The organism is Allobosea sp. ASV33, assembly GCF_016428755.1.
In the GTDB taxonomy this organism is placed as follows: domain Bacteria; phylum Pseudomonadota; class Alphaproteobacteria; order Rhizobiales; family Beijerinckiaceae; genus Allobosea.
Window position 1 is genome coordinate 1 of the sequence record NZ_JAELTI010000025.1, and the last position, 55,731, is coordinate 55,731.

Annotated in this window: 53 protein-coding genes, 1 tRNA gene and 1 pseudogene (1 of these 55 only partly in view); 38 read left to right on the top strand and 17 right to left on the bottom strand. The window is 66.9% G+C overall.

Annotated features, from left to right (window positions below):
* From JHD80_RS10080 to JHD80_RS10135, 12 genes are all read left to right on the top strand, one after another.
* A partial coding sequence (locus JHD80_RS10080; RefSeq protein WP_248311473.1) for an ABC transporter permease occupies nucleotides 1-1,152 on the top strand: 1,152 nt, incomplete at its 5' end.
* 37 nt (nucleotides 1,153-1,189) lie between these two features.
* On the top strand, nucleotides 1,190-2,320 hold the full coding sequence (locus JHD80_RS10085) for a glycosyltransferase family 4 protein (RefSeq protein ID WP_199086653.1): 1,131 nt from the start codon (nucleotides 1,190-1,192) through the stop codon (nucleotides 2,318-2,320).
* On the top strand, nucleotides 2,317-3,114 hold the full coding sequence (locus JHD80_RS10090) for a polysaccharide deacetylase family protein (RefSeq protein WP_199086655.1): 798 nt from the start codon (nucleotides 2,317-2,319) through the stop codon (nucleotides 3,112-3,114). The genes JHD80_RS10085 and JHD80_RS10090 overlap by 4 nt, the downstream gene beginning before the upstream one ends.
* Nucleotides 3,115-3,263: 149 nt before the next feature.
* Nucleotides 3,264-4,544 carry a glycosyltransferase family protein gene (locus JHD80_RS10095; RefSeq protein ID WP_199086657.1) on the top strand — a complete coding sequence of 427 codons (1,281 nt, stop codon included), beginning with the start codon at nucleotides 3,264-3,266 and terminating at the stop codon, nucleotides 4,542-4,544.
* Between the two features lie 73 nt (nucleotides 4,545-4,617).
* Entirely contained in the window at nucleotides 4,618-4,806 is a 189-nt protein-coding gene (locus JHD80_RS10100) for a twin transmembrane helix small protein (protein WP_199086659.1), read from the top strand.
* Nucleotides 4,807-4,960: 154 nt separating this feature from the next.
* The gene (locus tag JHD80_RS10105; RefSeq protein WP_199086660.1) at nucleotides 4,961-5,557 is read left to right on the top strand and encodes an acyloxyacyl hydrolase; all 597 of its coding nucleotides are present in this window, start codon (nucleotides 4,961-4,963) and stop codon (nucleotides 5,555-5,557) included.
* Nucleotides 5,558-5,615: 58 nt separating this feature from the next.
* The gene (locus tag JHD80_RS10110) at nucleotides 5,616-6,197 is read left to right on the top strand and encodes a cob(I)yrinic acid a,c-diamide adenosyltransferase (RefSeq protein WP_199086663.1); all 582 of its coding nucleotides are present in this window, start codon (nucleotides 5,616-5,618) and stop codon (nucleotides 6,195-6,197) included.
* A 16-nt stretch (nucleotides 6,198-6,213) separates the two neighbouring features.
* Nucleotides 6,214-6,912 (top strand): rhomboid family intramembrane serine protease, encoded by a 699-nt coding sequence (locus JHD80_RS10115; RefSeq protein WP_199086665.1) that lies wholly within the window; start codon nucleotides 6,214-6,216, stop codon nucleotides 6,910-6,912.
* Between the two features lie 164 nt (nucleotides 6,913-7,076).
* A complete protein-coding gene (locus tag JHD80_RS10120; RefSeq protein ID WP_199086667.1) occupies nucleotides 7,077-7,823 on the top strand; it encodes an electron transfer flavoprotein subunit beta/FixA family protein in 747 nt (248 codons plus the stop codon).
* Nucleotides 7,823-8,767 (top strand): electron transfer flavoprotein subunit alpha/FixB family protein, encoded by a 945-nt coding sequence (locus JHD80_RS10125; protein ID WP_199086668.1) that lies wholly within the window; start codon nucleotides 7,823-7,825, stop codon nucleotides 8,765-8,767. The genes JHD80_RS10120 and JHD80_RS10125 overlap by 1 nt, the downstream gene beginning before the upstream one ends.
* 83 nt (nucleotides 8,768-8,850) lie before the next feature.
* Nucleotides 8,851-9,735: a 3-hydroxybutyryl-CoA dehydrogenase gene (locus tag JHD80_RS10130; protein WP_199086670.1), complete on the top strand. Its 885-nt coding sequence runs from the start codon at nucleotides 8,851-8,853 to the stop codon at nucleotides 9,733-9,735.
* 226 nt (nucleotides 9,736-9,961) lie between these two features.
* Nucleotides 9,962-10,519 carry an HNH endonuclease gene (locus tag JHD80_RS10135; protein ID WP_199086672.1) on the top strand — a complete coding sequence of 186 codons (558 nt, stop codon included), beginning with the start codon at nucleotides 9,962-9,964 and terminating at the stop codon, nucleotides 10,517-10,519.
* A 56-nt stretch (nucleotides 10,520-10,575) separates the two neighbouring features.
* On the opposite strand, the gene JHD80_RS10140 is transcribed toward JHD80_RS10135, so the two are convergent.
* Nucleotides 10,576-11,481, bottom strand: coding sequence for a LysR family transcriptional regulator (locus JHD80_RS10140; RefSeq protein WP_199086674.1), 906 nt, complete (start codon nucleotides 11,479-11,481; stop codon nucleotides 10,576-10,578).
* Between the two features lie 120 nt (nucleotides 11,482-11,601).
* Between JHD80_RS10140 and JHD80_RS10145 the strand changes: the two genes are divergently transcribed.
* The 3 genes and pseudogenes from JHD80_RS10145 (at nucleotide 11,602) to JHD80_RS10155 (ending at nucleotide 13,305) form a co-directional block, all read left to right on the top strand.
* Nucleotides 11,602-12,147: a carboxymuconolactone decarboxylase family protein gene (locus JHD80_RS10145; protein WP_199086676.1), complete on the top strand. Its 546-nt coding sequence runs from the start codon at nucleotides 11,602-11,604 to the stop codon at nucleotides 12,145-12,147.
* A 59-nt stretch (nucleotides 12,148-12,206) separates the two neighbouring features.
* Nucleotides 12,207-12,839: a pyridoxamine 5'-phosphate oxidase family protein gene (locus JHD80_RS10150; RefSeq protein ID WP_199086678.1), complete on the top strand. Its 633-nt coding sequence runs from the start codon at nucleotides 12,207-12,209 to the stop codon at nucleotides 12,837-12,839.
* Nucleotides 12,836-13,305 (top strand): annotated as a pseudogene (locus tag JHD80_RS10155) (nuclear transport factor 2 family protein). Before JHD80_RS10150 ends, JHD80_RS10155 begins: the two are co-directional and overlap by 4 nt.
* A 112-nt stretch (nucleotides 13,306-13,417) precedes the next feature.
* On the opposite strand, the gene JHD80_RS10160 reads toward JHD80_RS10155, so the two are convergent.
* Entirely contained in the window at nucleotides 13,418-13,942 is a 525-nt protein-coding gene (locus tag JHD80_RS10160; protein ID WP_199086680.1) for a disulfide bond formation protein B, read from the bottom strand.
* Nucleotides 13,943-13,949: 7 nt separating this feature from the next.
* Nucleotides 13,950-14,561 (bottom strand): YqaA family protein, encoded by a 612-nt coding sequence (locus JHD80_RS10165; protein ID WP_199086682.1) that lies wholly within the window; start codon nucleotides 14,559-14,561, stop codon nucleotides 13,950-13,952.
* A 198-nt stretch (nucleotides 14,562-14,759) separates the two neighbouring features.
* Here JHD80_RS10165 and JHD80_RS10170 point away from each other — a divergent pair.
* From JHD80_RS10170 to JHD80_RS10215, 10 genes are all read left to right on the top strand, one after another.
* Nucleotides 14,760-14,844 (top strand) — tRNA-Leu (locus tag JHD80_RS10170).
* 205 nt (nucleotides 14,845-15,049) lie between these two features.
* Nucleotides 15,050-16,705: an MFS transporter gene (locus JHD80_RS10175; RefSeq protein ID WP_248311474.1), complete on the top strand. Its 1,656-nt coding sequence runs from the start codon at nucleotides 15,050-15,052 to the stop codon at nucleotides 16,703-16,705.
* A gap of 297 nt (nucleotides 16,706-17,002) precedes the next feature.
* Nucleotides 17,003-17,092: a K(+)-transporting ATPase subunit F gene (locus JHD80_RS10180; protein ID WP_173044066.1), complete on the top strand. Its 90-nt coding sequence runs from the start codon at nucleotides 17,003-17,005 to the stop codon at nucleotides 17,090-17,092.
* A 30-nt stretch (nucleotides 17,093-17,122) separates the two neighbouring features.
* On the top strand, nucleotides 17,123-18,826 hold the full coding sequence (kdpA, locus tag JHD80_RS10185) for a potassium-transporting ATPase subunit KdpA (RefSeq protein ID WP_199086683.1): 1,704 nt from the start codon (nucleotides 17,123-17,125) through the stop codon (nucleotides 18,824-18,826).
* A 10-nt stretch (nucleotides 18,827-18,836) separates the two neighbouring features.
* Nucleotides 18,837-19,010 (top strand): hypothetical protein, encoded by a 174-nt coding sequence (locus tag JHD80_RS10190; protein WP_199086685.1) that lies wholly within the window; start codon nucleotides 18,837-18,839, stop codon nucleotides 19,008-19,010.
* Between the two features lie 33 nt (nucleotides 19,011-19,043).
* Nucleotides 19,044-21,089 (top strand): potassium-transporting ATPase subunit KdpB, encoded by a 2,046-nt coding sequence (gene kdpB, locus JHD80_RS10195; RefSeq protein ID WP_199086687.1) that lies wholly within the window; start codon nucleotides 19,044-19,046, stop codon nucleotides 21,087-21,089.
* 12 nt (nucleotides 21,090-21,101) lie between these two features.
* Nucleotides 21,102-21,707 carry a K(+)-transporting ATPase subunit C gene (locus tag JHD80_RS10200; protein ID WP_199086688.1) on the top strand — a complete coding sequence of 202 codons (606 nt, stop codon included), beginning with the start codon at nucleotides 21,102-21,104 and terminating at the stop codon, nucleotides 21,705-21,707.
* Between the two features lie 51 nt (nucleotides 21,708-21,758).
* Entirely contained in the window at nucleotides 21,759-24,467 is a 2,709-nt protein-coding gene (locus JHD80_RS10205; RefSeq protein ID WP_199086690.1) for a sensor histidine kinase, read from the top strand.
* Nucleotides 24,464-25,156 carry a response regulator transcription factor gene (locus JHD80_RS10210; protein ID WP_199086692.1) on the top strand — a complete coding sequence of 231 codons (693 nt, stop codon included), beginning with the start codon at nucleotides 24,464-24,466 and terminating at the stop codon, nucleotides 25,154-25,156. Before JHD80_RS10205 ends, JHD80_RS10210 begins: the two co-directional genes overlap by 4 nt.
* 27 nt (nucleotides 25,157-25,183) lie before the next feature.
* Nucleotides 25,184-25,630, top strand: coding sequence for a PTS sugar transporter subunit IIA (locus JHD80_RS10215; protein WP_199086694.1), 447 nt, complete (start codon nucleotides 25,184-25,186; stop codon nucleotides 25,628-25,630).
* On the opposite strand, the gene JHD80_RS10220 is transcribed toward JHD80_RS10215, so the two are convergent.
* The gene (locus JHD80_RS10220; RefSeq protein ID WP_199086696.1) at nucleotides 25,603-26,616 is read right to left on the bottom strand and encodes a LysR family transcriptional regulator; all 1,014 of its coding nucleotides are present in this window, start codon (nucleotides 26,614-26,616) and stop codon (nucleotides 25,603-25,605) included. The genes JHD80_RS10215 and JHD80_RS10220 overlap by 28 nt on opposite strands.
* Before the next feature lie 108 nt (nucleotides 26,617-26,724).
* Here JHD80_RS10220 and JHD80_RS10225 point away from each other — a divergent pair, with 108 nt between their 5' ends.
* The 3 genes from JHD80_RS10225 to JHD80_RS10235 all read left to right on the top strand — a co-directional run bounded on the left by JHD80_RS10225 (nucleotide 26,725) and on the right by JHD80_RS10235 (nucleotide 32,151).
* A complete protein-coding gene (locus JHD80_RS10225; protein WP_199086698.1) occupies nucleotides 26,725-27,561 on the top strand; it encodes an alpha/beta hydrolase fold domain-containing protein in 837 nt (278 codons plus the stop codon).
* Nucleotides 27,562-27,612: 51 nt separating this feature from the next.
* Entirely contained in the window at nucleotides 27,613-28,812 is a 1,200-nt protein-coding gene (locus tag JHD80_RS10230) for an efflux RND transporter periplasmic adaptor subunit (protein WP_199086700.1), read from the top strand.
* Between the two features lie 159 nt (nucleotides 28,813-28,971).
* A complete protein-coding gene (locus JHD80_RS10235; protein WP_199086702.1) occupies nucleotides 28,972-32,151 on the top strand; it encodes an efflux RND transporter permease subunit in 3,180 nt (1,059 codons plus the stop codon).
* Nucleotides 32,152-32,206: 55 nt separating this feature from the next.
* On the opposite strand, the gene JHD80_RS10240 is transcribed toward JHD80_RS10235, so the two are convergent.
* The 5 genes from JHD80_RS10240 to JHD80_RS10260 form a co-directional block, all read right to left on the bottom strand.
* Nucleotides 32,207-33,076: an ABC transporter permease gene (locus JHD80_RS10240; RefSeq protein WP_248311475.1), complete on the bottom strand. Its 870-nt coding sequence runs from the start codon at nucleotides 33,074-33,076 to the stop codon at nucleotides 32,207-32,209.
* A 165-nt stretch (nucleotides 33,077-33,241) separates the two neighbouring features.
* Entirely contained in the window at nucleotides 33,242-34,288 is a 1,047-nt protein-coding gene (locus JHD80_RS10245) for an ABC transporter substrate-binding protein (RefSeq protein WP_199086754.1), read from the bottom strand.
* A 37-nt stretch (nucleotides 34,289-34,325) separates the two neighbouring features.
* Complete coding sequence (locus JHD80_RS10250) at nucleotides 34,326-35,384, bottom strand: ABC transporter ATP-binding protein (protein ID WP_199086703.1); 1,059 nt, start codon at nucleotides 35,382-35,384, stop codon at nucleotides 34,326-34,328.
* Nucleotides 35,385-35,405: 21 nt separating this feature from the next.
* Nucleotides 35,406-36,221, bottom strand: a complete 816-nt coding sequence (locus JHD80_RS10255; protein WP_199086705.1) for an ABC transporter permease — start codon at nucleotides 36,219-36,221, stop codon at nucleotides 35,406-35,408.
* A gap of 160 nt (nucleotides 36,222-36,381) precedes the next feature.
* A complete protein-coding gene (locus JHD80_RS10260) occupies nucleotides 36,382-37,617 on the bottom strand; it encodes a metal-dependent hydrolase family protein (protein WP_199086707.1) in 1,236 nt (411 codons plus the stop codon).
* Between the two features lie 416 nt (nucleotides 37,618-38,033).
* Here JHD80_RS10260 and JHD80_RS10265 point away from each other — a divergent pair, with 416 nt between their 5' ends.
* Nucleotides 38,034-38,786: an aspartate/glutamate racemase family protein gene (locus tag JHD80_RS10265; RefSeq protein ID WP_199086709.1), complete on the top strand. Its 753-nt coding sequence runs from the start codon at nucleotides 38,034-38,036 to the stop codon at nucleotides 38,784-38,786.
* On the opposite strand, the gene JHD80_RS10270 is transcribed toward JHD80_RS10265, so the two are convergent.
* Nucleotides 38,787-39,698 (bottom strand): NAD(P)-dependent oxidoreductase, encoded by a 912-nt coding sequence (locus JHD80_RS10270; RefSeq protein WP_199086711.1) that lies wholly within the window; start codon nucleotides 39,696-39,698, stop codon nucleotides 38,787-38,789.
* Between the two features lie 101 nt (nucleotides 39,699-39,799).
* On the opposite strand from JHD80_RS10270, the gene JHD80_RS10275 reads away from it, so the two are divergent.
* Entirely contained in the window at nucleotides 39,800-40,870 is a 1,071-nt protein-coding gene (locus JHD80_RS10275) for a LacI family DNA-binding transcriptional regulator (protein WP_199086713.1), read from the top strand.
* Nucleotides 40,871-40,877: 7 nt separating this feature from the next.
* On the opposite strand, the gene JHD80_RS10280 is transcribed toward JHD80_RS10275, so the two are convergent.
* The 5 genes from JHD80_RS10280 to JHD80_RS10300 all read right to left on the bottom strand — a co-directional run bounded on the left by JHD80_RS10280 (nucleotide 40,878) and on the right by JHD80_RS10300 (nucleotide 46,502).
* Nucleotides 40,878-41,774: an NAD(P)-dependent oxidoreductase gene (locus JHD80_RS10280; protein ID WP_199086714.1), complete on the bottom strand. Its 897-nt coding sequence runs from the start codon at nucleotides 41,772-41,774 to the stop codon at nucleotides 40,878-40,880.
* Between the two features lie 155 nt (nucleotides 41,775-41,929).
* Nucleotides 41,930-42,832: a carbohydrate ABC transporter permease gene (locus JHD80_RS10285; protein ID WP_199086716.1), complete on the bottom strand. Its 903-nt coding sequence runs from the start codon at nucleotides 42,830-42,832 to the stop codon at nucleotides 41,930-41,932.
* A complete protein-coding gene (locus JHD80_RS10290; protein WP_199086718.1) occupies nucleotides 42,825-43,781 on the bottom strand; it encodes a carbohydrate ABC transporter permease in 957 nt (318 codons plus the stop codon). Before JHD80_RS10290 ends, JHD80_RS10285 begins: the two co-directional genes overlap by 8 nt.
* A gap of 137 nt (nucleotides 43,782-43,918) precedes the next feature.
* Complete coding sequence (locus JHD80_RS10295) at nucleotides 43,919-45,223, bottom strand: ABC transporter substrate-binding protein (protein ID WP_199086720.1); 1,305 nt, start codon at nucleotides 45,221-45,223, stop codon at nucleotides 43,919-43,921.
* A 226-nt stretch (nucleotides 45,224-45,449) separates the two neighbouring features.
* A complete protein-coding gene (locus tag JHD80_RS10300; protein ID WP_199086721.1) occupies nucleotides 45,450-46,502 on the bottom strand; it encodes an ABC transporter ATP-binding protein in 1,053 nt (350 codons plus the stop codon).
* Between the two features lie 236 nt (nucleotides 46,503-46,738).
* On the opposite strand from JHD80_RS10300, the gene JHD80_RS10305 reads away from it, so the two are divergent.
* The 3 genes from JHD80_RS10305 (at nucleotide 46,739) to JHD80_RS10315 (ending at nucleotide 49,417) form a co-directional block, all read left to right on the top strand.
* Nucleotides 46,739-47,515: a FadR/GntR family transcriptional regulator gene (locus tag JHD80_RS10305; protein ID WP_199086723.1), complete on the top strand. Its 777-nt coding sequence runs from the start codon at nucleotides 46,739-46,741 to the stop codon at nucleotides 47,513-47,515.
* Nucleotides 47,516-47,663: 148 nt separating this feature from the next.
* The gene (locus tag JHD80_RS10310; protein WP_199086725.1) at nucleotides 47,664-48,638 is read left to right on the top strand and encodes a 2-hydroxyacid dehydrogenase; all 975 of its coding nucleotides are present in this window, start codon (nucleotides 47,664-47,666) and stop codon (nucleotides 48,636-48,638) included.
* Nucleotides 48,623-49,417, top strand: a complete 795-nt coding sequence (locus JHD80_RS10315) for an AprI/Inh family metalloprotease inhibitor (RefSeq protein WP_199086727.1) — start codon at nucleotides 48,623-48,625, stop codon at nucleotides 49,415-49,417. The genes JHD80_RS10310 and JHD80_RS10315 overlap by 16 nt, the downstream gene beginning before the upstream one ends.
* A gap of 154 nt (nucleotides 49,418-49,571) precedes the next feature.
* On the opposite strand, the gene hppD is transcribed toward JHD80_RS10315, so the two are convergent.
* On the bottom strand, nucleotides 49,572-50,705 hold the full coding sequence (gene hppD, locus JHD80_RS10320) for a 4-hydroxyphenylpyruvate dioxygenase (RefSeq protein WP_199086729.1): 1,134 nt from the start codon (nucleotides 50,703-50,705) through the stop codon (nucleotides 49,572-49,574).
* 133 nt (nucleotides 50,706-50,838) lie between these two features.
* On the opposite strand from hppD, the gene JHD80_RS10325 reads away from it, so the two are divergent.
* The 5 genes from JHD80_RS10325 to JHD80_RS10345 all read left to right on the top strand — a co-directional run bounded on the left by JHD80_RS10325 (nucleotide 50,839) and on the right by JHD80_RS10345 (nucleotide 55,132).
* On the top strand, nucleotides 50,839-51,309 hold the full coding sequence (locus JHD80_RS10325; protein WP_199086731.1) for an Lrp/AsnC family transcriptional regulator: 471 nt from the start codon (nucleotides 50,839-50,841) through the stop codon (nucleotides 51,307-51,309).
* A gap of 99 nt (nucleotides 51,310-51,408) precedes the next feature.
* Entirely contained in the window at nucleotides 51,409-52,293 is an 885-nt protein-coding gene (locus JHD80_RS10330) for a tellurite resistance TerB family protein (protein ID WP_199086733.1), read from the top strand.
* Between the two features lie 195 nt (nucleotides 52,294-52,488).
* The gene (locus JHD80_RS10335) at nucleotides 52,489-53,415 is read left to right on the top strand and encodes a UbiA family prenyltransferase (protein WP_282568380.1); all 927 of its coding nucleotides are present in this window, start codon (nucleotides 52,489-52,491) and stop codon (nucleotides 53,413-53,415) included.
* Entirely contained in the window at nucleotides 53,412-54,725 is a 1,314-nt protein-coding gene (locus tag JHD80_RS10340) for an FAD-binding protein (protein WP_199086737.1), read from the top strand. The genes JHD80_RS10335 and JHD80_RS10340 overlap by 4 nt, the downstream gene beginning before the upstream one ends.
* A gap of 107 nt (nucleotides 54,726-54,832) precedes the next feature.
* Complete coding sequence (locus JHD80_RS10345; protein WP_199086739.1) at nucleotides 54,833-55,132, top strand: hypothetical protein; 300 nt, start codon at nucleotides 54,833-54,835, stop codon at nucleotides 55,130-55,132.
* Between the two features lie 86 nt (nucleotides 55,133-55,218).
* Here JHD80_RS10345 and gcvA read toward each other — a convergent pair whose 3' ends face one another.
* On the bottom strand, nucleotides 55,219-55,731 hold the 3' portion of the coding sequence (gene gcvA, locus JHD80_RS10350; protein ID WP_199086741.1) for a transcriptional regulator GcvA. The gene runs 420 nt beyond the window's last position; the window shows 513 of its 933 coding nt (coding positions 421-933); its start codon lies beyond the right edge, outside the window — the gene reads right to left on this strand; its stop codon occupies nucleotides 55,219-55,221.

Genomic DNA, 55,731 nt, shown 5'->3' on the forward strand with positions numbered 1-55,731 from the left:
GGCGCAGCCCTGCCCCACGAGGTCTCGACGGCGCCGTTCGAGCCCTATGCCACCGAGTCGATGACGCCGGAGCAGGAGCGGGTCTACCTCGCCTCGCAATGGCAGTTGATGTGGTGGAAGTTCCGCAAGCACCGACTCGCGGTCATCTCCGCCGTGATGATCTTCGCGATCTATGCCATGGCGGCCTTCGCCGAGTTCCTGGCGCCCTATCATTACACCACGCGCAATACCGACTTCATCCGTGCGCCCGCGCAGAGCATCCATCTCTTCCACGAGGGCCAGTTCGTCGGCCCCTTCGTCTACCCCTATGCGATGCGCCTCAACATGGAGAACCTGAAGCGCGAATACGAAGTCGACACCACGCGCCCGGAGAAGCTGCGCTTCTTCTGCAAGGGCGACGACTACACGTTCTGGGGCCTGATCCCCGGCAACACCCATCTCGTCTGCCCGCCCGAGGGCGGCACCTTCTTCTTCCTCGGCTCGGACCGGCTCGGCCGCGACATGCTCTCGCGCATTCTCTATGGCGGACGCATCTCGCTCTCGATCGGCCTGCTCGGCGTCTCCGTCTCCTTCGTGCTCGGCGTCATCATCGGCGGCATCGCCGGCTATTACGGCGGCCGGGTCGATCTCGTGATCCAGCGCATCATCGAGATCGTGCAGTCGCTGCCGCATATCCCGCTCTGGCTGGCGCTGGCCTCGATCCTGCCGCCGTCCTGGAGCCCGCTGCTGGTCTATTTCGGCATCACGGTGATCCTCGGCCTGATGGACTGGACCGGGCTCGCCCGCTCGGTGCGCTCGAAGCTGCTCTCGCTGCGCGAGGAGGATTATGTCGTCGCCGCCCAGCTCATGGGGGCGAAGCCACGCCGTATCATCGCGCTCCATCTGGTGCCGGGCTTCATGAGCCATCTCATCGCCTCGGCCACGATCACCATCCCCCGGACGATCCTTGGCGAGACCGCGCTTTCCTTCCTGGGCCTGGGCCTCAGGCCGCCGATCACCAGTTGGGGCGTGATGCTCAACGAAGCCCAGAACATCAATGTTGTGGCGCTTTACCCCTGGCTGCTCTATCCGGTCGTGCCGGTGATCGTGATCATCCTCGCCTTCAACTTCCTCGGCGACGGCCTGCGCGACGCGGCCGACCCCTATCGCTGACGTCAAAAGCACTCATCGCCACCGCCACGAAGCCTCCTTGCGCATCGCTTTCCATACCCCCCTCAATCCGGTCGGCGACAGCGGCGTCTCCGGCGACCGCCGCATGGCGCGCCAGCTCATGGCCGCGCTCGAAAGCCTCGGCCATGTCGTCGAGCCCGTCGCGGCGCCGAAGGCCTATTTTCGCGAGGCCGATCCCGAGCGCTTCGCGCGCTGGACGAAGGATGCTGCGAGCCTGCGTGAGACCTTGCTCGCCGGCTACCGGAAGGACCTGCCGCGCCCCGATCTCTGGTTCACCTACCACAACTACTACCGCGCGCCGGACTTCCTCGGCCCTGAGATCGCGGCCGCGCTCGGCATTCCCTATGTCACGGCCGAATCGAGCGATTCGAGCCGGCGCGCGACCGGCCCCTGGGCCGCGCAGACGGCCGTCGTCCGGCACGGGCTCGCGGCCGGCGACGTCCATTTCTTCTTCACCGACCGCGACCGGCAGGGCCTCGAACCCTGGCGGAACACGGGGACGGCCCTGCTTCCGCTTCCCCCCTTCGTCGCACTTGGCCCCGATCCCATGCCGAGCGCCGGCCGATCCGGTCCGCCGCGCCTGGTCACCGTCGCCATGATGCGCGCCGGCGCCAAGCTCACGAGCTACCTGGCGCTCGCCCGTGTCCTCGACCGCTGCCGGGACGAAGGCTGGACACTCAGCATCATCGGCGATGGCCCCTGCCGGGCCGAAATCGAGGCCGCCTTCGCTCATCTGCCGGAAGGCCGCATCACCTGGCACGGTCAGCTCGAACGCGAAGCGACGCAGGCCGAGCTCGCCCGCAACGACATCTTTATCTGGCCGGGCATCGGCGAGGCCTATGGCCTGGTCTATCTCGAAGCCCAAGCTGCGGGGCTGCCGGTCGTCGCTTTCGACAGCGGCGGCGTCGCCGAGACGGTCCGAACCGGCGAAACCGCCTTCCTCGCTCCCGAGCATGACGAAGAAGCGCTGGCCGCCGCGCTGACCGGCCTGCTGCGCGACGAGTCCCTGCGCAAGGGCATGGGTGCAGCCGCGCGCCGCTTCATTCGCAGCGAACGGACGACCGAGCGCGCTGCCGAAAGATTGGCCGAAGGCCTCGCCCTTGCCTTGCACAACCGCAGCGCCAAGCCGCGCGGGAAGGCCTCGCCATGAACGCCGCCCTCTGGCCGGCACTCGCGCGCGAACTCGACCGCTGGAGCGCCGACGGCCGAACGGTCGGTCTCTGGCTGCGCGACGACGATGCCGTCGCGCCCAGCCCGGCGCTCGACCGTCTGTCGGAACTCGCCGAGCGTTTCGCGGTGCCGGTCCTGCTCGCGGTCATTCCCCTGCTGGCCGAGCCTGCGTTGGCGGCCACGCTGCGCGGCAAGCCATTGCTGCGCCCCTGCCAGCATGGCGTCGTCCATCGCAATCACGCCCCTGCCGGAGCCAAGAAATCGGAATTCGGCGCCGAGCGAGCCGCAGCCGATGTCGATGCCGAGATCGCCCAGGGCCGGCAGCGCCTGCACGACCTCTTCGGCGACGCTGCCCTGCCGATCTTCGTCCCGCCTTGGAACCGCATCGCGCCGGACCATGCCGCGCGCCTCGGCGCACTGGGCTTCGCCGGGCTCTCCTGTTTCCGCGATTATCGCCACGGTCCGGCGGGTGGCCCACGCCTGCTCAATACCCATGTCGACATCATCGACTGGCATGGCGGCCGCGTTGGCCGTCCGGTCGCCGCGATCCTGGACGAGCTCGTCGCTCTGCTCGCGGAGAGCCGGCAGCGCGAGGCCGGCGATATCGAACTGGGCCTGCTCCTGCACCACCGCGACCATGACGAGACCGCCTGGTCTGCCCTCTCCGACCTGCTGCGCGCCGCCGATCATCCGGCTGTCCGCCTCCTCGACCCCGGCGCTCTCATCCGACCATCCATCAATGTCGTCCCGAACGGCGCCCCCAGCCTACGATGACGTGATGGCACCCCGGCGGTTTATCCCGTCGGAGGGCCGCTCGACAGGCTTGGATCGTCCCCGGCGACCCGCTATAACCGTTCCAGTTTTTTCAGCTGCGTTCGTCCTCGCCAAGAGGTCGTCTGGCCTTTCCGGGGGGCGACGTTCCGATGCCTTCAAACGTCGTCGACCTCGCCGGTGCCGAACGCGCGCCGCGCAGCCCGCATGCGCCGCGCGTGCTGATCTACAGCCATGACACCTTCGGGCTCGGCCATATCCGCCGCTGCCGTGCCATCGCCAATGCGCTGATCGCCAGCTTCCCGCATATCTCGGTGATTATCGTCTCCGGCTCGTCGGTGATCTCGAGCTTCCAGTTCGGCGACGGCGTCGACTATGTCCGCATTCCCGGCGTCGAGAAGCAGAGCGACGGCAGCTACGAGCCGCACCATCTTAATCTCGACCTCGGCGACACCATCCGCCTGCGCGCCGACATCATCAAGCAGACCGTCCTCTCTTTCGATCCCGATGTGGTCATCGTCGACAAGGAGCCGGTCGGCCTGCGCGGCGAACTGAAGCCCTCGCTCGACATCCTGCGCCGCCGCGGCGCCCGCATCGTGCTTGGCCTGCGCGACGTGCTCGACGAGCCCGGCGCGGTGCTGGAGGAGTGGAGCCGCAACGGCGCGCTCGAAGCGCTGGACACCGTCTATGACGACATCTTCGTCTACGGTCTGGAGAACGTCTATCAGCCCCTGACCGGCCTGCCGGACCCGCACCGCTTCGCCGACAAGGTCCGCTACATGGGCTATCTCAAGCGCGCCGTGCCGAGCCCGATGCCGCCGAACCGCTATCCGCGCATCACCAAGCAGCCCTTCGTCCTGGTCACGCCGGGCGGCGGCGGCGACGGCGCCGGCGTGATCGACTGGGTGATCTCGGCCTACGAGGCCGATCCGACGATCGAATTGCCCGCCCTCATCGTCTTCGGCCCGTTCATGTCGCGCGAGAAGCGCAAGGAATTCGCCGAGCGCATCGCGCGCAATCCCAAGCTCGAAGGGCTCGGCTTCGAGCCGCGGCTCGAACTGCTGATGAACCGGGCGCATTGCGTCGTCGCCATGGGCGGCTACAACACCTTCTGCGAAATCCTCTCCTTCGATAAGCCCGCCCTGATCGTCCCGCGCGTCAAGCCGCGCCTGGAACAGGCGATCCGCGCCGGCCGCGCCGACGAGCTCAAGCTGGTCGATACCCTCTACGACCCCTCGCAGACCGGCGAAGGCGAGCGCGATCCCCTCGTGATGGCCGCAGCGCTCCACGCGCTGCCGCGGCGCCCGCCCCCGTCGCAGGCCTTCATGCCGGACCTGCTCGACGGCCTGCCCGCGATCAGCCGCGCGCTCGCGAACGATCTCTCGCTGCCCGTCCGCGGCCGCGCGCTCGCCCAGACGGCTGCGACGAGCTGACCCACGGTCCCACCCGCGCGTAGGCCATCAGAGCGCTGGTCAACGCCTTCGCCCCACCTTAAGCCTGTCTCCCATGACGTTTTCGAACACCCTCGTGTCCGTCGCGGTCGGCGCCGTCGCCATCGTGCTCCTGCTCGGGCTCATCAACATGCTGCGCGGCGGCAGCGCCAACACCTCGCAACGGCTGATGCGCCTGCGGGTCATCCTGCAATTCGTCGCGATCGTCCTGATTGTCATCGTTCTGTGGTGGCGCAACGGCTAAAGCCACCGGCACCATGCGCAAGCCCTTGAAATCATGCGAGGGCTTGGCGCACCCCGCTGTGGACGAAGGCTCGGCTTGCCGCGCCCTGCCACATTCCGAACACGAGTATGTGCGCTTCACTAACGCCTGCTCACACGCTCATTGCCGAAGGCCCATGGTCCGCGTCGCGTTGCTGTCTCTTGCCGTTTGCCTGGCTGCCTCTGCCGCTCCCGCGCAGACCCGGTCCCTCTCCGGCAGTGTCTCCAGCTATGCGCCCGCCGCCGAGCCGCCGGCCCCCGCCTGGGAAGCCCGAATCGGCGCCGGCCTCGCCAATCCCGGCGGCCGCGAGAGCGGCTTGCCGAATCTGAGCGCCGACCTTTTGTCCCCGCGCCTCATTCCCTTGAGCGACCGGATCGCGGCAGCCTTCATCCCCCGCTTCAACATGGGCGCCAGCGTCAACATCAACGGCACGCGCTATGCCTATGCGGGCGCGACCTGGTCCTTCGACATCTCGCGCGACATCTTCGTCGAGGCCAGCCTCGGCGCCGCCCTGAACGACGGCAAGACGGGCCTCATCGTTCCCGAGAACCGCCTCGCAGTCGGCTGCAATACTGGCACGCGCGAGGCCGCCGCTCTCGGATTCCGGCTGACCGACCGCTGGAGCCTCGTCACCACGCTGGAGCATTTCAGTACGGCCGGCTGCTCCGACAAGCCCGGCACCGGCAATCGCGGCCCGGCCAATATCGGCGCGCGGCTCGGCTACACGTTCTGACGGACCGCCACGCCGCAAACGCGCTTCCGTCCGGCCCGCGCCGCGCTATAAGCGTGGCATGGTCAAGCTCAACCGCATCTACACCCGCACCGGCGACGACGGCACGACCGGGCTGACGAGCGGCCCGCGCCGGCCCAAGTTCGACCTGCGCGTCGCCGCCTACGGCACCGTCGACGAGACCAATGCCTGCCTCGGCCTCGCCCGCCTGAATGCGGCCACGGAAGATGCCGGGGTCGATGCCATGCTCGGGCGCATCAGCAATGATCTCTTCGATCTCGGCGCCGATCTTTCGACGCCCGAGACCGACAAGCCCCTCGCCTTCGAGCCGCTGCGCATCGTCCAGGCCCAGGTCGACCGGGTCGAGGCCGAGATCGACGCGCTGAACGCGAATCTCCAGCCCCTGCGCTCCTTCGTCCTGCCGGGCGGCACGCCTGCCGCGACCTATCTCCATCTCGCCCGAACCGTCAGCCGCCGGGCCGAGCGCCTGATGACCGAGCTTGCCGCGACCGAGGGCGAGGCCGTCTCCGCCCCCGCGCTGAAATACATCAACCGCCTCTCGGACTTCCTGTTCGTCGCCTCCCGCTACCTCAATGCCAAGGCAGCCGGCGACGTGCTCTGGGTGCCCGGCCAGAATCGCTAGAGGTTGTCAGGGCATCATGTTCGTCCCCTTGCATGACGGCGTGCCGCTGCGTTTCATGCGAACGCCCTACATCACCTATGGGCTGATCGGCGCCTGCATCGCGCTGCAGATCGCCTTGCAGCTCTGGCCGAGCCAGGAAGCGGAGCTGGCGATCATGGCCGGCTTCGGCATGATTCCCTCGGTGCTGTTCGGCACGGCGCAATTGCCGGAAGGCCTCGCCCATGTCCCGGCCTGGGCGACCCTGTTCAGCAATATCCTGCTGCACGCCAGTCTCGCGCATCTCGTCGGCAACATGCTGTTCCTCTGGGTCTTCGGCGACAATGTCGAGGACGCGATGGGCCACGGCCGTTTCCTTGCCTTCTTCTTCCTCTGCGGGCTCGGCGGCTCGCTCTTCCATGCCGGAATGTACCCGGATTCGCAGCAGCCGCTGATCGGCGCATCGGGCGCCATCTCCGGCGTCATCGCCTCCTATCTGATGATCTATCCGCAGGTCCGGATCTGGGGTCTCGCCTTCAACTGGATTCCGATCCACATCCCGGCCCTCTATGCGCTCGGCGGCTGGATCCTGTTGCAGGCCGCCGCTGCCGTCTTCGGTGCCGACGGCAATGTCGGCTGGTGGGCGCATCTCGGCGGGCTGGCCACGGGCGCCGCGCTGACCCCGCTCTTCGTGCACCGCAGCATCGCCCTGTTCGGGCGCAAGGCCAACCATGGCTGAAGCCGCGCTGTTTTGCCCCCGAGTCGGGCCTGGACGGACGTTGACAAGCGCAAACGGGCGTCGTTACGGTCCCAACGCATTCCAGCCGAGGGCCGCGATGCCGCTGTCCTGCCGTCACGGACGGTGCGGCGCGAGGCTCATCTCTTCTGAACGGTGATCTGGCGATGAAGATCTTGGTGCCCGTCAAGCGGGTGGTTGATTACAACGTGAAGATCCGCGTGAAGGCGGACGGTTCGGGCGTCGAGCTCGCCAATGTGAAGATGTCGATGAACCCGTTCGACGAGATCGCGGTGGAAGAGGCGCTGCGTCTGAAGGAAGCCGGCAAGGCGACCGAGGTGGTCGTGGTTTCGATCGGCCCGGCCCAGGCAGCCGAGACGATCCGTACCGGTCTTGCCATGGGCGCCGATCGCGGCATCCTCGTAAAGGTCGAGGCAAACGTCGAGCCGCTCGCCGTCGCCAAGCTCCTGCAGAAGGTCGTCGAGCAGGAGGCCCCCGGCCTCGTCATCCTCGGCAAGCAGGCGATCGACGACGATTGCAACCAGACCGGCCAGATGCTCGCAGCCCTCCTCGGCTGGGGCCAGGGCACCTTCGCCTCGAAGGTCGTGGTCGGCGACGGCTCGGTCGACGTCACCCGCGAGGTCGATGGCGGCTTGCAGACGGTTTCGCTGAAGCTTCCGGCGATCGTCACCACCGACCTGCGCCTGAACGAGCCGCGCTATGCCTCGCTGCCCAACATCATGAAGGCGAAGAAAAAGCCGCTCGACGAGACCTCGGCCGAAGCCCTCGGCGTCGATGTCGCCCCGCGCCTCAAGGTTCTGAAGACGGTCGAGCCCGCCGGCCGCTCCGCCGGCGTCAAGGTGGCCAACGCCGCCGAACTCGTCTCCAAGCTCAAGACCGCCGGGGTGATCTGATGACCACGCTGCTGATCGCCGAACACGACAACGCCTCGATCAAGGACGCCACCGCCAAGGCGCTGACAGCCGCCGCCAAGCTCGGCGCACCCGTGCATATCCTCGTCGCCGGTGAGGGCGCCAAGGGCGCGGCCGATGCGGCTGCCAAGCTTGCCGGCGTCGAGAAGGTGCTGCTCGCCGATGACGCCGCTTACGGCCATGCGCTGGCCGAGCCGCTGGCGGCGCTGATCGTCAAGCTCGCGGACGGTTACGACGCCATCGTCGCGCCCTCGACCACCACCGGCAAGAACGTGCTGCCGCGCGTCGCAGCCCTGCTCGACGTGATGCAGGTCTCGGATGTCAGCGGCATCGTCTCGCCCGACACCTTCGAGCGCCCGGTCTATGCCGGCAACGCCATCCAGACCGTGCAGTCGACCGACGCCAAGAAGCTCCTGACCATCCGCACTGCCTCCTTCCAGGCGGCTGGCGAAGGCGGCTCGGCCGCGGTCGAGAGCGTCTCGGCGGCCGAGAACCCCGGCATCGCCTCGTTCAAGGGCGAGGAGGTCGCCAAGTCCGACCGTCCGGAACTGGCCTCGGCCAAGATCATCATTTCGGGCGGCCGCGCGCTGGCCTCCTCCGAGAACTTCACCAAGGTGATCGAGCCCGTCGCCGATCGGCTCGGCGCCGCGATGGGCGCCTCGCGCGCCGCGGTCGATGCGGGCTATGCCCCGAACGACTGGCAGGTCGGCCAGACCGGCAAGGTCGTCGCCCCCGAGCTCTACATCGCGGTCGGCATCTCCGGCGCGATCCAGCATCTCGCCGGCATGAAGGACTCGAAGGTCATCGTCGCCATCAACAAGGACGAGGAAGCCCCGATCTTCCAGATCGCCGATTACGGCCTCGTCGGCGATCTCTTCACCATCCTGCCCGAGCTCGACGCCGAACTCGCCAAAGCCGGCAAGTAAGGCCGGCTTCACCCTTCCGGGCCGCCTCAGGGCGGCCCGCTCCGCTCCTGCGGGAGCCTGAACGTTTCATCCGGGATCAAACCATGTCGGACCACGCGATCAAGACGATCGGCATCATCGGTGCAGGCCAGATGGGCAATGGCATTGCCCATGTCGCGGCGGCCGCCGGTTTCGACATCCGACTGCACGACATCGCCGAGGAGCGGATCAACGCCGCGCTCGCGACGATCGACGGCAACATGGCCCGCCAGGTCTCGAAAGGGGCCCTTGCGGACGACGAGCGTCGCGCTGCGATCGCCCGCATCCAGCCCGCCGTCGGCCTTGCCGATCTCGGCGATTGCGATCTGGTGATCGAGGCCGCGACCGAGAACGAAGAGGTCAAGCGCAAGATCTTCACGGCGGTCTGCCCGCATCTGCGCCCCGACGCGATCCTGGCTTCCAACACGTCCTCGATCTCGATCACGCGTCTGGCCGCCGCGACCGATCGCCCCGAGCATTTCATCGGCATCCATTTCATGAATCCGGTGCCGCTGATGCAGCTCGTCGAGCTGATTCGCGGCATCGCCACCGATGACGGCACCTTCGAGCGCGCCAAGAGCCTCGTCGGCCAGCTTCACAAGACCGTCTCGGTCTCCGAGGATTTCCCGGCCTTCATCGTCAACCGCATCCTGCTGCCGATGATCAACGAGGCCGTCTACACGCTCTACGAGGGCGTCGGCTCGGTCGACGCGATCGACACCGCGATGCGGCTCGGCGCCAATCACCCGATGGGCCCGCTCCAGCTCGCCGACTTCATCGGCCTCGATACCTGTCTCTCGGTGATGCAGGTGCTCCATGACGGGCTGGCCGATTCGAAATACCGCCCCTGCCCGCTCCTGGTGAAATATGTCGAGGCCGGCTGGCTCGGGCGCAAGACCAAGCGCGGCTTCTACGATTATCGCGGCGAAAAGCCCGTCCCGACCCGCTGACGAATCGGGCCGGCGGCACGCAAGCGCCGGGAAACCCCGCGCGACATTCATCGCAACCGACCGCCCAGCCGCTGCGGACGAGGCAAATCCTCGTTCGCGCGCAGATGCTTGTCGCAACTGCAACAAGCTCCTTCACATTCCTGTCGTCTCGCGCTTACATTGATCCTTGAGCGGGATTCGTCCCGCTCGACGAAGCGGAGGTGCGACGGGTTTGACGGCGCATGTGATGCATCCGATGGCATCGCCGGACGGTTGTCCGGCTCTGGTGCTGAACGCCGATTTCCGGCCGCTCAGTTACTATCCCCTGTCGCTGTGGAGCTGGCAGGACGCGATCAAGGCGGTCTTCATGGACCGCGTCAACATCGTCTCCGAGTACGACACCGTCGTCCGCAGCCCGAGCTTCGACATGCGGCTGCCCTCGGTGGTCTCGCTGAAGAGCTACATCAAGCCCTCGCGAACGCCGGCCTTCACCCGCTTCAACGTCTTCCTGCGCGACCGCTTCGCCTGCCAATACTGCAACACGCGCGACGAACTGACCTTCGACCACGTCATCCCGCGCTCGAAGGGCGGCCTGACCACCTGGGAAAACGTCGTCGCCGCCTGCTCGCCCTGCAACCTGCGCAAGGGCGACAAGATGCCGGCCGCGGTCGAGATGTTCCCGGCCCAGAAGCCCTATGCGCCGACGGTCAACGACCTCCACCGCAACGGCAAGCTCTTCCCGCCGAACTACCTGCACGAGAGCTGGCTGGACTATCTCTACTGGGATTCGGAGCTGGAGCCGTAAGGCCTGCGCCGCCGTCTATCGAACGGGCTTGGGCCGGGATCTGACGGCTTCAGGGCTCATAGAGAGCCCAATCGTCCTCGCATTCGGCCTGTCGCGAAATCCAGGAACACGCGCATCTTCGAGGGAAGCACCCCTCGTCCGGCGTGAAGCAGGTGCACCGGCAGGGGTTCGACCTCGAAATCGGCGAGGATGATCTGCAGCAATCCCTCGCGTACGGCATCCGCACATTGGTAATGGAGCACGCGGGTTGCTCCGATGCCTTCGGACGCGGCCCATACGGCAGCCTCGGCCGTGGTCACGGAGAGGCGCGCTCGGATCGGCACCTCCGCGAGGGCCTTGCCGCCCTTCGATCGAAAGGGCCACGCCGAGGCCGACGACAAGGCTTCGAAATTCACGCAGGGCACATTCGACAGATCCGCAGGAGAACGGGGCATGCCGCGCGCGGCGCTCAGTGTCGGGCTGACGCACACCACCGTCCGCATCGATCCGACGCGGGTCGCGATCAGGGTGCTGTCCGGCAGCCGGCCGATCCGCACGGCCATGTCGACATGATCCTCGACCAGATGGAGATTGCGATCCGAGAGAAGCAGCCGCACGTCGATCTCCGGATAGGCCACCAGGAACTCGGTCACGATCGGCAGGATGTGCAGGCGACCGAACAGGAGCGGCGCCGTCAGGATGAGCTCGCCGCGGGGTGCGTGGAACTCGCCTGCTGCGATCCGCTCGGTTTCGTCGATCTCCGAGAGGATCCGGCGGGCGGACGCGACATAGGCCGCACCCGTCTCCGTCAATGCGACCTTCCGGGTCGTGCGGATGAGGAGCCGGGTCCCGAGATGCGCCTCGAGCTCGCTCACCTTCCGGCTGACGGTCGCCAGAGGCACGCCGAGATCGCGGCTGGCCGCCGAAAAACTCCCCTTGTCGACGACGCCGAGAAGGATCGTCATGGCCTCCAGGCGGTCCATCACTATTCCATAAATTGGGAATGATATTCTCGATAATAGCAGATTATGCGCGTCGATGGAAAAACCTATCTCTGTCGCGTCCGGGGCGGTCCCGGCCTTCGCTCAGACAGGAGAGACCCGATGCCCCGCCTTGCCATTCCCGCTCGCGACGATGTGCCCGAGGCTTCGAAGCCGATTCTCGATGCCGTGCAAAAACAGCTCGGCGTCGTCCCCAACATGTTTCGCCTGATCGCCCGGAGCCCGGCCGCTTTGCAGGGCTTCGCCGCCAATAACGGCGCGCTGGGCAAGACGCTCGACCTCAAGACGCGCGAGCGGATCGCCCTGGCGGTGGCGCAGGTTAACGGCTGCGATTATTGCCTTTCGGCTCACAGCTATCTCGCCCTGAACCTCGCCAAGATCAGCCCCGAGGAGATCGCCCTCAATCGCAAGGGCCGATCCGGCGACGCAAAGGCGGATGCCGCCGTGCGCTTCGCCGCCAAGGTGGTGCGCGAGCGCGGGCAGATCACCGGTGCAGACATCGAGGCCGTCCGCGATGCCGGCTTCAGCGACGCCCAGATCGTGGAGATTCTCGCCGTCACCGCCGAGAACATCTTCACGAACCTGCTCAATATCGTCGCGGAGACCGAGATCGATTTTCCGGTCGTCCAGGCCAGCCAGGCGGCTTGAAACAGAGGGCTGGCGGCCGGTCCGCCAGCCCGGCGCTCATCGCAGCAGGGAGAAGCGACATGTCCTATGGATTTCTCGACATTGCGGTGACACCGGGCGTCCGGGCGGTGCAGGCCGAAATGGGCGCCGATCGCATCTGGCAGGACTTCAAGGGCGACCGTGCGTTCGATCGTTTCACCGAGAACGAGGCCGCCTTCATCGCCGATCGCGACAGCTTCTATATCGCGACCGTCTCGGAGACCGGATGGCCTTATGTCCAGCACCGGGGCGGGCCGCGCGGCTTCCTCCGGCTGATCGACGATCGCACGCTCGCCTTCGCCGATTATCGCGGCAACCGCCAATATATCAGCACCGGCAATCTGGCAGCCGATGACCGCGCCTGCCTGTTCCTCATGGACTATGCTCGCCGCGCCCGGCTGAAGATCTATGCCGAAGTGGAAACCCTTGCGATCGAAGCCGATCCGGCGCTGACGGAACGCGTCACCATTCCGGGCTATCGGGCAAAGATCGAACGCATCTTCCGGTTGCGCCTCGCGGCTTTCGACTGGAATTGCCAGCAGCACATCACCCCGCGCTTTGCCGAGCAGGAGGTCGTCGAGGCGATCCGTCCTCTCCATGATCGCGTGGCCCAGCTCGAAACGGAGAACGCGGCCTTGCGCGCCAGGCTTGCCGACAGCGGAGACACTCCATGACCATTCAGCGTCCCCCATTTCCTCCCTTCACGGCCGAGACAGCCGCTGAAAAGGTCCGCCTTGCCGAAAATGGCTGGAACAGCCGCAACCCCGAGAAGGTGGCGCTCGCCTATGCCGTCGACAGCTTTTGGCGAAACCGGGCCGAATTCGTCCGAGGCCGCGAGGCGATCGTCGCCTTCCTCACGCGCAAATGGCAGCGCGAGCTGGACTACCGGCTGATCAAGGAATTGTGGAGTTATGATAAAAACCGGATCGCCGTGCGCTTTGCCTATGAATGGCACGACGACAGCGGCAACTGGTTCCGCTCCTACGGCAACGAGAACTGGGAGTTCGATCGCGATGGCCTGATGCGCCTCCGCTTTGCCTCCATCAACGACGCGCCGATCCAGGAGAACGACCGCAAATATCACTGGCCTTGGGGCGCCGCCCCGACGATCATCCGTCACTGACGGATCTCGGGCTTTGACGGGAGTGACTGCTTTTAGACACCCGGCCTGACAGGCTGATGCCTTGAGTACGGGCTAGCTGCGACCCGGATCAAGGACGAGGTGGTCAGCGGTGCTCACTCATGGGGCGCGTCACAGCCTTTTGCCGTGCAGCAGCCCGAACACCGCGAGCAGGAACAGCCCGGCCGAGACGAGCGCATTCCACCCGGCCAGCGACAGGCCGAGGAAGCGCCACGCCGCCTCCGAGCACGCGACGATCCGTGTCGTCTGCAGTTGCTTCATGAAGTCCTGCATGCCGGTCGCCGCCGCGGCTGCGCCGCCGCAATCGTTCGGCCCCATGAACCAGCCCCATTCGACGCCGGCATGATAGACGCCGAGCCCCGTGCTCCAGGCCATCAGCCCGGCCAGGCCGAGCAGGACGAGCCATTGCAGGCGCGGCGAGCGCGCCAGGACCAGCCCGGCGAGCGCCAGCCCGATCGCGGCGTAATGCGGCATGCGCTGCTCCAGGCAGAGCTTGCAGGGCTGCAGATGCAGGACGAGCTCGAAGAACCAGGCTCCCGCGATCAAGGCCAGGCTGGCCAAGCCGATGAGGGCGATCAGGTGCCGCAGGCTCGGCAGGCGGCGCGCAGCGGGGGCAGCAGTGAGGGACGCGGTCATGGCGGGCTCAGCAGGAGAGAAGCTGGCCGGACCCTGCGACGAGCTTGAGGCCGAAATAAAGCAGGATCAGCACGGCAGCCCCCACCACCGCGATCACTTTCAGGCGACGTTCGATGAAATGGCGGATCGTGTCGCCATAGCGCCTGAGCAGGAAGGCGAGCGCGAAGAAGCGGGCCCCGCGCGCCAGCACGCAGGAGATGATGAAGAAGGTCAGGCCGATATGGACGGCGCCGGCCAGGATCGTCACCACCTTGATCGGCGGCAGATGGGCGAGGCCCGAGGTGGTCAGCAGGATCAGCGTCGTATCCGGCCCGGCGCAGGCCTTGAGCGTCTCGAAGGCACCGAGCTTGCCGTAGAACGCCAGCACCGGCTTCGCCAGCGCCTCGAAGGCGTAATAGCCGATCGCGTAGCCCAGGATGCCGCCCAGCACCGAGAACAGCGTCGCGATGAAGGCCAGCCTGTAGGCGCGCTGCGGGCGCGCCAACGCCATCGGCACGAACAGCACATCGGCGGGGATCAGGAAGAACGAGCTCTCGACGAAGGCGACGACCGCCAGCCAGAGCTCCGCCCGCGGCCGGGCGGCGAGGGACATCGTCCATTCGTAGAGGCGCTTGAGCATGGCGCGCTCTAGAGCATGAGCCGGGTGGTGACGCAACGGCTTCAGTGCCCCGAGAAGACGCGATTTTGAGCCGTTTGGCCCGCGATTCGACCTTGACGGTGCAATGCCGTGACGATCCCCCGTCAAAACCTGCGGGAATGACCGTCCGACCGATTGACCGGCATCGGCCGATCGCTATAGTCCGCCCGCCTGCAAAGGGCCCCTGTGGCGGAATTGGTAGACGCGCTCGACTCAAAATCGAGTTCCGCAAGGAGTGCTGGTTCGATCCCGGCCAGGGGCACCATTTGCCATCCCCGCGACATCTCCGGCGCCTCAGGCGAGCCGCCACGGCGCATGCGCCCGCACCCGTCGGCCTGCACGACGGGAAGTATTCGTCTCCTTGCAGGTCTTCCATGCCGGAAACTCAGGCCTCGCAGGCCGGAAACGTGACATAAGATTCCGGAATCACGCTCGGAACCCCTGCCGGCGGCCCAGGAGCAGACGTCGGAATGAGCCGAGTCATGGATGTGCGGAAGCCCGCGGCAAGCACCGGGCCGTTTGCACCTCTCAACAACGTCACCTTCCGGGCGATCTGGCTCGCCGGTCTGATCTCGGGGCTGGGATGGCTGATCCAGACTATCGCCATGAGCTGGCTGATGGCGACGATCACGCCGTCCAGCGTCATGGTCGCGCTGGTTCAGGCCGCGACCAACCTGCCCGCCTTCATCCTGTCGATCTTCGCCGGCGCCATCGTCGACAACTTCAATCGCCGCAAGGTGATGCTGGCCGCCCGGTCGCTGATGACCTTGACCGCCGTGGCGCTGACGGTCCTCGTCGCCCTCGGCATGATCAATCCCTGGGTCATCCTGTTCTTCAGCTTCCTCGCCGGCTGCGGCATCGCCTTCAACGACCCCGCCTGGCAGGCCTCGGTCGGTGATATCGTCGACCGCAAGGATCTCGCGGCGGCCGTGACGCTGACATCCGTCGGCTTCAACACCGTGCGCAGCGTCGGGCCGGCGCTCGCCGGCATCATCCTGGCGAGTTTCGGCCCGTTGACGGCATTCTGCCTGTATACGCTCGGCCATCTCGCGCCGCTCGCCGTCGTCTGGCGCTCCAAATGGAAGGTGCCGGTCTCGCGGCTGCCGCCCGAAGCGATGCTGACGGCGATCTCCGACGGCATCCGCTTCACCTCCCTGTCCTCGGAGATCAAGACGGCGCTCGGGCGCGGCTTCCTCTTCGGCTTCGCCGGCATCGCCATCCTCGCGCTGCTGCCTTTGGTGGTACGGGACCAGCTCAAGCAGGGCGCGATCGCCTACGGCACGCTGATGGCGGGTTTCGGCGCAGGCGCGCTGCTGGCCGGCCTCTTCTCGACGACGCTGCGGCGCAAGCGGTCGGACGAGCAGATGCTGAAGCTGGCCTGCACCGCTTGCGCGACCTGCACGCTCTGTCTTTCGCTGACCCACATCCCGGCCGTCGCTGCCGTCGCACTGATGCTTGGCGGCGCGGGATGGGTCCTGGGCTGGTCGGGCCTCAGCATCAGCGTGCAATGGGCGAGCCCCCGCTGGGTCGTCGGTCGCACGATTTCGCTCTACTACGCGCTCACCTCGCTCGGGCTTGCCGGCGGGAGCTGGCTCTGGGGCATGGTCACCGAGAGTTATTCGCTGAGCTTTGCCCTGCAGGCCTCTACGGCGGCGTCGCTGGGCGTTGCCCTGCTCGGCTTCGTCCTGCCGATCCATCAGCGCAAGGATTCCGACGTCTCGACGCCCGACAGCTTCGAGGCGCCGGCGCTCAGCCTCGATCTGAAGCCGCGCAGCGGGCCGATCGCGGTCAAGATCGAGTACCGGATCGACCCCGATCAGGTCGAGACCTTCCTAGCCCTGATGCTGCAGCGTCGGCGCGCTCAGGGGCGCAACGGTGCGCGCCGCTGGATCCTGACGCGCAACCTGCACGATATCGCGGTGTGGACCGAGAGCTTCCGCACGCCGACCTGGCACGATTATCTGCGCTTCAACTACCGCCGGACCGCGGCCGACAGGGCGCTGAACGACAACCTTGCCGATCTGCACAGGGGCGACGGAGCGCCGGAGGTGACGCTCTCGATCGAACGGCCCACCGCCGTGTCGCGAAAGGCCAGCATCTTCAGGTCCGACACGCCCCACGCCTGAAGACTGCGGTGATGCCGCCACCGCCGGCTTCTCCGAATTCCTATAAAATTCCTATTCTGCGACGGCTCCGGCCGTCTCGAACGGCTATGCCGCCAGCACGATAATCCCCGCCATGGTCGATCTGCTCGCGCCCTCGCCTTCCGCAGGAAGGCAAACGCGCGCACGTCGACCCATCGGTAACGCCCGGTCGAAAGGACCACGGCAATGGATATCGCCATGCTCGCGCTCGGTCTCGGCTTCTTCTCCGCCGCGCTCGCCTATGTCTCGGCCTGCAACGCGCTCTGAAGGAGCCTTTCCATGTTCGTCGACTATCTCCTCGGCGGCGCGGTGACCGCGGTCCTGCTCGTCTATCTCACCTATGCGCTGCTGCGCCCCGAGCGCTTCTGAGCGCCGGCGCAAAGCTCTGAAAGCAGTCCCATGACACTCTACGGCTGGATCCAGATCCTCGTCTTCTGCGCGATCGTGCTCGCCTTGGTGAAGCCGCTCGGCGGCTACATGACCCGCGTCTTCAACGGCGAGCGCACTGTCCTCTCGCCCGCGCTCGCACCGATCGAGCGCGGGCTCTATGCGCTTGCCGGCACGCATGAGCGCGAAGAGCAGCACTGGAGCGGCTACGCCGTGGCGCTGCTGCTGTTCAACCTCGCCGGCCTGCTGCTGCTCTATGGGCTGCAGCGCTTCCAGGGCCTGCTGCCGCTGAACCCGGACGGCATGAGCACAGTCGCGCCCGATCTCGCCTTCAACACGGCGGTCAGCTTCGTCACCAACACCAACTGGCAGGGCTATGGGGGCGAAAGCACCCTATCCTACCTGACGCAGATGCTCGGCCTGACCGTGCAGAACTTCGTCTCGGCCGCGACCGGCATCGCCATCGCGGTCGCGCTGATCCGCGGCTTCGCCCGCGCCTCGGCCAAATCGGTCGGCAGCTTCTGGGTCGATCTGACCCGCGCGACCCTCTACATCCTGCTGCCGCTCTGCATCCTGCTGACGCTGGCCTATGTCGCGCTCGGCATGCCGCAGACGCTCGACGCCGCGGTCACCGCGACGACGCTCGAGGGCGCGCAGCAGACGATCGCGCGCGGCCCGGTCGCCTCGCAGGTCGCGATCAAGATGCTCGGCACCAATGGCGGCGGCTTCTTCAATGCCAATGCCGCCCATCCCTTCGAGAATCCCGACGCCATCTCGAACCTCATCCAGATGGTCTCGATCTTCGCGATCGGTGCTGCCCTCACCAATGTCTTCGGCCGGATGGTCGGCAACGAGCGCCAGGGCTGGGCGATCCTCTCGGCCATGGGCGCCCTATTCATCGCCGGCATCGCCGTCTGCTACTGGGCGGAAGCATCGGGCAACCCGCTGGTCCAGGCGCTGGGGCTCCAGGGCGGCAACCTGGAGGGCAAGGAGATGCGCTTCGGCATCCCGCTCTCCGCCCTCTTCGCCGTCGTGACCACCGCCGCCTCCTGCGGCGCGGTCAACGCCATGCATGGCAGCTTCACCGCGCTCGGCGGCATGATCCCGCTCATCAACATGGAGCTCGGCGAGGTCATCGTCGGCGGCGTCGGCGCCGGCTTCTACGGCATCGTGCTCTTCGTCGTGCTGGCGATCTTCGTTGCCGGCCTGATGGTCGGCCGCACGCCGGAATATCTCGGCAAGAAGATCGAGGCCCGCGAGGTCAAGATGGCGATGCTCGCCATCCTCTGCCTGCCGGCCGGCATGCTGATCTTCACCGCGATCGCCGTGGTGCTGCCCGGCGCGGTCGCCTCCACCGGCAATAGCGGCCCGCATGGCTTCTCCGAGATCCTCTACGCCTATACCTCGGCGGCGGCGAACAACGGCTCGGCCTTTGCCAGCCTCTCGGCGAACACGCTCTGGTACAACACCACGCTCGGCATCACGATGCTGGTCGGCCGCTTCCTGGTCATCGTCCCGGCGCTCGCCATCGCCGGATCGCTCGCCGCGAAGAAATCCGTGCCCGCCTCGGCCGGCACCTTCCCGACCGACGGCCCGCTCTTCGTCGGCCTGCTCGTCGGCGTCATCCTGATCGTCGGTGGCCTGACCTTCTTCCCGGCACTGGCCGTCGGCCCGATCGTCGAGCATCTCGCGATGCTCGCGAGCCAGAGCTTCTGAGGAGGCCACCATGGCAAGCTGCCTGCGCCAAATGCGTCGTGACGCCGTCCACCGCGACGCGACCTCCCGGGAACAGGACAGGGCGCCCCCGCGCCCTGCCACCCTCATCCTCGGCCTGACGGTCGCTCTGTTCCTCGTCCTGCTGCTCGTCCGCGCGCTCGCCGGCCTCGTCGCCGCTGCCTGAGCCGGACCCAACACCACTCCGCTGGAGCCTCTTATGAGCCAGTCCAAATCCGCGAGCCTGATCGACGCCCGGATCCTGCTGCCGGCCCTCGCCGACGCCTTCCGCAAGCTCGACCCGCGCAGCCTCGCCCGCAACCCGGTGATGTTCGTCGTCGCCGTGGTCTCGGCGCTTACCACCATCCTCTTCGTCAAGGACCTCGCCACCGGAGGCGCCAATCTCGGCTTCTCCTTCCAGATCGTGATCTGGCTCTGGTTCACCGTGCTCTTCGCCAATTTCGCCGAGGCGGTGGCAGAAGGGCGCGGCAAGGCCCAGGCCGACTCGCTGCGCAAGACGCGCTCCGAGACCGAGGCCAAGCTGCTCTCGAGCGATGATCGCAGCCAGTTCCGGCTGGTGCCGGGCACCTCGCTCAAGGTCGGCGACGTCGTACTGGTCGAAGCCGGCGACATCATCCCCTCGGACGGCGAAGTCATCGAGGGCGTCGCCTCGGTCAACGAGGCCGCGATCACCGGCGAATCCGCTCCCGTCATCCGTGAATCCGGCGGCGACCGCTCTGCCGTGACCGGCGGTACGCAGGTGCTTTCCGACTGGATCCGCGTGCGCATCACCGCCGCGGCGGGCTCGACCTTCATCGACCGCATGATCGCGCTGGTCGAGGGCGCCGAGCGCCAGAAGACGCCGAACGAGATCGCGCTCAACATCCTGCTCGCGGGCATGACGCTGATCTTCGTGCTCGCCACCGTGACGATCCCGAGCTTCGCCACCTATGCCGGCGGCTATATCCCGGTCGTCGTGCTGGTCGCGCTGTTCGTCACGCTGATCCCGACCACGATCGGTGCCTTGCTCTCGGCCATCGGCATCGCCGGCATGGATCGGCTGGTGCGCTTCAACGTGCTCGCCATGTCCGGCCGCGCCGTCGAGGCAGCCGGCGACGTCGACACGCTGCTGCTCGACAAGACCGGCACGATCACGCTCGGCAACCGCCAGGCGACCGAGTTCCGCCCGGTGCGTGGCGTCAGCGAGCAGGAACTGGCCGATGCGGCGCAGGTCGCCTCGCTCGCCGACGAAACGCCGGAAGGCCGCTCGATCGTCGTGCTCGCCAAGGAGAAATACGCCATCCGCGCCCGCGACATGGGCGCGCTGCACGCGACCTTCGTGCCCTTCACCGCGCAGAGCCGGATGAGCGGCGTCGATCTCGAGGGATCGCAGATCCGCAAGGGCGCGGTCGATGCCGTCCTGAACTATGTCGAGGGCGCCGGCACCGAGGCCGTGCGCGAGACCCAGGCCATCGCCGCCGAGATCGCCAAGGCCGGCGGCACGCCGCTCGCAGTCGCCCGCGACGGCCGCCTGCTCGGCGTCATCCACCTCAAGGACATCGTCAAGGGCGGCATCCGCGAGCGCTTCACGGAGCTGCGCCGCATGGGCATCCGCACGGTGATGATCACCGGCGACAACCCGATGACCGCCGCCGCCATCGCGGCCGAGGCCGGCGTCGACGATTTCCTCGCCCAGGCCACGCCCGAGAACAAGCTCGCCCTGATCCGCGAGGAACAGGCCAAGGGCAAGCTCGTCGCCATGTGCGGCGACGGCACCAACGATGCCCCCGCTCTCGCGCAGGCCGATGTCGGCGTCGCCATGAACACCGGCACGGTCGCCGCACGCGAGGCCGGCAACATGGTCGATCTCGATAGCGATCCGACCAAGCTCATCGAGATCGTCGAGATCGGCAAGCAGCTCCTGATGACGCGCGGCGCGCTGACGACCTTCTCGATCGCCAACGACGTCGCCAAGTATTTCGCCATCATCCCGGCGATGTTCCTGGCCTTCTATCCGCAGCTCGGCGCGCTCAACATCATGGGCCTGCAGACGCCGCAGAGCGCCATTCTCTCCGCGATCATCTTCAACGCGCTGATCATCGTCGCGCTGATCCCGCTCGCGCTGAAGGGCGTGAAGTACCGCGCGGTGGGCGCCGGCGCCCTGCTCAGCCGCAACCTGCTCGTCTACGGGCTCGGCGGCATCATCGTCCCCTTCATCGGCATCAAGGCCATCGACATGGCCATCACCGCCATCGGCCTCGTCTAAGGAGCCGCAGCCATGCTCAAGCAGATCCGCCCCGCCCTCGTGATGATCGTGGCGCTCTCGGCCATCACCGGCCTCGCCTACCCTCTCGCGATGACCGGCATCGCCCAGGCCGTCTTCCCGCGCCAGGCCAATGGCAGCCTGATCGAGAAGGACGGCAAGATCATCGGCTCCAGCCTGATCGGCCAGAACTTCACGGGCGAACGCTATTTCCACGGCCGCCCCTCGGCGACCTCAGGCACCGACCCGAACGACAGCACGAAGACCGTCGACGCGCCCTACAATGCCGCCAATTCCGGCGGCTCCAATCTCGGCCCGACCAATCAGAAGCTGATCGAGCGCATCAAGGCCGAAACCGAGAAGCTCAAGGCCGAGAACCCGGATGCGCCGGTGCCGATGGAACTGGTGACCACTTCCGGCAGCGGGCTCGACCCGCATATCTCGCCCGAGGCCGCCTATTTCCAGATCGCCCGCGTCGCCAAGGCCCGCAATGCCGACCCTGCGACGCTCAAGGCATTGGTCGATACCCTCGTCGAGAAGCGCAAGCTCGGCTTCATCGGCGAGCCCGTCGTCAACGTGCTCGCGCTGAACCTTGCTCTCGACGGCGCCGTCCAGCGCTGACACAAAGACCCCGGCGGCGCATGAGGCGCCGCCGCTTTCCCTGCGGACCGCATGACCATCGCCGACAGCCATCGCGAGACGAGAGGCAGGCCCTCCCCGGAGGCGCTGCTGGCCAGCGCCCAGCGCGAGGGCCGCGGTCGCCTGAAGATCTTCCTCGGCGCGGCGCCGGGCGTCGGCAAGACCTACGAGATGCTGACCTCCGGACGCGCGCGCCGGGCGGAAGGGATCGATGTCGTGATCGGCGTCGTCGAGACCCATGGCCGCAGCGAGACGCAGGCGCTGGTCGACGGCTTCGAGATCGTCCCGCGCCGGCTCGTCGACTACAAGGGCCGCGCGCTCGACGAGATGGACCTGGACGCGATCCTGGCGCGCCGGCCGGCCCTCGTCCTCGTCGACGAGCTCGCCCACACCAACGCCCCCGGCAGCCGCCATCCCAAGCGCTATCTCGATGTCGAGGAGCTGCTGTCGCGCGGCATCGACGTCTACACCACGCTCAACATCCAGCATGTCGAGAGCCTGAACGACGTCGTCGCCCAGATCACCCGCATCCGCGTGCGCGAGACCGTCCCGGACTCGATCGTCGACCGCGCCGACGACATCGAGATCATCGACCTGACGCCGGCCGACCTGATCAAGCGCCTCGACGAGGGCAAGGTCTATCTCGGCAAGACCGCCAAGCGCGCCGTCGCGAACTATTTCTCGCCCGGCAACCTGACCGCGCTGCGCGAGCTCGCCCTGCGTCGCACCGCCCAGCGGGTCGACGACCAGCTTCTCTGCCATATGCAGGAACACGCGATCTCCGGCCCCTGGGCGGCGGGCGAGCGCATCCTGGTCTGCATCGACGACAGCGTCGGGGCGCCCACCCTGATCCGCCATGCCAAGCGGCAGGCCGACCGCCTGCGTGCGCCCTGGAGCGCGCTCTATGTCGAGACGCCGCAGGCAGCGGCGCTGTCGGAGGAGGCCAAGACGCGTATCGCCAATGCGCTGAGGCTCGCAGCCCAGCTCGGCGGCGAGGCCGTCACCCTGCCCGGCCAGGACGTCGCCGGCGAAATCCTCAGGCACGCCACGGCCGGCAACGTCACCCAGATCATCGTCGGCAAGCCGGCCAAGCCGCGCTGGCGGGAATGGCTGAGCCCTTCCGTCTCGCATGAGCTGATCAACCGGGCCGGCGATATCGGCGTCCATGTCGTCGCCTTGCGGGAGCAGGCGGCGGACAAGGCGGGCGCGATCTCGACCATAGGGCGGCCCGGGTTTTCGCCCCGGCCCTATCTGGCGGCGCTGGCCTATGTCGCCGTCGCGCTCGGCGCAGCCGAATTGCTTAGCCAGATCATGGATCTGCGCAATATCGCGCTGGTTTTCCTCACCGCCGTCCTTGCGTCGGCCGTTACGGCGGGTCTCTGGCCCGCGCTCTTCGCCTCGCTGCTGAGCGCGCTCGCGCTGAATTTCTTCTTCATCGCGCCGCTCTACACGCTGACGATCAGCGATCCCGAGAACGTCGTCGCGCTCGGCTTCTTCCTGCTCGTCGCGCTGATCGCCTCGAACCTGACGGCTCGTGTACAACGGCAAGCCAATGCCGCCCGCCAGCGCGCCCGCACCACCGAGGACCTCTATCTGTTCTCGAAGAAGCTCGCCGGCACCGGGACGCTCGACGACGTGCTCTGGGCCAGCGCCTTCCAGATCGCCTCGATGCTGCGCGTCCGCGTCGTCATCCTGATGCCGGACGACGGCACGCTTTCGGTCCGCGCCGGCTATCCGCCCGACGACACCTTGGTCGATGCCGATATCGCCGCCGCCCGCTGGGCCTGGGAGCATGACCGCCCGGCTGGGCGCGGCGCCGACACCTTGCCCGGCGCCAAGCGACTTTACCTGCCCCTGCGCACCGGCCGCACCGCGATCGGCGTCATCGGCCTCGACGACGACAAGGAAGGCCCGCTATTGACGCCGGAGCAGCAACGCCTGCTCGATGCGCTGGCCGACCAGGCCGCGGTCGCCATCGAGCGCATCCAGCTCGTCGCCGATGTCGACCGGGCCAAGCTCGCGGCCGAGGCCGACCGCCTGCGCTCGGCCCTCCTCACCTCGATCTCGCATGACCTCAAGACGCCATTGGCCTCGATCCTGGGCGCGGCCGGCACCTTGCGCGACTATCGCCAGGCCCTGCCGGAAGAGGACTACACCGCCCTGCTCGCGACCGTGATCGACGAATCCGAACGGCTCAACCGCTTCATCGCCAATCTCCTCGACATGACCCGGATCGAATCCGGCGCGATGGAGCCCAATGCCGCTTTGGTCGATGTCGCCGATGTCGTCGGCAGCGCGTTGCGTCGCGCCAACAAGATCACCGCCGGCCACAGCGTCGAGACCGCCTTGCCCGACGACCTGCCGATGCTCCGGCTCGATCCCGTGCTGTTCGAACAGGTGCTGTTCAACCTGCTCGACAATGCCGCGAAATACGCCCCTGCCGGCAGCGCCATCGCCATCCGCGCCCGGCAGGACGGCCGCGAGGTCCTGGTGACGGTGACCGACGAAGGTCCCGGCCTGCCGCCCGCCGATCTCGAACGCGTCTTCGACAGCTTCTACCGTGTCCGCAAGGGCGACCAGGTCCGTGCCGGAACCGGGCTCGGCCTCGCCATCTGCCGCGGCTTCGTCGAGGCGATGGGCGGCACGATCACGGCGGCCAACCGGACGGACCGCAGCGGCGCCGTCTTCACCATCCGCCTGCCGGCCGAGGCCCAGCCCAAACCATTGGAACCGCAGACATGACGGCAACGGACATCAAGGTGCTGGTCGTGGACGACGAGCCGGCGATCCGTCGCCTGCTGCGCGTCGGCCTCTCGACCGAGGGCTATGCCATCCGCGAGGCGGCCACCGCCCGCGAGGCGGTCGAGCGCATCGCCGAGGAACTGCCCGACCTCGTCATCCTCGATCTCGGCCTGCCCGATATGTCCGGTCAGGAATTGCTCCAGAAATGGCGCGCGGAGGCGTTGGTCCTGCCCATCGTCATCCTGTCGAGCCGAACCGACGAAGCCGGCATCGTCGACGCCCTCGAGAACGGCGCCGACGACTACGTCACGAAGCCCTTCGGCATGAAGGAGCTGGCAGCGCGGCTGCGCGTCGCCTTGCGCCACAAGCTCCAGCAGCAGGGCGAGAAGCCGATCTTCCAGACCGGCGAGCTCTCGGTCGACCTCGTCAAGCGCATCGTCCGGCTGGGCGAGCAGGAGGTGAAGCTCTCGCCCAAGGAATACGACATCCTGCGCATCCTCGTGCAGCATGCCGGCAAGGTGCTGACCCACCAGTATCTAATGAAGCAGGTCTGGGGCGCCTCGGCTGACGTCCAGTACCTGCGCGTCTATGTCCGGCAGCTCCGCCAGAAGATCGAGCGCATCCCCGACCAGCCGCAATACATCACCACCGAGACCGGCGTCGGTTATCGCCTCCGCGAAGCCGAGTGAGCTCCGCCCCACGGCACAAACTGACCCATGATCCCATCCGACATCATCCGCCCGCGCTCGATCGTCAGACTCTCGGCCGCGACCAAGACGGCCCTGTTCCGCGCCCTGGCGAAGAAGGCGGCGGAGCAGGTCGCCTTGCCCGAAACCACGATCCTCGATGCGCTGACCCGGCGCGAGGCACTGGGCTCGACGGGTGTCGGCGGCGGGCTGGCGATGCCGCATGCGCCGGTCGAGGGTCTCGCCGAGCCCTTCGGCCTGCTGGCACGGTTGGAGAAGCCCGTCGCCTATGAGGCGATCGACGGCGCGCCGGTCGATCTCGTCTGCCTCGTGCTAACGCCCGTGAACGGCGGCAAGGGCCGCATCGACGCGCTGGCCTGCATCGCCAAGCGCCTGCGCCCGGCCGAGATCCGCGAGCGCATCCGCAACGCTGCGGGCGGCGAGGACATCTACGCGCTGCTACTCGAAGAGAGCTGATCGGCCCTCTGCAGGCTCGGCGCCGGCATCGCCGGCAGGAGCGACGGCTTGCAGCCGGCCGGGAAGCCGGCGCCGCGCGACAGGACGAACTCGTCCCGCGCGAACAGCTCCGCCAGCCAGTCGACGAAGACGCGCACCTTGTTGCTGAGATGGCGGTTCGGCGGATAGACGATGTGCAGCGGCTTCGGCGCCGCGCACCAGTCCAGCAAGAGCGGCACCAGCCGCCCATCCGCGATCGGCACGCGGGCCATGAAGGTCGGCAATTGCATGATGCCGTGGCTGGCGAGCCCGGCCGCGAGATAGCCCATGCCGTCATTGAGCGCGATCGTGTAGCGCCCGCTGACTTCGATCGTCTCCGTGCGGTTCTGGTAGACCATTGGGAGCACCCGCCCGCCGAGCGCAGGCCGATAGGCGACGATCTGGTGCCCGTTCTCGATATCGCGCGGATGCACCGGCGTGCCGAAGCGCGCGAGATAGTCCGGCGTCGCGCAGGTGATCAGCTGCATCTCGCCGATCCGCCGTGCGATCAGGCTCTGGTCAACGATCTCGCCCGCCCGAACCGCGCAATCGAGGTTCTCGCCGATCAGGTCGGCCGGGCGGTCGCTCAGGCCGAGGTCGAGCTGGATATCAGGATAGCGCGCGTGGAACTCGTGCAGAGCCGGGATGATCACCGAGACCGCGAGCGACGAGCTGCAATCGACACGCAGCCGTCCGCTCGGCCGCGCCTGCGCCAGCGTGAGGCTCGCATCGAGTTCCGAGAGTTCGTCGAGCAGGCGCAGCGCCCGCTCGTAATAGGCCGCGCCGTCCATGGTCACGGTCACGCGCCGCGTTGTCCGGTTCAGCAGCTTGGCGCGCAGATGCCCCTCCAGTTGCTGGATCAGCTTGGTGACGGTCGGCTTCGGCATGTCCAGGAGATCGGCGGCGCGCGTGAAGGTCCCGGTCTCGACGACCCGCACGAAGGCCCGCATCGCGGCAAGCTGGTCCATATGCCCTCGGATTGTTTCCATACGTGAACAATGAATGAGCGGATAGCGTATTTATTCCAGAATGCCGATTCACTATCTCGTGGTGCACCGCAACAGCGAGGGTGCGCCATGCCCGCGATCGCCGCGCAGAAACTGCAACCAGTCCTCTCCGTCTTCTGGCGGGAGGAAACCTTGAGCGCCCGTGGAGAGAGCTTCACAGGCCGGCTCTACGTTCCCGCCGAGGTTCCGGACAATGCCGGGCTCGTGCTGCACCTGCATGGCGGCCACTTCAACAGCGGCTCGCCGGCCGAGGGGCAGGCCGTCGCCACGGCCCTGACCGAAGCCGGCGCGGTCGTGTTCTCGCTCTCCTACCCGCTCGCACCGGTCCAGCGTTTCCCCGAGACGCTGGAGCGCATTTATGCAGCGCTTGAGGCGCTCGCCAGGGGGCGCAATCGCTGGGCGACGCGCGGCGCACCGCTCTACATTGCCGGCGAGGAAGCCGGCGGCAACCTCGCCGCGGCGCTGGCCATGATGGCGCGCGATCGCGGCGGCCCGGCGCTCGCCGGCCAGATCCTGTTCTCGCCGATGCTCGATGCTTGCCTCGGCACCGCCTCGCTGCGTGACGTGCAGGCGGGCCCGGTCGGTTGCCGCTGGGCCGATGGCTGGGCCGATTATCTCGGCACGCCCGAGCGCGCGGCCCATCCCTACGCCGCCCCGCTCCAGGCGACGCGCCTCGCCGGCCTGCCGCCGGCCCTTCTCATCAGCGGGCAGGACGACCCGATGCGCGACGAAGCCGCGCAATACGCTGATCGCCTCGGCCAGGCCGACATCGCCGTCCGCCATGTCGAGTTCAGCGCGCCGACGCGCTGGCCGCAGGCCTATGCGGACGCGGCCGAGGAAGGCTCCTGTCTCTGCAAGAGCTGCGGCGAGATCGCCGCCTTCTACGAACGGACCGCGCCCTCCTAGCGCTCCCCTCTTTCGAACATTTCGCAGCATTTTCAAGCAAGGACCGACCCCATGTTTCAGGGAACGAACCGTCGCGGCCTTTTGGCCGGCCTCACCGCCTCCGTCGCACTGAGCGCCGTCGCGGTCTTCACCCTCTCCGGCACCCGCGCTCAGGGCGATACCGCCCCTGCGGCCCCGCCCGCCATCCCGGTCTCCGTCGCGACCGTGGAAGCCCGCCAGATCGTGCCCTGGGCCGAATTCTCGGGCCGGCTGGAGGCGATCGAGCGCGTCGAACTGCGCTCGCGCGTCGCCGGCGTCGTCGAAGCCGTGCATTTCCGCGAGGGCAATCTCGTGAAGCAGGGCGACCTGCTCGTCAGCATCGACCAGGCGCCCTATCTCGCCGATCTCCAGCGGGCCGAGGCGCAGGTGCAGGGCGCGAAGGCAAGGGTCGCGCTGGCCGAAAGCGAGAACGAGCGCGGCCAGCAATTGCTGGCGACCCGCAACCTCTCCCAGCGCGATATCGACACCCGCATCAACAACCTGCGGGAGGCGCAGGCGAACCTCCAGGTCGCCGAGGCCGCCCGCCGCACGGCGCAGCTCAATCTCGACTACACCCAGATCCGCGCGCCGATCAGCGGCCGCATCGGCCGGCTCGACGTCACCGTCGGCAACCTGATCGCGGCGGGTGGCCAGGTCCTGACCTCGCTGCTCTCGGTCGATCCGATCTATGCCGCCTTCAACGCCGACGAGCGCAGCGTGCTCGATGCGCTGGCCTCGCTGCCGGACGGTTCGCGCGCGCTGGAGCAGATCCCGGTCAGGCTCACCACCGCAACGGCGCAGGCCACGCAGTTCAGCGGCAAGCTGCACTTCGTCGATAACGGCATCGACGGCGCCAGCGGCACGGTCAGGGTGCGCGCCCGGCTCGACAACCCCGACGGCAAGCTGATGCCCGGCCAGTTCGTCCGGGTCCAGCTCGGCCAAGCCAAAGCCGAGCAGCAGCTCGTCATCAACGAGCGCGCCGTCGGCACCGACCAGAACAAGAAGTTCGTCTTTGTCGTCGGCGACGATGCCAAGGCGTCGTGGCGCGAGGTCTCGCTCGGCGCCGCCCATGACGGCCTGCGCGTCGTCAATGCGGGCCTGAAGCCGGGCGAGCGCATCGTCGTCAACGGCCTCCAGCGCGTGCGGCCCGGCGCGACCGTCGCGCCCGAGCCGGTGCCGATGGCGCAGAAGAGCGAACTCAGGAAGCCCGCGACAGAGCTCGCGCAACGCTGAAAATCACCGCCGTCATTCTCGGGCGAAGCGGAGCGCAGACCCGAGAAACTCAGGCAGGATGAGGCTGAAGGAGCTTCCTCCGGCACGAGATGCTCGGGTCAAGCCCGAGCATGACGGCGTTTTGTCCAATGACCTATCCGCTCCGAAGGGGCGCTATCCATGAACCTCTCGAAATTCTTCATCGACCGGCCGATCTTCGCGGCGGTCCTCTCCGTCCTGATCTTCCTGGCAGGGCTGCTCTCGATCAGGGCCCTGCCGATTTCGGAATATCCCGAAGTCGTTCCGCCGACGGTCGTCGTGCGGGCGCAATATCCCGGCGCCAGCCCGCGCGTGATCGCCGAGACGGTGGCGACGCCGATCGAGGAGCAGATCAACGGCGTCGAGGGCATGCTCTACATGTCGAGCCAGGCGACGACCGACGGCGTGATGACGCTGAACGTCACCTTCCGCCTGGGCACCGATCCGGACAAGGCCCAGCAGCTCGTCCAGAACCGCGTCAGCCAGGCGGAGCCGCGCCTGCCCGAGGAGGTGCGTCGGCTCGGCGTCACCACGGTCAAGAGCTCGCCCGACCTGACGATGGTGGTGCACATCACCTCGCCGAACGGCCGCTACGACATGACCTATCTGCGCAATTACGCGGTGCTCAACGTCAAGGACCGGCTCGCCCGCATCGACGGGGTCGGACAGGTACAGCTCTTCGGCTCGGGCGACTATTCGATGCGCGTCTGGCTCGACCCGCAGAAGGTTGCCGAGCACGGGCTCTCGCCCGGCGATGTCGTGCGCGAGATCCGCGCCCAGAACGTTCAGGCCGCGGCCGGCGTCATCGGCGCCTCGCCCAATGCGCCGGGCCTCGACCTCCAGCTTTCGGTCAACGCGCAGGGCCGCCTCCAGAACGAGGAGCAGTTCGGCGAGATCATCGTCAAGACCGCCGCCGACGGCGCTGTCGTCCGGCTGAAGGACATCTCCCGCATCGAGCTCGGCGCCGCGGATTATGCCCTGCGCTCGCTGCTCAACGGCAAATCGGCCGTCGCCGTGCCGGTCTTCCAGGCGCCGGGCTCGAACGCCATCGCGATCGCCGACCGCGTCCAGGAGACGATGCGCGAGATCAAGCAGAACATGCCCGAGGGCGTGGACTACTCGATCGTCTACGACACCACCCAGTTCGTCCGCGCCTCGATCAAGGCGGTGATCTCGACGCTGCTGGAGGCGGTCGCGCTCGTCGTGCTCGTCGTCATCGTCTTCCTGCAGACCTGGCGCGCCTCGATCATCCCGCTCGTCGCGGTGCCGATCTCGGTCGTCGGCACCTTCGCGGTGATGTACCTCCTCGGCTTCTCGATCAATGCGCTCAGCCTGTTCGGGCTGGTTCTCGCCATCGGCATCGTCGTCGACGACGCGATCGTCGTGGTCGAGAATGTCGAGCGCAACATCGAGAACGGGCTCTCGCCGCGCGAAGCGACCTACAAGGCGATGCGCGAGGTCTCCGGCCCGATCATCGCGATCGCGCTGGTGCTGGTCGCGGTCTTCGTGCCTCTCGCCTTCATCTCGGGCCTGACCGGCCAGTTCTACCGCCAGTTCGCGCTGACCATCGCGATCTCGACGGTGATCTCCGCGATCAACTCGCTGACGCTCTCGCCGGCGCTGGCCGCGCTCCTGCTCAAGGGCCACCATGCCCCGAAGGACGCGCTGACCCGGGTCATGGACAGGCTGTTCGGCTGGTTCTTCCGCGCCTTCAACCGATTCTTCAACCGCTCGTCCGAGGCCTATGGCGGCGGCGTGCGCCGGGTGATCTCGCATCGCGCCGTGATGCTCGCGGTCTATGTCATCATGCTCGGCGCGACCGGCGTGCTGTTCAAGGCGGTGCCGTCGGGCTTCGTGCCGGGCCAGGACAAGCAGTATCTCGTCGGCTTCGCCCAGTTGCCGGATGCCGCGACCCTCGACCGGACGGAGGATGTCATCCGCCGCATGGACGAGATCGCGCTGAAGCACCCAGGCGTCGAGAATGCGATCTCCTTCCCCGGCCTCTCGATCAACGGTTTCACCAACTCGTCCAACTCCGGCATCGTCTTCGTCGGCCTGAAGCCCTTCCATGACCGCAAGGACCCGTCCTTGAGCGGCAACGCCATCGCGATGCAGCTCAACAAGGAATTCTCAGGCATCAAGGAGGCCTTTATCGCGATGTTCCCGCCGCCGCCCGTCCAGGGCCTCGGCACGATCGGCGGCTTCAAGCTGCAGATCGAGGATCGCGCCGGCCTGGGCTATGCCGCGCTCGACGAGGCGACCAAGGCCTTCATGGGCAAGGCCGCGACCGCGCCGGAGATCGCCGGCATGTTCTCGAGCTTCCAGGTCAACGTTCCGCAGCTCTATGCCGATATCGACCGCACCAAGGCCCGCCAGCTCGGCGTGCCCGTGACGGAGGTCTTCGACACGCTGCAGACCTATCTCGGCTCGACCTATGTCAACGACTTCAACCGCTTCGGCCGCACTTACACCGTGCGCGTCCAGGCCGATGCGCCCTTCCGCGCCCAGCCCGAGCATATCGGCCAGCTCAAGGTGCGCTCGAACAACGGCGAAATGATCCCGCTCAGCGCGGTGCTCAACGTGCGCACGGATTCCGGCCCCGAACGCGCTATGCGCTATAACGGCTTCCTCTCGGCCGACATCAATGCCGGCGCGGCACCGGGCTTCTCGTCGGGTCAGGCGCAGGAGGCGGTGGAGCGCATCGCGAAGGAGACGCTGCCCAAGGGCTTCGCCTTCGAATGGACCGAACTGACCTATCAGGAGATCCTGGCCGGCAACTCGGCGGTGATTGTCTTCCCGGTCGCGATCCTGCTGGTCTTCCTGGTGCTGGCGGCCCAGTACGAGAGCATGACCCTGCCGATCGCGATCCTGCTGATCATCCCGATGGGTCTGCTCGCGGCGCTGACCGGCGTCTGGCTCTCGGGCGGAGACAACAACGTCTTCACCCAGATCGGCCTCGTGGTTCTCGTCGGACTATCCGCCAAGAACGCCATCCTGATCGTCGAATTCGCGAGGGAGCTCGAATTCGAGGGCAGGACGCCGGTCCAGGCCGCGATCGAGGCCAGCCGTCTGCGCCTGCGTCCGATCCTGATGACCTCGCTCGCCTTCGTCATGGGCGTGGTGCCGCTGGTGATCTCGACCGGGGCCGGCGCCGAGATGCGGCAGGCCATGGGCATCGCGGTCTTCTCCGGCATGATCGGCGTCACCGCCTTCGGCATTTTCCTGACGCCGGTGTTCTACGTGCTGATGCGGAAGCTCGCAGGCAACCGTCCGCTCGCCCGGCACGATATCGAGGCGCCGGTCTTGCAGGCCGCCGAGTGAAGCAAACGTAAAACCGCCTCCGGCCACAGGCCGAGGGCGGTTTCGCTTGGCGGTCTCAGCGATAGCGCCGCTGCACGGTGAGATGGGCGATCATGGTCAGCAGGATCGTCGCGGTCATCAGGATGAACGAGATCGCGCCGCCGAAGGGCCAGTTGTTCTGCTGCGCGAACTGGCCATAGACCAGCGGCCCCATCATCTGGAATTTCGGCCCGCCCAGCAGCACCGGCGTGGCATAGGCGTTCATCGCCAGGATGAAGGTCAGGATCGTGCCGGCGAGGATGCCGGGCAGCGCCAGCGGCCAGAGCACGCGGCGGAACATCGCCGCGGGGCCGGCGCCGAGGCTGAAGGCGGCTTCCTCGACATTGCGCGGAATGCCCTCGATCACGCTCTGCAGCGTCAGCACCATGAAGGGCAGGTTGACCGCGATGATGCCGATCAGCACGGCATTCTCGGTATACATGATCTCCAAGGGCTGATCGATCAGCCCGAGGCCCATCAACGTTGCGTTGAGCGCCCCCTTGCTGCCGAAGAGCGTCATCCAGCCGGCGGCACGCACGGCGTTGCCGACGAAGAGCGGCAGCACGACGGCGATCACCATCAGGTTCTTGAAGCGGCTCTGCGTGCGCGCCAGCACATAGGCCAGCGGAAAGCCCATGATCAAGCAGGCCAGCGTGCAGATCACCGCGACGCGGACCGTGCGGACGAGCACGTTGAGATAATAGGCGTCGGTGAAGAACTTGACGTAGTTCTCGATCACCAGCCCATCGACCATGAACTGGCCGGGCACGAACTTGTTGAGCGAATAGCGGAACAGGATCGCCAGCGGCCCGATCAGCATGAGGGCGACGAAGAGCGTCGCCGGCATGACGAGCAGGCCGGCGAGCCTGGTCCGGGCGCCCGCGACGGCTTCGGGAGCGGCGCTCATGAACCACTCCCCGTGAAGGCGCCCATGGCATGGTTCGGCCGTTCGCTAGCGCGAGCCGAATGGCGCGGCTTTCGAGAACCGGAGCGCAGCGGACATTGGTCCGTGAGCACCGGAAGCGCAGAAAGCCGCGTCAGACGGCCGCGATAGTAGAACGGACGAGCCATGTCAGCCCTTGAAGACCTTGTCCCACCATTCCTTCATCGCCGAATCGTTCTTGGCGAGGAAGGCGTAGTCGAGATCCCTGAGGGTCTTCTCCTCCTCGGGCGTGAAACCGATGCGCTTGTGCAGCGCCGGATCGACATTGAGGCCGGTGACCGTGCCGTTATAGCCCATGTCGACGGCGAAGGCCTCCTGCGGCGCCTTGGCCAGCATCGCGTCCATATAGGCGTAGGCGTTTTCCTTGTTCGGCGCGTTCTTCTGGATCACGAAGCCCGAGACATAGGTCGGGATGCCCTCGATCGGCGAGACCGCTTCGCAGGGGATGCCGGCATTCTGCCACTGCACGACGCGCGCCTTCCAGATCGCGCTGATCCCGACTTCCTCGTTCTTCATCGCCTGGGCGAAGGCTTCGTTGGTCGGGTAGACGCGCGCGCCGGCCTTCTTGACGGCGAGCAGGACCTCCTTGGCCTTCTCTAGGTCGTTCATGTCCTTGCCGTCGGTCGCCGCCATCGATGCCGCGATGAAGATCGACTGGTACTGGATGTCGATGAAGCCGATCTTCGAGCCCCATTTTGGGTCGAGCCAGTCCTTGAAGCCCTTCGGCGCCGGCGAGATGATCTTGGGATTGTAGATGACGACGTTGCCGGAATAGATGTGCCCCATGCCATAGGGGTATTTCATCGTCGGCAGCAGGTTCTTGGCGTTCGGCAGCTTGGAATAGTCGATTTGCTCGAGCACGCCGGCCTCGTTCATTTCGAACATGTTGGCGGCGGACAGGCCCTGGATATCGACCGTTCCGCGCGGCAGGCGCTTCTCCGCCACCATCTTGGCCCGGCGCGGGGCGTCGCCCGCCTGGTCCTGCACGACCTCGAGCCCCTTGGGCTTGAGGATCGGGTCCTCGATATTCTTGGTCAGAAGCCGCGCATAGTCGCCGCCCCAGGTGCCGACGACGACGCGCCCGCCCGATTGCGCGAAGGCCGGCATGCCGGTCGCGGTGGCGAGCGCAGCCGCCCCTGCACCTTTCAGAAGGTCCCGCCTGTCGAATGAAGCCATGGTATTCCCCTCGTTTCTGGACGCCGATTGGGAGCGTTCAAGCCCCTTGCGGATAGACGAGCCCGGCGCTTTCGGCCCAGCCTATCGTGATGGTTTCGCCGACATGCGGCTCGGCCAGCCCGACCTTGTTCGGAATCTGCAGGAGCATGCGGTCCTGCTCGTTGAGCGCGACCTGCACGTCGAGCAGCGCACCGAGATAGGAGGCATGCTCGATCCGGACCTCGAAGCGGTTCGGCAAGCCATCCGCCTCAGCCCCGACCGCGATCCGCTCCGGCCGCAGCGCCAGCGTCGCCGGCCCCGAACCCGCAGCGGCGGCGCAGGCGATATCGAGCCCGCCGCCTGTGCGGAAACGGCCTTGCCCCGTGACCTGCCCCTCGATGAAGGCGCTGCGCCCGATGAAACCGGCGACGAAGCGATCGGCCGGCTTCTCGTAAAGCTCGCGCTGGGTGCCGATCTGGCGCACCTGCCCCTTTTCCATGACGACGAGGCGGTCCGCCATCGTCAGCGCCTCCTCCTGGTCATGGGTCACCATGATCGTGGTGAGGCCGAGCTTCTGCTGCAATTCGCGGATTTCGATCCGGACCTCCAGGCGCAGCTTGGCGTCGAGATTGGAGAGCGGCTCGTCGAGCAGCAGGACCTGCGGCTCCATCGCCAGCGCGCGGGCGAGCGCGACGCGCTGCTGCTGGCCACCGGAAAGCTGGCGCGGATAGCGCTCGTCGAAACCGCCGAGCCGCACGAGCCTGAGCGCCTCGGCGACGCGCGGGCCGCGCTCGGCCTGCGGCACCTTGTGCATCTCCAGCCCGAAGGCGACGTTCTGGGCGACGGTCATATGCGGGAACAATGCGTAGCTCTGGAACACCAGCCCGCAATGGCGCTTCCACGGCGGCAGGTTGGTGACGTCCTGCTCGCCGATCGTGATCGCACCGGAACTCGGTGCGATGAAGCCTGCGACCATGCGCAAGGTCGTGGTCTTGCCGCAGCCTGAGGGACCGAGCAGCACGAGGAATTCGCCGTCGGCGACGGTGATGTCGACATCGTCGACGACCGTCAGCGCGCCGTAAGTCTTCTTCAGATGCGAGATCGAGAGACGTGCCATCGTTAGGAACTTGCCATCCGTTCACACCACCCGGCTCAGTTTGACGTAGCGATCGGTTACGATCATCGCGACGCCGATCAGGACGATCTGGATCAGCGAGGCCGCCGCCACCGTCGGGTCGATCTTCCATTCGAGATACTGGAGGATCGCGATCGGCAGCGTCGTGCGCCCCGGCCCCACCAGGAACAGGCTCATCTCGAGATTGCCGAACGAGGTGACGAAGCCGAACAGGGCGGCGGCGACGATCCCGGGCCGGATGCTCGGCAGCGTCACCCGCCAGAAGGTCGTGACCGGGCCGGCGCCCAGATTCTGCGCGGCCTCCTCGATCGAGCGGTCGAAGCCGGCGAGGCTCGCCGTCACCAGTCGCACCACCCAGGGGATGACGACGAGCGTATGCGCCGCGACGAGCCCGGCGAGCGAGCCCATAACCTGCCATTCCGTGGCGATCTCGACCTCGATCTGGAAGACATAGGTCGCAGTGCCCAGGACGATGCCCGGCATCACCAGGGGCAGCAGCAGGAGCGTGCTGATGCCGCCCCCCAGAGGAATGCGGTGGCGCACCAGAGCAAGGCTCGCCGGCACGCCGAGCAGAAGGCCGATCAGGGTCGATGCCACGGCGACCTGAACGCTCAGCACGAAGCCGTCGATGAAGGACTTGTTGTTCGCCGCCCCGGCGAACCATTTCAACGAGTAGCCCTCCGGCGGGAAGGAGGGGATCTCCTGCCGGAAGAAGGCGAGCCAGGTCACGAAGATCAGCGGCAGCAGGATGAAGCCGAGCGACAGCCCGGCGGCCCCGTTCAGCGCATAGCGCCCGATTCGCGGCGAACGGCCGCTCATCCGGCTGTTCCCCTGTGGCAGGCCGTTCCGGTTCCCTGCCGCGTGTTGTCCGCTCTGAAGGCCAAGATCATCCCCTCGTTCGAGCGGCAGTGTGCGACGCCACTTACAAACAGTGAAGCCTGCATTTCCGTCATGCCGCGCCCAGCCGGCAGGCAGGTTTTCAGTGCAGCGTGTTCTTGTGGAAGGCGCCGCCCTTCATGATCGCCGCCAGGTGCTTACCCTGCTCCTGGAACAGCGCGAGGTCCTTCAGCGGGTCGCCGTCGACGAGGATCAGGTCGGCGAAGGCGCCGGTCTGGACCGTGCCGAGCTTGCCCTCCATGCGCAGGATCTGGGCACCGACCGTCGTCGCCGAGCGGATGATCTCCAGCGGCGAGAGCACCTCGCGGCGCAGCAGGAACTCCCGCGACTGCTCGCTCTGCAACTGGCCGAGCAGGTCCGAGCCATAGGCGACGGGCACGCCGGCACGCTTGCAGATTTCCAGGGAACGCAGGCCGCCATCGATGACGAGATCGTTCTTGGCCAGCATGTCGCCGGTCATCCCGAACTCCGAAGCCCGCTCCTTCATCGCGTAATAGGCGACGAGATTGGCGGTCAGGAACATGTTGTTCTCCGCCATCAGTTTGGCGGAGGCGTCGTCGATCAGGTTGCCGTGTTCGATCGCGCGCACGCCGCATTGCGCGGCCCGCGTGATCGCCTCCGGCGTATAGGCATGGGCGCACACATAGCGGCCGAAGGCCTTCGCCTCCTCGACGGCCGCCTTCACCTCGTCGACGCTGAACTGCATCGAATCCAGCGGGTCGTAGGGGCTGGCGACGCCGCCGGACATCATGATCTTGATGTGGTCGGCGCCGAGCCGCATCTGCTCGCGCACCGATTTGCGCACCGAGGAGACGCCGTCGGAGACGTTCATCGTATAGGCCATGGCGTTGCAGCAATGGCAGCGCGCGCCGAAATCGGTGCGCCGGCGCGGATCGCTATGGCCGCCGGTCGGGCCGATCGCGGCGCCGGCGATGAACAGGCGCGGGCCCGCGACGTCGCCCTTCTCGACCGCTTCCTTGATGCCCCAGTCGGCGCCGCCGGTGTCGCGCACGCTGGTGAAGCCGCGGTCGAGCATGCCCTTCATCAATCGGACGGCACGCGCCGTCATCAGCGTCAGCGGCATGCTCTCCATCGTCCGGATATAGACCTCGGAGAGGAAGACATGGACATGGCTGTCGATCAGGCCCGGCATCAGCGTGCGGCCGCCGCAATCGATCACATCGGCCTTGGCGGACTTGATCGGCTTGTCGGAGAGTTCGCGGATGATATCGCCCTCGACGACGAGTTCGTAGCCCTGTCGGAGCTCACCGAAACCGGGTTCGAGCAAAGCGAAGTTCTTGAAATGCAGCATCGTCATTCCCGCCTTTCGAACGTGCCTGCCGGCCAGCACCCGGCCCCGGACGGCGGCATGATATGCACGCAACATCCAACTTGTCGACAGAGTAGAAGCGTTTGAATGCGCCTTCGCAGAACATCCTTCCCTGTCGCCGAATGCAAGGGTCGCAGCACCCACATCGACCTGACGGCGGCGCCATCATGCCCTTGCTGTCGGCGTGGCGGAATGCGAGAACGCCGTCGAGTGCGAACACGAGGCGGCCATGCCGGAATGGAAGCACTGTTTCTCCATTCCTCCGCTTGCGAGCCGAACGGCAAATCTGCTGTTGATTTCAAACCGATGAGACATCGTTCGCTCCTGATAGCCGCTGCCCGGCCATCACCCGATCGGGCGATCGGCGAGGCGCTGCGGCTGGATCAAGGACTGTGAGGCCTCGCTTGCGTATTCTGCTGCTGAATCCCAACACGATGCCGGAGATGACGGCGCTGGTGACCCGCGTCGTCCAGCCCTATCTGCCGGCAGGGGCCGAGCTCGTGCCGGCGACCGGCCGCTTCGGTGCGCATTACATCGCCAGCCGCAGCTCCGGCGTCATCGCCGCCCATGCCGCGCTCGAAGCCTTTGCCGAGCACGGCCAGGATTGCGACGGCGTCTATCTCGCCTGTTTCGGCGATCCCGGCCTGCTCGCCCTCAAGGAAATGGCCCGGATTCCCGTGATCGGCATGGCCGAGGCCAGCAGCCGCTATGCCGCGGAAAAGGCCGAGCGCTTCGCCATCGTCACGGGCGGCGAGCGCTGGGGGCCGATGCTGCATGAATTCGTCGGCTCGATCGGACTGGGCGATCGTCTTGCCGCGGTCGAGACCGTCGCTCCCACCGGCGCCGATATCGCGCGCGATCCCGACGGTTCCATCGCCATGCTCGCGGAAGCCTGCCGCCGCGTCGCCCGGCGTGACGGCGCCGGCGCGGTCATCCTCGGCGGCGCCGGGCTGGCAGGGCTGGCGCCGCGCATCCAGCCCCTTGTCGACGTGCCCGTGATCTGCTCGGCCGAAGCCGGCATCCGGATGCTGCTGGCCGAGCTCGACCAGCCCCGGCCCAAGCCGCAGGAGGGCGACCTCGCCCTCCCCGCGCCGGTCGCCAGTATCGGGCTCTCCGATGGCCTGTCTCGGTTGCTTGCGCAGCCCGAACGAAGCTGATCAGGCCTTTTTGGCGAGCGACGTGCCGTTCAGGCCCGCGATCCAGTCCGACAGCATCGGCACGTAATCCTCGCCCTTGCCGCTGGCGACGGCAGCCGCATAGCTGTTCTTCACGGCATTGCCGATCGGGTTGGCGACGCCGGCCTCGTTGGCGACGCTCTCCAGATAGCGCACGTCCTTCAGCGCATTGCTGAGCGTGAACTTGTGGGCGTCGCGATCGCGCTCCAGCACGTATGTCATGAAGGTCTGGTAGAAGCCGCAATCCATGCGGCTGCCGCGGATGACGCTATCGAAGACCTGCGGCGTGATCCCGATCTTCTGGCCGAGGGTGAGCGCCTCCGCATAGATCGCGGCATAGCCGAGCGACAGGAAGTTGTTGATCAGCTTCATCTTGTGCCCGTCGCCGACAGGGCCGAGATGGACGATCTTCTGCGCCCAGGCCTCGCAGGCCGGCTTGATCCGGGCGAAGATTTCCGGCGAGGCTCCGACCATCGCCGAAAGCTGGCCGAGCGCGGCCTGGGCCGGCGTGCCGCCCAGCGGTGCGTCGGCAAGATGCAGGCCCTTCGCCTCCAGCTCCGCGGCAAGCTTCACCGTCACCGTCGGGTCCGAAGTGGAGCAATCGACGACCACCGTGCCCGGCTTCGCCCCGGCCATGATGCCGTTCTCGCCTTTCAGCACGGCTTCGACCTGGGCCGAGCCGGTCACGCACAGGAAGATGATCCCGGAGCGCGCCGCCAGCTCCTTCGGCGTCTTGGCTTCCATCGCGCCGGCCGCGACCAGCTCCTCGACCGGCTTGCGGTTGCGATGCCCCATCACGGTCAGTGGGAAGCCCTTGTCGAGGAGATTGCGGGCCATACCCTGCCCCATCAGGCCGACGCCGATGAAGCCCACGGACTCTTTGGTTGCAGTCATCTTCAAATTCTCCCGCTGATATGGTTGAGATGGAGCCGGAAGTCGGCGAAATGGCCGGACCGGAAGCCGGCCTTGAGGCCCGCGCTCAGTGTGGACGAGTCATGACCGCCAGCGACCCGCCCGGGCCCCGCCAGACCATCAGCCCGCCGCCAGCCGGCCGCAGCCGCGTCACGCTCCAGGTCATTGCCGAGCGTCTCTCCGTGTCGACCGCGACGGTGTCGCTGGCCCTGCGCGGCTCGCAGCTCGTCGCCGAAGCGACGCGCAACCGCGTGCGCGAGATCGCCCGCGAGATGGGCTACAGCTACAACCGCAGCGCCGCCTCGCTCCGCACCGACCGCACCAACATCATCGGCGTCGGCTTCCACGACATCACCAATCCCTATTTCGCCGAATTGCTCGCGGCGATAGAGGAAACCGCCGGCCGCTACGACCGCTCGATCCTGCTCGGCACCTATGCCGAAAACCTGGACCGTCAGCGGCGCGTTCTGGGCACCCTCGCCGAATACCGGCCGGACGGCATGGTCCTGTGCTCGGCCGGCGGCAGCACGGCGGAGAGCCTCAGCCCCCTGATCGATGCCGGCGTCCCGATCGTCCAGCTCTCGCGCGAAATCCCCGAGCTCGACCTCGATTTCGTCGGCGCCGACGACCGGCACGGCGCCAATCTGGCGGTGGAGCATTTGATCGCGCTCGGCCATCGCCGCATCGCCTTCCTCTGCGCCAACGAGAACATCTCGACCGGCCGCAACCGCTATGCCGGCTATCGCGACGCGCTTGCCCGCCATGGCCTGCCCTTCGACCCGGCCCTGGTGCATGTCGACTATGGCACCCGCGAGAACGGGCTGAAGGGCATCCAGAAGGTGCTCGACGCCCATGATCCGCCGACCGCCGCAACCTGCATGAACGATCTCGCCGCCTTCGGCGCCATGCTCGGCCTGCGCCATCGCGGGCTGGAGGCCGGTCGCGATTTCTCCATCGTCGGCTGCGACGACGTGAAGGAGGCGGCGCAGTGGTTCCCGGCGCTCACCACGATCTTCAACTTCCAGAACGACATGGGCGCCAAATCGGCCGAGTTCCTGCTGAACCGCATCGCCGACCCCGCCGCCCCGACGCAGCGCCTGCTGCTGACGCCGGCGCTGATCGTGCGCGGAACGACCTGCCCGCCGCCGCGCTGAGCCCTCCTCAGGCATCGTTCGGGGGCTTCGCGTTGAGCGCGCGATAGGCCCGCACCACCTGCGAATCGTCGCGCCCGCCATGGCCGAGGCCGGACGCCGACAGGAACATCTGGTGCGCCGCCGCCGCCAGCGGCAAAGCCGTCTTCGCGGCACGCCCGGCATCGAGCACGATGCCCAGGTCCTTCACGAAGATGTCGACGGCGCTCGCCACGACCGGATCGGGCTCGTGCATGCGCGGCCCGCGATCCCTGAGCATCCAGGACGAGGCGGCCGAACCACCCATGATCTCGAAGAGCAGGCGCCCATCGATCCCGGCCTTCTCGGCCAGCGACAGGGCTTCGGCCGCGACCGCGATATGCACCCCGGCCAGGAGCTGGTTGACGGTCTTCACCGTCGCGCCCTGCCCGGCCTTCTCGCCGACATGGAAGACCTTGTCGCCGAGCGCATCGAGCACAGGCTTCGCCCTGGCGAAGCTATCGGTCGGCGCCCCGACCATGATCGTCAGCGTCGCGTTGCGCGCGCCGTTGACGCCACCCGAGACCGGCGCGTCGATGAAATGCCGTCCTGTCTTCGTGACCTCGGCCGCGATAGCCTCGGCCTCGCCCGGCGGGCAGGTCGCCATCAGGATCACGGTCGCACCCGGCGCCAGAGCGTCCAGCGCCCCGGCCTCGAACAGCACCGAACGTGCTTGTGCCGCATTGACGACCATCAGCACTAGTGCCTCGGCGCCTTCGGCGGCTTCCTTCGCGCTCGCCGCAGCATGCCCGCCGGCTGAGACGAGCGCATCACGCGCCGCTTCGCGCATGTCGAAGCCGGTCACGCGGAACTGCTTCTTGACGAGGTTCTCGGCCATCGGCGCGCCCATCGCGCCGAGCCCGATGAAGGCGATGGAAGAAATTGGCATCGATGAGGGCCCTGTCAGTTTCCGTCATCCCGGACAAGCGGCGAAGCCGCGCCGATCCGGGATCCATCGTAGGGCTCCGGAACTCTACGATGGATCTCGGCACTCCGTTTCACTGCCGCCGGGATGACGGCACGCGGATGGAATGGGCTCGCCGCCTATTCCTTCACCGCGCCCGTCATCGACGCCACGTAATAGTCGACGAAGAAGGAATAGAGGATCGCGACGGGGATCGAGCCGAGCAGCGCGCCGGCCATCAGCGAACCCCAGTGGTAGACGTCGCCCTCGACGAGCTGGGTCAGCACCGCGACCGGCACCGTCTTCTTCTCCGCCGACTGGATGAAGGCGAGCGCATAGATGAACTCGTTCCAGGACAGGGTGAAGGCGAAGATGCCGGCCGAGATCAAGCCGGGCATGGCGAGCGGCAGGGTGATCCGCCACAGCGTCTGCAACCGCGTCGCCCCGTCGATCATCGCGCATTCCTCGAGCTCGTAGGGGATCGACTTGAAATAGCCGATCAGGAGCCAGGTGCAGAACGGGATGAGGAAGGTCGGATAGGTCAGGATAAGCGCCAGCGGCGAGTCGAACAGGCCGAACTGGAAGATCAGCGTCGCCAGCGGGATGAACAGGATCGAGGGCGGCACGAGATAGGCGAGATAGATCGCCAGGCCGACATATTGCGAACCCCTGAACCGCAGGCGCTGGATCGCATAGGCCGCGAGCACGCTGGAAAACAGCGACAGCGCGGTGGCCACCGCCGCAACCATCATCGTGGTCCAGAGCCATTGCGGATAATCGGTCTGGAACAGCAGCCTGTTGATGTTCTCCAGCGTCGGCGACTTCACCCAGAACGGGTTGTTGTTCTTGTAGTCGAGCAGTTCGGCATTCGGTTTGATCGCCGTAATCGCCATCCAGTAGAACGGGAACAGCAGCACGAGCAGGAACAGCGACAGCGGCAGGTAGAGCGTGATGAAGCGCCGCGGGCCGGACGACCAGTCGATGACGCCTTCGCGCTCCTTGTCCGTCAGATGCGGCCGCGCTCCGAGGTTCTGGTCAGTCATTGTCTTCCCCCTGCTGCCATTTGCGCCGGGACAGGCCGAAATAGCTGAACAGCGTCGCCATCACGAGGAACGGGATCATCGCCACCGCGATCGCCGCGCCCTCGCCGAGCTGGCCACCCGGGATGCCGCGCTGGAAGGCGAGCGTCGCCATCAGATGCGTGGCGTTGACCGGCCCGCCGCGGGTGATCGCGTAAACGAGCTGGAAATCGGTGAAGGTGAACAGCACCGAGAAGGTCAGCACCACCGCCAGGATCGGCATCAGCATCGGCAGCGTGACATGCCGGAAACGCTGCCAGGAATTGGCGCCGTCCAGCATCGCCGCCTCGTAGAGCGAGGGCGAGATCGTCTGCAGGCCGGCCAGCAGGCTGATCGCGACGAAGGGAATGCCGCGCCAGATATTGGCGGCCATCAGCGAGAACCGCGCCGGCCAGGGCTGGCCGAGGAAGTCGATATAGGTGTCGCGCCAGCCGAGCACGTCGACCAGCACATAGGAGATGATCGAGAACTGCGGATCGTAGATCCACCAGAAGGCGATCGCCGAGAGCACGGTCGGCACGATCCAGGGTATCAGGATGATGGCCCGGAGCAGCGACTTGAACGGCAGGTGGTTGTTGAGCAGCAGCGCCAGCCAGAGGCCGAGCGCGAATTTCCCGAAAGTCGCCACGCCCGTATAGAGCAGCGTGTTCCAGACCGAGGTGATGAACACCCGGTCGTACCAGAGCGACTCGAAATTCTCGAAGCCGATGAAATGCCCGACACGGCCGATGCGCGTGTCGGTGAAGGCGAGCCAGATGCCTAAGCCCAGCGGATAGCTGAGGAAGACCAGCAGGAAGCCCGCCGCCGGCAGCAGGCACAGGAAGATCAGGAACGGCTTGTAATCGAACAGACGCACCAGCCAGTTGTGTTGCAGGCTGTGGACGGTTCGGGCTTCGGCGGCAACTACGGCCATGGCGCCCTCGCGTTCGGGTCGGCTGTGGCATCGGACCGAAAAGTGGGGCCACTTTTTCGGGACAATCCGATGCGGTCTGTCGACGGCCGCCGGACGAACCGGCGGCCGCGCGTATCCGGGTCAGAGCCAGGTCGGCATCAGGTCCGGTAGTAGCGCTTGGCGCGGCGCTCGGCCTCCTTGGCGGCCTCTTCCGGCGTCGCCTGGCCGGAGCAGACGGATGCGACCATCTGCACGACGACATACTCGGCATTGACCGTGCCGGCGGCCTCGTTGATCGAGCCTTTGTAGCCGCTCCAGAGCGCCCGCTCCCAGGTGTCGCGATAGACCAAGATCTTCGGATCGCTCGACCAGACCTTGCTCTCGGCATAGCCCTTGAGCGGCTGAGTCCAGTAGCCGTAGCAGCCGGTCAGCCACTTGTCGTACTGCTCCTTCTCCATCATGAAGCGGAGATATTCCTTGGCCGCGTTCGGGAACTTGGTGTGCTTGAACGCCATGGCGTTGATGATCAGCGCCGGCTCCGAAGGGCGACCGAGCGGGCCGACCGGCATGGTCGCGTGGTTCAGGTCCTTGCCGATCGCAGCGGTCTTCTCGTCCTTCGAGTTTTTGATCGAGAAATACAGCGAGACGCCGTTCTGGGTGACGCCGATCTCACCGGCCGTCAGCGCCTTGTTGTTGCTGATGTCGAGCCAGGACAGCGTGCCGGGGATGAAGGTCTCGTAGAGCGCCTTGGCGTATTTCAGCGCCTCGATCGTCTCCTTCGAGTTGATCGCGACCTTGTTGTTCTCATCGACCATGTAGCCGCCATGGGTCCAGACGAGCCAGTTGCAGAAGGCGTTGCCGTCGCCCACCGCATTGCCGAGCGCGAAACCGGCGGGATGCCCGATCTCCTTGAGCTTGCGGCAGAGCTTCAGGAAGTTGTCGAGATCCTTCGGGAAGGTGTCGAAGCCCGCTTCCTTGACCCAGGATTCACGATAGACCGCCGGCGCGCCGGACGCGCCCATCGGGATCGAGACCCACTGGTTGGTCTTGTCCTTCTTGCCGTATTTCTCGGCGATCGGGTACCAGCCGCCATATTTCTTGCCGAGGTCCTCGGCGATGTCGGTGAGGTCGATCAGCTTGTCCGAGAAGATATGCGGATCGTCGGCCCAGCCGACGACGACATCCGGGCCCGCGCCGGTATTGGCGGTCACCGCCGTCTGCGGGCGCAGATCCTCCCAGCCGGCATAGTCGACGCGCACCGGCACGCCGGTCGCCTTGGTGAAGGCCTCGGTGTTCTCGTTGAAGATGGCCTGGTCGGGATCGACGAACTTGGTCGGGCGCAGCACGCGCAACGTGGCGCCCTGCTCGATCTTGGCCTGCGCGATGGACGGCGCCAGCGGCAGCGTCGCTCCCGCCGCGAGTCCGGCGCCACCGATCAGAACGTCTCTTCTGGAAATGCTCATGGAAACCGTCTCCTCCGTGGGTGCGGCGGCGGCCTGCATGGGACCACCGTCCTGCATGATTGATAGGCGTTGACAGCGATCATCCGTCGCCCTGTCTCGCGGGGCGGCGAATTCCGTGGAGCCGGGCCGATCAGGCTGAATCGCCCGGATCGCGAACCCTCTCGAACCTTGGCATCAAGACGCGCGGCACGGCCGGGTCGCGGCGCAATCCGGCCGGCGCGTACCCTCAGATCCGCTTGCCGGTCGCAGCGTCGAAGAGATGCGTGACGCTGGTATCGGGGGTGATGCCGATCGTCTCGCCGGGCTTGGCCGAGATGCGCTCGCGGAAGATGCAGGTCAGGTCCTGCCCGCCGCAGCGAACGACGACCTGCGTCTCCGAGCCCATCGGCTCGACGACCGCGACCTCGGCCTTGAGGCCGTTGGGGTCGAGCTGGAAATGCTCGGGGCGGATGCCCAGCACCGCGGCAAGCCCATCGGAACCCACCGGGTGCTTGCCGATCGGCCAGACGACCCCGCCCTCGGTCTCGAAGCCCGCACCGATGATCTTGCCCTTGAGCAGGTTCATCGAGGGCGAGCCGATGAAGGCCGCGACGAAGAGGTTGGCGGGATTGTCGTAGAGATCGAGCGGGGCGCCCATCTGCTCGACGATGCCGTCATGCATCACCACGATCTTGTCGGCCATGGTCATGGCTTCGATCTGGTCGTGCGTGACATAGACCGTGGTGGTCTTCAGGCGCTGATGCAGTTCCTTGATCTCGGTGCGCATCTGCACGCGCAGCTTGGCGTCGAGATTGGAGAGAGGCTCGTCGAACAGGAAGACCTGCGGATCGCGCACGATCGCCCGGCCCATCGCAACGCGCTGGCGCTGGCCGCCCGAGAGCTGCCGCGGATACCGGTCGAGCAGCTTGTCGAGGCCGAGAATGCCAGCCGCCTTGTTGACGCGCTCGTCGATCTCGCTCTTCGGCGCCTTCCGGAGCTTCATCGAGAAGGCCATGTTGTCGGCGACCGTCATATGCGGATAGAGCGCATAGTTCTGGAACACCATGGCGATGTCGCGCTCCTTCGGCGGAACGTCGTTCACCACGCGCGGCCCGATCCGGATCTCGCCGCCCGAAATGTTCTCGAGGCCCGCGATCATGCGCAGCAGCGTCGACTTCCCGCAGCCCGACGGGCCGACCAGGATGACGAACTCGCCGTCGTTGATGTCGATATCGACGCCGTGGATGACCTGCGTCGACCCATAGGCCTTGCGCACATCGGCAATCTGGACTGAAGCCATGCCGTCCTTCCCTGTTTCCGTTCCCTGACCGCGCGCTCGCCTTTCAGGCGGCTTGCAGCCACAATCGGCTTCTGGTGACCGAATGATGAAAGCGCACACGCCTGTTCCCGGCGATTGTGTCCGTTCCAATCTGCGATAAAGTCATACGATAGAAGCGGCCCTGTCAAGCGCCGCCACAGCCTTCGCCCTGCCGCAAATTCAGGCTGGCCGAAGCTGCCCGAGGGAGGGGCCCAGCGATGCGCGTACGCGACTTCTCGCGGCCGACGACGCTCAATCCGGACCGGCTTTTCGGCCAGGTCGCCCAGAAGCTCGCGGTTGCGATCATCACCGGCCGCGTCCGGGCGGGCGAAGTCCTGCCGAACGAGGACGATCTGCGCTCCGAGATCTCGGTCTCGCGTACGGCCTATCGCGAGGCGGTGAAGATTCTGACGGCGAAAGGGCTGGTCGAGGCGCGCCCGAAGAGCGGCACCCGCGCCGCGCCGCGCGAACGCTGGAACCTGCTCGACCCCGACGTCCTGTCCTGGCATTTCGAGTCCGACCCGAACGAGAAATTCATCCGCGATCTCTTCGAGTTGCGCCGCTTCGTCGAGCCCAGCGCCGCCCGCCTCGCCGCACAGCGCCGCACCTCGGCCGACATTGCCCGCATCGAGGCCGCCTATCGCGGCATGGCCGATGGCGCGCCCTATGCGGAAGCGACGATCCGCGCCGACCTCGCCTTCCACGAGGCGATCTTCTCCGCCGCCCAGAATGCCGCGCTGCAATGCCTCTCCAGCGCCGTCATCGCCACGCTGCAATGGTCATTGCTGCTGAAGACCGGCGACGAGGCCGCCTATATCGAGTCCCTGCCCGACCACGAACACGTCCTGCTCGCGATCATCGACCGCGACGGGGATCTCGCTTCGGCGCGCATGGCCGGCCTCGTCATCGACAGCCTGAACACCACGCTCGCCTCGCTCGGAGCCCATGTCGCCACGGAGACTGGGAAAATCGCCAGAATAAAGCATACTAAATGAGCGCCTCGCTCCCATCGGCGAGGCGTGATCGGATAGCGCTCATGCGGCGGCCGGGCTATGCCCTCTCGGCAGGCTGCGCCATCTCGATTTAATCGATTCAGACAAGCCGAATCAACGACCTTCGCCACCACAGACGGACAGCTCGACCATGACAGCCTCTACCAAGCCCGAAATCGTCCAGACCGGCCCGCTCATGGCCTACGCGGCCGACCAGCTCAAGGCGCGCTTCACTGTCCATGAATTGTGGAAGGCGGCCGATCGCGACGCGCTGCTGCGCGAGGTCGCCGGCCGCGTGCGCGGCGTCGCCGCGGGCGGCGGGCACAACCGGGTTGACGGCGCGCTGTTCGATGCGCTGCCCAAGCTTGAGGTCATCTCCAGCTTCGGCGTCGGCTACGACCATGTCGACGCGGCCGAGGCCGGCAAGCGCGGCCTCGTCGTGACCAACACGCCCGACGTGCTGACCGACGAGGTCGCCGATCTCGCGCTCGGCCTGCTGATCGCCACCGTCCGCCAATTGCCCCAGGTCGACCGCTACCTGCGCGAAGGCAAGTGGCTGCAGGGCAATTACCCGCTCACCACCTCGCTGCGAGGCCGCAAGGTCGGCATCGTCGGTCTCGGCCGCATCGGCAAGGCGGTGGCGCAGCGCGTCGAGGCCTTCGGCCTGCCGGTCGTCTATCACGGCCGCTCGCGCCAGCCGGACGTGTCCTATCCCTATTACCCGTCGCTGGTTGATATGGCCGCCGATGTCGACACGCTGATCTCGGTCGCGCCGGGCGGAGCCTCGACCCATCACATCATCAATGCCGAGGTGCTGGAGGCGCTCGGTCCCAACGGCATTCTGGTCAATGTCGGCCGCGGCACCGTCGTGGACGAGCAGGCGCTGATCAAGGCGCTCAAGGATAAGACCATCCTCTCCGCCGGCCTCGACGTCTTCGAGGACGAGCCGCGCGTGCCGGCCGAGCTGATCGCGATCGAGCATGCGGTGCTGCTGCCCCATGTCGGCTCGGCCTCGGTCCATACCCGCGAGGCGATGGGCCAGCTTCTGGTCGACAACATGGTTTCATGGTTCGATGGCAAGGGGCCGCTGACGCCCGTGTCGGAGACACCATGGAAAAAGGCCTGATCCGCCGGCTGCTGCCGCTCCTGATCCTCGCCGCCGGCTCCCTGCCGGCGGCTGCCCAGACGGGACCGCTGCCGCGCGGCGCCGACAAGGCGCCGGACGCGATCCGCCGCTGGCTCGGCGCCTGGGAGCTCGCGCTTGCCGGCGAATCGCGAAGCTGCACGATTACCCTCGGCGCGGAGCCGGCCGGCAACAGGCGTCAGTTGCGCTTCCCGGCCACCTGCCGGCGCGCCTTGCCGATCCTCGACACGGCCGCGTCCTGGACGCTGAACGGAAGCGGGCAGCCGCAGTTCATGGATGCAGGCGGCAAGGAAGTCGTCGCGTTCCAGAGCGGCTCACCCGAAACCGGCCTCGACGGCAAGGGCAGCGACGGCAAGGCTTACAAGCTCTCGTCGGGCGCCCATCCCCGCATCGCGTCGCAGGTCGCCCAGAGCCCAGCCGCCACGGCGGCCCAGCGCATCACGCCAGTCGATCCTGCAACGGCACCGGCGCCCGCTTCCCTGCCGGGCCGCTATGTGCTGATGCGCCAGCAGAACCGCGAGGCCTGCCGCCTTCTGCTCTCGCCCGCGGCAGCCGACGGTCGCCAGCCCGCCGCCTTCGAAGGCATGTGCCCCGATACCGGTTTGACGATCTTCGATCCGGTCGCCTGGCGCTACGCCGGCGGCCGCCTGACGCTCGTCGCGCGGCGCGGCCACGGCACCGACCTCGTCTTCGAGAACGGCCAATGGCGCAAGGACCCGGCGGTCGGGGCCCCGCTCCTGATGCGGAAGCTCGCGCCGTAGGGCCCGGCGTCTCTACAAGGAACCTCCGTCATTCCGGACAAGCCGCGAAGCGGCGCCGATCCGGAATCCATCATAGGGCGCTGCGCTTGACGATGGATTCCGGGTCAGGCCCGGAATGACGGCATGGAAACCGCCAGACCCTCTCCCCGAAGCTTCACTCCGCAGCCGCCGGGCTCAGCACGCCCCGGCGGATCTGGTCCTCCTCGATCGATTCGAACAGCGCACGGAAATTGCCCTCGCCGAAGCCGTCATCGCCCTTGCGCTGGATGAACTCGAAGAAGATCGGCCCGACCACCGTGGCCGAGAAGATCTGCAGCAGCACCTTGCTCATCCGCCCCTCCTTCTCGCCGAGCGCGACCGCGCCCTCGCCGTCGATCAGGATGCCGTTGGCCTTCAGCCGCTCGACCGGCTCGCCATGGTTCGGCACGCGCGCATCGACCTTCTCGTAATAGGTCACGGGCGGCGCCGGCATGAAGGGCAGCCCGTTGCCGCGCAGGGCCTCGACGCTGGCATAGATGTCGCGCGAGCCCATCGCGACATGCTGGATGCCCTCGCCCTTGTACTGGCGCAGGTACTCCTCGATCTGGCTCTTGTCGTCGAGCGACTCGTTGATCGGTATGCGGATCTTGCCGCAGGGCGAGGTCAGCGCCCGCGAGATCAGACCGGTCAGCTTGCCCTCGATGTTGAAGAAGCGGATCTCGCGGAAATTGAACAGCTTGCCGTACCAGCCGGCCCAATGGTCCATGCGTCCGCGGATGACGTTATGGGTGAGGTGGTCGAGATAATAGAGCCCGGCCTGCTCGGGATGAGGGTCGCGCTCGCCGATCCATTCGAAATCGACATCCCAGATCGAGCCCTTCTCGCCATAGCGATCGACGAAATAGAGCAGCGAGCCGCCGATGCCGCGCACGGCGGGGATCGCGAGCTCGCCCGGCCCGATCGCGCTCTCATAGGGCTCGGCGCCCAGCGACACCGCACGCTCGAAGGCATGCTTCGCATCGACGACGCGGAAGGCCATGGCGCAGGCGCAAGGACCATGCTCGGCAGCAAAGGCCTGGGCGAAGGAGTCGGGCTCCGCATTGACGACGAAATTGACGTCGCCCTGCCGATAGAGCGTCACCTGCTTCGAACGGTGGCGGGCGACCTTGGTGAAGCCCATCGTCTCGAAGAGGGAACCGAGCTTTTCGGGCTCGGGATGGGCGAATTCGACGAACTCGAAGCCGTCGGTTCCCATCGGGTTGGCCGCCGAGATCGCGGGCGGGGCGGCATCGTGCGGAAACGGACCCATTGGCATTCCTCTTGTCTGCTCTCTCCGGGGTATCCCATCATCGCGCAGACATCAGGCGAATGGCGTGCAAACTTGCCCGCGATAAGCGTTTCGATGCACGATCTGCGCATCATGCCTGCGAAGGATGCATCATATGGCGGCACTCGACGCACTCGACTGGCGCTTGCTGGACGCGCTGCAGAACGACGCCTCCCTCACCAATGCAGCCCTGGCCGAGAGGGTCGGCCTGTCGGCGAGCCAGGTCTCGCGCCGCCGGCAGCGACTGGAGCAGGAGGGCGTGATCCGCGGCTATCGTGCGGCGCTGGAGCCATCGGCCGTCGGCCTCGGCGTCATCGTCTTCATCCATGTCGCGCTCGACACGCATACCCGCGACAATGCCCGGCGCTTCCGCGATCTCGTGCGTCTGACGCCCGCGATCCTCGAGGCCCATGCCCTGACGGGCGAGGCGGATTACCTGCTGAAGGTCGCGGTCGGCGACCTCAAGGCGCTGGCCCGGCTGGTCAACGAGATCCTGATGCCGCATGAGAGCGTGGCCCGCGTCCGCTCCGAGATCGCGCTGGAAACCCTGAAGGAGCCGGGGCTTCTGCCGTTGCCGATGACTTGAGCGCGAAGCTGTGCAAAGCCACGCCTTGGTCGCGCCGTTTTCATGCGGCTGATCGATCTCGACTGCGCGGCATGACGACCGCCAACAGGAGAAGACTCTATGTTCAACGCCAAATCCCTGCTCGACGCCCTGATCAGCGCCGGCAGCCAGGCCGGCGCACAGGCCGGACAGCAGGGCGGCCTCGGCGGCATGCTCGGCGGGCTGGCCGATCAGGTCCAGCGCTCGGGCGGGCTCGGCGGCCTGGCGGGGCAAATCCTGACCCAGGCGACGCAAGGCTTGGGCGACGCCGCGCGCCAGACAGGCGTGCAGCAGGGCACCGGCGATGCGCTCGGCCGCGTCACCGGCGGCAGGACTCCCGACCAGTTGATCGAGCAGGCCAAGGGCATGTTCAACAACAATCCGGCTTTGGCGACCGCCGTGCTCGGCGGCCTCGGCGCGCTCGTCTTCGGCACGAGCACCGGACGCGCAGTGGCAGGCTCCGCGGCCAAGCTCGGCGGCCTCGCCCTGATCGGCGGCCTCGCCTACAAGGCCTACCAGAACTATCAGGCCGGCAAGCCGCTGCTCAACGCCAGCCAGCAGGAGCTGCTGCCGGCTCCGGCCGGCACCGGCTTCGAGCCGCAGGCGGCGAGCGAGGCCACGACCCTGACCTTCATCCGCGCGATGATCGCGGCGGCAGCGGCCGACGGCCATATCGACGACGAGGAGCAGAGCGCCATCCTGGGCGGGCTCAAGGAAGCCGGCCTCGATCGGGAGGCCCATGACTGGCTGGCCAAGGAGATGGCGAACCCGGCCTCAATCGATACACTGGTCGAGGCGGCCGAAAGCCCCGAGCTCGCGGCACAGATCTATACGGCGGCGCGCATCGCCATCAATCCGGACAATGCCGCCGAGAAGGACTTCCTGGCTGGCCTGGCCGGCTCGCTCGGCCTCGATGCCGAACTGGTTGCGAATATCGACGCCGCCGCCAGCGCCGCCAAGGTCTGACGCCGCATCAGTGACCGCGCGGGACGGTGCCGCCGCCAGGCACCGTCGAACCCGGCTTTCGGGGAATGCGGAAGCCCGATGTTAAGCATGGCGTTGAAATCGCTGCCCGTTTCGACGCCATGTGCACTCCCGTTTAGGAGTTTGCCGCCGATAACGCCCGCGCCGGTGAGCCGGCGGTCGCGTACCGCATCGCGGATGGCGACCCGTGTCTTGGGGAAGACGGGCCGAACCATGTCTGTGACCGCGATGATCAGGGCGATGCGGCCGCATCACTGGCTCAAGAACGGCCTCGTCTTCGTCCCGATCCTGCTCAACCACGACGTCTTCGATCCGCATGCGCTCTGGCTGGGCCTGATCGCCTTCGTCGCTTTCAGCCTGATCGCCTCGGCGATCTACCTTCTCAACGACATCATGGATGTCGAGGCGGACCGGCGCCACCCGACCAAGTGCAAGCGCCCGCTCGCGGCCGGCGAGATCACGGCGATGCAGGCCTATGCCGCCGTGCCGGTGCTGCTCGCGGCCGCCTTCTCCCTGGTCGCCCTCGTGCCGCAGCCGCAGCCCTTCCTGCTGTCGCTGCTGGCCTATCTCTTCCTGGCGCTGGCCTATCTGCTGGTTCTGAAGCGCAAGCTCCTGGTCGATGTCCTCGGGCTGGCCGCCATGCACACCTTGCGCATCCTCGCCGGCAACGCCGCCGCCGCCATCCCCGTGTCGTCCTGGCTCCTCGCCTTCGCGATGTTCCTCTTCCTCAGCCTCGCGCTGGTGAAGCGCTATACCGAATTGCGCCTGACCCAGGACCAGTCCGGCCTGAAGAAGGCGGGGCGCGGCTATCACGCAGAGGATATCGAGGCCCTGTCCCAGCTCGGCATGGCCTCGGGCTGCACCTGCGCGCTCATCATGGCGCTCTATGTCGACAGCGCCAATGTGAAGCAGCTCTACAGCCAGCCGAAGCTGATCTGGCTGATGTGCCCGATCGTGCTCTACCAGATGGCGCGGATCTGGTTCCTGGCTCGCCGCGGCAACATGCCGGACGACCCGCTGATCTTCATGATCCGCGACTGGCGCAGCCAGTTCATGGGGCTCGTCGTCGTCCTGATCATGGTCGCGGCGACATTCGTGCCGTGACCGCCCCGCTCGCCAGCTTTCGCTCCTGGGGCGGCCTCGCCGCCCGCGACAGCGCGATCGTCGATGCCCGCGACTGGCTCGATACGCCCCATCGCCCGCGCCGCCCTCTCCTCGCCTACGGCAACGGGCGCTCCTATGGCGATTCCTGCCTGAACAATGGCGGCACGCTTATCGATACGCGTGGGCTCGACGACATCCTGGCCTTCGATCGCGAGACGGGCGTTCTGACCTGCGGCGCGGGCCTCCTGCTCGACCGCCTGCTCGACATCGTCGTGCCGGCGGGCTGGTTCCCGCCGGTCACGCCCGGCACCGCCTTCGTCACCGTCGGCGGCGCGCTCGTCAACGACGTCCACGGCAAGAACCACCACAGCGCTGGCACCTTCGGCTGCCATGTCCGTGCCTTCGAGCTCATGCGCTCGGACGGGCAGCGCCTGATCTGCGCACCCGACCTCAATCCCGAGCTCTTCGCCGCCACCATCGGCGGCTTCGGCCTGACCGGGCTGGTGACGCAGGTGACGCTGCAGCTCAGGCCCATCGCATCAGCCGAGATGGCACAGGAGGTCCTGCATTTCGGCGATCTCGCCAGCTTCTTCGACATCGCCGCGGCTTCCGATGCCACGCATGACTACACCGTCGCCTGGATCGACTCGCTCGCTGGCGGCCGCCATCTCGGCCGCGGCGTCTTCTTCCGCGCCAATCATGCCCCCGCTTCGGATGCGCTGGCCCCGCGCGAGGCGCGCTCCCTGCCCTTTCCGCTAAAACCGCCCTTTCCGCTCATCAACCGCCTGACGCTGAGCGCCTTCAACTGGCTCTACCGCAACAGCCAGCCACGCGACGGCCTCGCGCGCCGGGTGCCCTATCGCCCGTTCTTCTACCCGCTCGATCGCATCCACGACTGGAACCGTGCCTATGGCCCGAAGGGCTTGCGCCAGTTCCAATGCGCAGTCCCGATGGACAAGGCTCACGATGCCGTCGCCATGATGCTCGGGCAGATGCTCGATGCGGGCGAGGCTTCCTTCCTGACGGTCCTGAAACTCTTCGGCAACCGGCCCTCGCCCGGCCTGATGTCCTTCCCCGTGCCGGGCGCGACGCTGACGCTGGATTTTCCCAATCGCGGCGCACGGACCGAGCGGCTGCTAGCGCGTCTCGACGCCCTCGCCATTGCGGCCGGCGGGCGGATCAATCCCTACAAGGACGCGCGCATGTCGCCCGCGACCTTTGCGGCCTCCTTCCCGCGCTGGCGCGATTTCGCCGGGCATGTCGACCCCGGCTTCTCCTCGGATTTCTGGCGGCGCGTCACGGCCGGCTGATACGACCTCAAAATAATTCCGCGCCCCTTTGAACCTGCCTGTTTCTCCCCGCGACCAATGAGCATGAAGAGCGAAACCTTCGCTCTCGCACAGATCGGGAGACGAGCATGACGACGTTCCGCAAGACTGCGACCGCGACCCTCGCGGCCCTGACCCTGGCCACCACCTTGATCGCCTCCGGCGCCGAAGCGCGCCCGCGCTGGGGTTACCGCTACGGTGGCTGGGGTGTCGGCGCCGGTGTGGTCGGCGCGCTCGCCGCGGGCGCCATCATCGCGGGCGCCACACGTCCCGCCTATGGCTACGGCTACTATGACGCCCCCGCCCCCGTCCGCTCCTGCGACATGGTCGAGCGTTTCGACCGCTGGGGCAACGTGATCGGCTACCGCCGCGTCTGCGGCTACTACTGAGTTTCCTGGACGACCCCTGTTTCGAGACCCAAGACTCAAAAGGCCGGCGCAAGCCGGCCTCTTTTTGTTTCAGGCGGGCCGCGATGTCACGACCCGACGCTCAGCCCGACATGGGTCGCGGCTTCCTCGCGGATCCACCTGCGGAAGGCCGCGATCGCCGGCCGCTGCGCCGAAGCCTCCGGGCAGACCAGGTAATACTGGTGCGGCCCCCTGACCTGATCCGGGAACGGCCGGACCAGACGGCCGGCATCGAGATAATCCCCGATCAGGACATTGGTGGCGAGCGCTACACCCTGCCCCGATGCTGCCGCCTGCAAGGCCAGGAAGGTGTGCGAGAAGCGCGGGCCCCGGGTCGCATCGACCCCGCTCACGCCGATCGCGGCGAGCCAGCGCGGCCAGGTGACGAAGTCGGGGATGCCCTCCGGGATCTCATGCAGCAGAATGTGATGGCGCAGATCCGCCGGCTCGCGCAGCGGCCGCTCGGGATCGTCCAGCAGCGCCGCGCTGCAAACGGGGAAGAAATTCTCTTCCATCAGCAGGTCGCTCTGCAGGCCGGGATAGCCGCCGCTGCCCGAGCGGATGGCGACATCGACATTCTC

Coding starts and splice junctions, on each gene's coding strand:
- JHD80_RS10135 (WP_199086672.1), top strand. CDS start 9,962: ATGCATCCGATGGCATCGCCGGACGGTTGTCCGGCTCTGGTGCTGAAC.
- JHD80_RS10245 (WP_199086754.1), bottom strand. CDS start 34,288: ATGGCTTCATTCGACAGGCGGGACCTTCTGAAAGGTGCAGGGGCGGCT.
- JHD80_RS10235 (WP_199086702.1), top strand. CDS start 28,972: ATGAACCTCTCGAAATTCTTCATCGACCGGCCGATCTTCGCGGCGGTC.
- JHD80_RS10150 (WP_199086678.1), top strand. CDS start 12,207: ATGTCCTATGGATTTCTCGACATTGCGGTGACACCGGGCGTCCGGGCG.
- JHD80_RS10345 (WP_199086739.1), top strand. CDS start 54,833: ATGACGACGTTCCGCAAGACTGCGACCGCGACCCTCGCGGCCCTGACC.
- JHD80_RS10280 (WP_199086714.1), bottom strand. CDS start 41,774: ATGCCAATTTCTTCCATCGCCTTCATCGGGCTCGGCGCGATGGGCGCG.
- JHD80_RS10105 (WP_199086660.1), top strand. CDS start 4,961: ATGGTCCGCGTCGCGTTGCTGTCTCTTGCCGTTTGCCTGGCTGCCTCT.
- JHD80_RS10255 (WP_199086705.1), bottom strand. CDS start 36,221: ATGAGCGGCCGTTCGCCGCGAATCGGGCGCTATGCGCTGAACGGGGCC.
- JHD80_RS10205 (WP_199086690.1), top strand. CDS start 21,759: ATGACCATCGCCGACAGCCATCGCGAGACGAGAGGCAGGCCCTCCCCG.
- JHD80_RS10335 (WP_282568380.1), top strand. CDS start 52,489: ATGGCGACCCGTGTCTTGGGGAAGACGGGCCGAACCATGTCTGTGACC.
- JHD80_RS10165 (WP_199086682.1), bottom strand. CDS start 14,561: ATGCTCAAGCGCCTCTACGAATGGACGATGTCCCTCGCCGCCCGGCCG.
- JHD80_RS10180 (WP_173044066.1), top strand. CDS start 17,003: ATGTTCGTCGACTATCTCCTCGGCGGCGCGGTGACCGCGGTCCTGCTC.
- JHD80_RS10275 (WP_199086713.1), top strand. CDS start 39,800: ATGACCGCCAGCGACCCGCCCGGGCCCCGCCAGACCATCAGCCCGCCG.
- kdpA (WP_199086683.1), top strand. CDS start 17,123: ATGACACTCTACGGCTGGATCCAGATCCTCGTCTTCTGCGCGATCGTG.
- JHD80_RS10315 (WP_199086727.1), top strand. CDS start 48,623: ATGGAAAAAGGCCTGATCCGCCGGCTGCTGCCGCTCCTGATCCTCGCC.
- hppD (WP_199086729.1), bottom strand. CDS start 50,705: ATGGGTCCGTTTCCGCACGATGCCGCCCCGCCCGCGATCTCGGCGGCC.
- JHD80_RS10140 (WP_199086674.1), bottom strand. CDS start 11,481: ATGGACCGCCTGGAGGCCATGACGATCCTTCTCGGCGTCGTCGACAAG.
- JHD80_RS10310 (WP_199086725.1), top strand. CDS start 47,664: ATGACAGCCTCTACCAAGCCCGAAATCGTCCAGACCGGCCCGCTCATG.
- JHD80_RS10100 (WP_199086659.1), top strand. CDS start 4,618: ATGACGTTTTCGAACACCCTCGTGTCCGTCGCGGTCGGCGCCGTCGCC.
- JHD80_RS10305 (WP_199086723.1), top strand. CDS start 46,739: ATGCGCGTACGCGACTTCTCGCGGCCGACGACGCTCAATCCGGACCGG.
- JHD80_RS10175 (WP_248311474.1), top strand. CDS start 15,050: ATGAGCCGAGTCATGGATGTGCGGAAGCCCGCGGCAAGCACCGGGCCG.
- JHD80_RS10300 (WP_199086721.1), bottom strand. CDS start 46,502: ATGGCTTCAGTCCAGATTGCCGATGTGCGCAAGGCCTATGGGTCGACG.
- JHD80_RS10290 (WP_199086718.1), bottom strand. CDS start 43,781: ATGGCCGTAGTTGCCGCCGAAGCCCGAACCGTCCACAGCCTGCAACAC.
- JHD80_RS10095 (WP_199086657.1), top strand. CDS start 3,264: ATGCCTTCAAACGTCGTCGACCTCGCCGGTGCCGAACGCGCGCCGCGC.
- JHD80_RS10270 (WP_199086711.1), bottom strand. CDS start 39,698: ATGACTGCAACCAAAGAGTCCGTGGGCTTCATCGGCGTCGGCCTGATG.
- JHD80_RS10115 (WP_199086665.1), top strand. CDS start 6,214: ATGTTCGTCCCCTTGCATGACGGCGTGCCGCTGCGTTTCATGCGAACG.
- JHD80_RS10210 (WP_199086692.1), top strand. CDS start 24,464: ATGACGGCAACGGACATCAAGGTGCTGGTCGTGGACGACGAGCCGGCG.
- JHD80_RS10285 (WP_199086716.1), bottom strand. CDS start 42,832: ATGACTGACCAGAACCTCGGAGCGCGGCCGCATCTGACGGACAAGGAG.
- JHD80_RS10090 (WP_199086655.1), top strand. CDS start 2,317: ATGAACGCCGCCCTCTGGCCGGCACTCGCGCGCGAACTCGACCGCTGG.
- JHD80_RS10295 (WP_199086720.1), bottom strand. CDS start 45,223: ATGAGCATTTCCAGAAGAGACGTTCTGATCGGTGGCGCCGGACTCGCG.
- JHD80_RS10325 (WP_199086731.1), top strand. CDS start 50,839: ATGGCGGCACTCGACGCACTCGACTGGCGCTTGCTGGACGCGCTGCAG.
- kdpB (WP_199086687.1), top strand. CDS start 19,044: ATGAGCCAGTCCAAATCCGCGAGCCTGATCGACGCCCGGATCCTGCTG.
- JHD80_RS10330 (WP_199086733.1), top strand. CDS start 51,409: ATGTTCAACGCCAAATCCCTGCTCGACGCCCTGATCAGCGCCGGCAGC.
- JHD80_RS10215 (WP_199086694.1), top strand. CDS start 25,184: ATGATCCCATCCGACATCATCCGCCCGCGCTCGATCGTCAGACTCTCG.
- JHD80_RS10230 (WP_199086700.1), top strand. CDS start 27,613: ATGTTTCAGGGAACGAACCGTCGCGGCCTTTTGGCCGGCCTCACCGCC.
- JHD80_RS10120 (WP_199086667.1), top strand. CDS start 7,077: ATGAAGATCTTGGTGCCCGTCAAGCGGGTGGTTGATTACAACGTGAAG.
- JHD80_RS10260 (WP_199086707.1), bottom strand. CDS start 37,617: ATGACGATGCTGCATTTCAAGAACTTCGCTTTGCTCGAACCCGGTTTC.
- JHD80_RS10125 (WP_199086668.1), top strand. CDS start 7,823: ATGACCACGCTGCTGATCGCCGAACACGACAACGCCTCGATCAAGGAC.
- JHD80_RS10190 (WP_199086685.1), top strand. CDS start 18,837: ATGGCAAGCTGCCTGCGCCAAATGCGTCGTGACGCCGTCCACCGCGAC.
- JHD80_RS10130 (WP_199086670.1), top strand. CDS start 8,851: ATGTCGGACCACGCGATCAAGACGATCGGCATCATCGGTGCAGGCCAG.
- JHD80_RS10200 (WP_199086688.1), top strand. CDS start 21,102: ATGCTCAAGCAGATCCGCCCCGCCCTCGTGATGATCGTGGCGCTCTCG.
- JHD80_RS10110 (WP_199086663.1), top strand. CDS start 5,616: ATGGTCAAGCTCAACCGCATCTACACCCGCACCGGCGACGACGGCACG.
- JHD80_RS10225 (WP_199086698.1), top strand. CDS start 26,725: ATGCCCGCGATCGCCGCGCAGAAACTGCAACCAGTCCTCTCCGTCTTC.
- JHD80_RS10240 (WP_248311475.1), bottom strand. CDS start 33,076: ATGAGCGCCGCTCCCGAAGCCGTCGCGGGCGCCCGGACCAGGCTCGCC.
- JHD80_RS10250 (WP_199086703.1), bottom strand. CDS start 35,384: ATGGCACGTCTCTCGATCTCGCATCTGAAGAAGACTTACGGCGCGCTG.
- JHD80_RS10145 (WP_199086676.1), top strand. CDS start 11,602: ATGCCCCGCCTTGCCATTCCCGCTCGCGACGATGTGCCCGAGGCTTCG.
- JHD80_RS10220 (WP_199086696.1), bottom strand. CDS start 26,616: ATGGACCAGCTTGCCGCGATGCGGGCCTTCGTGCGGGTCGTCGAGACC.
- JHD80_RS10160 (WP_199086680.1), bottom strand. CDS start 13,942: ATGACCGCGTCCCTCACTGCTGCCCCCGCTGCGCGCCGCCTGCCGAGC.